Genomic DNA, 57,671 nt, shown 5'->3' on the forward strand with positions numbered 1-57,671 from the left:
TCTTTGGCTTTGCCATTTAAATTAATAAAAGGGGTGATTTTCAATGTCATACGATCAACTCCTAGGATTATTAATTATCCCTCAACTAATGACTCAGATAAAAAAGATCATGCAGTTGATAATTAACATCTCACATACTTCCGCTTAAACCCAATTTTCCCTCGATCCACTTCCTTTTGGATTCTTTCAGAAGCGTTCAAGATACTGTTCTTCTTGTTCTCACGCTCTATTTCTATTGGTCCTACTGCTTTCGCGACTTCGACCGCCTTTTCGTGAAGCGGAGCATAAGAGATTCCTACAGTCGAGATAAAGTTATTCATCGAAACTTTTGTCCGTACTGGCGCCTCGTGAATCGTTTGTTCTGCCTGATCGAGCAAATTGGCGAGCTTCTCCGTATCGAATTCTTCATCCTTCCGATTCCCAAGTAGCCAGCAATAGCAGCTCCAGCCTGCAGACATCTTCAGCTCTTCGCCGCTGTTGATCCACTTGTCACTAACACGTTGTGCAATATTTGTTTCCGCTAACGTGACAGCCACCACATAGTCAGAAATCATGTAAAAGTATGCATCATCGATCCATCGCTCAAAATCAGCTTCCGTCATCGCTTTTGGATCGGCAATGATTCCAGCAAAATACATCGCATCGTAGTTCCCAGTCGCATAAAGCTTCTCAGCGAGCTCTTGATCCTTCTTTATCTTCTTCGCGATCGGCTTCATCTGACCTGTAGCAACACCAAAAACCGGTTCGTGTGCACCGTTTGAGACGTACATTTTCTTCGTACGTTCTTTGCCGAGTGCTTCTAGCTCTTGCATTACCGTTTCTTTATCCATGGATTCACAACCCCTTTTCGTCGTTAAAACACGCCATTCTCATTCTCAGAACGCTCAGGCACTGGCTGCCCCACATCCCAAAGCTCAACAATGCGCCCTTCTTGAAACCGGAAAATATGTACGACCGCTGCACCGAGGTCTTCTGGGTTTTGTTTAATATGTGAGTGAACAGCAACTTCCTCTCCGTCCTCGATCGCGCGCTTAACATCTAGCACTTTATCAGGAGCTGTTTCCTCATTCTCTTCCATCGCCCGCATTAATGATTCCCGATCTCCACGAAAAAAAGGGTTGTGGTGTTGAAAATCAGAACCTACAAACCTCTCATACGCTTTCCTTACATCTCCTGAAGCAACGAGTTGTAGAAATGATATTGCTTTTTCTTTATTCGAAAGAACCTCGTTTTGCTGAACTGAATTCACATGAACTCATCCTTTCGCTCGCTAACATCCTTAATCTATACCATTATCTCGAAAGCTTTACTCCTTCTTCAACACACCTAAATACGCTTCCCACGGTCCAACATCTTCACGATATCTTTCTGCCATCACGCGTACGATTTGCGAGATATGCGTCAAGTCGTGCACGACCCAGGTGGAAAGTAGTTCTCTTAGCTTTACTTCACCGAATGCAGGATGGTTTCCTGTTAGTTCAAACTGCTCGTCGGATTTAATCAGACCGATCACGATCAGGACATTCTGTGACCTCAGGCGCTTAAACATAGCCAGCTTCGTATTGATTGAATTGTCGGCTATCTTCGTTAAGTGAGCATCACGATCGAAAGGAGGAAAATCTTTATTCTCACCTTCCACAATCGTCCGTAACCGTGGAATCCAGTTATTCTTCTCACACTCGATCAAATGATCGAGCACCTGTGATGCACTCCACGTACCTTCTCCTTCGTTACATGTTAGCCACTTATCCGATAAACCAGAAAGAAAGCTTTCCAATGTTTTGGGCGTACGCTCTAGCATCCCAATCGCTTCTTTAAGATTAAAATCCATCTGTAGTCTCCCCCATCCGTGTCGATAAAAAGTGTAGAGAAGCTCAGACTCCTCTACACCGTCCACTTATTCTTATCTATCATCCTACCATCTTGCCGTTAACATCTTTCTTCTCGTGTAGAATTCTACGCCATCTGATCCATTTGCGTGAAGATCGCCGTAGAATGAATTCTTCCATCCAGAGAACGGGAAGAATGCCATCGGTGCCGGGACTCCGATGTTTACTCCTAGCATACCGACTTCTATCTTCTCACGGAACGTACGTACATGACTACCATTTTGAGTAAAGAGACATGCGCCGTTTCCAAATTCAGATTCATTCGTTAACTCAATCGCTTCTTTCAGACTTTTCACGCGTACGATTGAGAGCACTGGCGCGAAAATTTCGTCTTTCCATATTTTCATCGATGGCTTAACATTATCAAAAATTGTTGGTCCGATAAAGTAGCCACCTTCTTCATGATACGCTTCATCTTTTCGGCCGTCACGTACGAGTGTTGCACCTTCATTCTCACCGTGCTCGATATAGCTTTCCGTCTTTTCTTTATGTTCTTGTCGAATCACTGGCCCGAGGAACACGTCGTCTTCAATGCCGTTACCGATCTTGATCTCATCCGCTTTTTCATTCAACTTCTGAATCAGTGGGTCTGCCACTTCGTCTACCGCGACAACAACCGAACATGCCATGCATCGCTCACCTGCAGAGCCGTAGGAAGCTGCGATGATTTCTTTTACAGCAGAATCAAGATCCGCATCAGGCATCACGATGGAGTGGTTTTTCGCTCCAGCAAGCGCTTGAACACGTTTGCCGTGTGAAGAGGCCGTTTTGTACACATATTCTGCCACAGGCTGCGATCCTACGAAAGAAATCGCCGGTACGTCTTTGTGCTCAAGAAGCCCGTTCACAACGTCATGTGCACCATGAACGATGTTCAGAACACCATCAGGTAACCCAGCTTCTTTGAAAAGCTCCACCAATCGGTTTGCGAGTAGCGGCGTACGCTCAGATGGCTTCAAGATGAACGTGTTGCCCATCGCGATCGCAAGTGGGAACATCCAGCACGGAACCATCATCGGGAAGTTAAACGGCGTGATGCCTCCAACAACACCGACAGGATAGCGATACATGCCTGATTCAAGGTTCGTCGCGATATCAGGAAGCTGTTTCCCCATCATCAAGTTCGGCGCGCCAGATGCGAACTCGACACACTCGATGCCTCGCTGCACTTCTCCATACGCTTCTTTATAACTTTTACCATTTTCTTTCGTGATTAATTTCGCTAGCTCATCCCAGTGATCAACGAGGAGCTGTTGGTATTTAAAAAGAATGCGCGCCCGTTTCGGAACCGGAACCTGACTCCAGGACTCGTAGGCTTCCTTCGCTACTTGTACAGCAAGTTCCACGTCAGCTTTCGTAGAAATCGGAACTTGAGCAATTTCTTCACCAGTTGCTGGATTCGGTACAGACTGATACTGATCCGTTTTTGCATCTACCCATTCACCGTCTATATAGTTCTTCAGTACGTTTGTCGCTGTCGTTGTCATGTTTCCGTCTCCCTTCGTTTTAGCGCGTTACTTTTTCTTGAAAGTGATAGTCATAGCACGTGTGATACAGTTTTTCGAGCTCTTCTTTAGTCGGCAGGCGTGGGTTGTTCTGAGGACTGCCACTATCTAACGCATCCATCGCCATCTTAGGGACCGCTTCCTTAAAAGCTTCCTCATCGATTCCCCATTCTTTCAGGTTCGGAATCTTTAATGTCGCACAAAGATGTTTCACAGAGGTGACCGCGAGTTCAGCTGCTTCGCTGTCTGACAGATTCTCCTGTTCTGGCTCGAAAATACGTCCGAGATCAGCAAGCCGATCGGTACAGCGGTCTTTGCTGTATTCGAGCACGGCTGGTAGCAGCATCGCGTTCGAATAGCCATGTGGCACATGAAAGAGTGCGCCGATCGGACGCGACATCCCGTGAACGAGGCAAACGGACGCATTCGTAAATGCCATCCCGGCTTGAAGTGCCCCGAGGCTCATCGCTTCACGAGCATCAATATCGTTTCCGTCTTTATAAACGGTCACGATATTGTCGACAAGTCGTTTCATAGCTGAGAGCGCGATCGTATCCGACATCGGATGCGCACGTTTTGATAGGTACGCTTCAATCGCATGACTGAGTGCGTCAACACCGGTCGCAGCGGTAACGTGCTCTGGCGACGAAAGAGTTAACAGCGGATCAACGATGGCAACATCTGGCATGAACGCCGGCTGCTTCATCATCATCTTCACATCATCCACTGTGTTCGTGATGACCGTCACGTCTGTTGCTTCTGACCCCGTTCCAGCTGTTGTTGGAACAGCTAGATGTGGAAGTGGTGCTTTCTTCGCTATCAGTCGGTTTGCTCTGTAGTCCCCTATGTATCCTCCGTTTGTCGCAAGCACTGCGATCGCTTTCGCAGTATCGATACAGCTTCCTCCGCCTATTGAAATGACAACATCACAGTCTGTCTTTCTCAAGAGCTCGAAGAGATTCACTCACATAGAGATCTGTCGGTTCAGACTCAACTCCTGAATACCGTTCACTCTCTATGCCTTCCTTCCTAAGCAGGTCCTGACATTGCTCCACATATCCAAGCTTCAGCATAACTTCGTCGGTGACAATAAGTGCTTTCGTCCCCTTTAAGGCAGTTTGCTCGCCAACCTGTTGAAACGACTTTCTTCCATACAAAATCGTCTGAGGTGTACGAAAAACAGCAAAGTGTTCCACAACATCTCTCCTTTTTCTAAACAGAAGTAAGACCGTTCTGGATGCGCTTTCTTTCATATGAAGTCTCGTCCTACTAACTTCTTGATAAAGGGATGCCTTTCCTACTTATTCAGAAAATTTAGATTAACTATCACATGAGTTGGGATTACATGTCAAACATTCAAACAAGACCCGCAGAAAAGATCTACGGGTCAGCAAAACTATGTTTAATTGATATAGCGGTATTCCATCAAGCTATTCAGAATCTGAAGTTCCTGCAAGAGGGATTCTCCAACATTCGTCTCGAGAACTTTCTTCCGCTCAAGCTCTTTATCGACGAGTCTCTTTACAGATAGTACATCCGCTCCGTTCAGGAGAACTTCTTCTTTTGAATTAAAATGCTTATGAGCGACGAGCTGCATGCCGAAGGAGTTAAACAATAGCGTATATCCAGCTATTCCCGTCGTAGATTGATACGCCTTCGAAAAGCCGCCATCGATCACGACCATTTTCCCGTTCGCTTTCACAGGATTTTCTCCTTCAATTTCTTTAACCGGCGTATGACCATTGATGATATGACCTTGATCAGGATTAAGATCGAATTCTGCTAGAAGCTTGCGACACGTATCTTCTTCTTCACGCAAGTAGTAATAAGGGTTCTTCTTCTCTTTGTGAGATTCCTTATCTGTAATGAAATAACGTTCGAAAGTCGTCATTTCACGTTTTCCAAACAGAGAGGAATATTCGCCTGTCCATAAGTACCACACCATATCTGTCGAGAGGTCATCCGTCTTCTCAGGATGTGCGTAAGCATCACGCAAATGCCGCTCGAACACATCGAGCAATTCACGGCCAGCAAACGACTTATCTTCAATCGTCATGCTTTCCATGTTTCCTTCCTCGTCCAAAGGAATACAGCCATGAATCAAAAGGTTGCCATTGTATCTCAAATAGAGGCTTCCCTTTTTCATAAGAAACTTCATATGTCGCGCTAGCTTTTCGGAATGTTGAAGCGAGAAAAGCAGCTTGTCCATCACTTGCTTCTCTTCATCTAAAAGCTTATCTGGATGCTCAGGATCGATTGTGTTAAAGCACGTGTTTTCGAGATCGTACGTTTTCCCATGAATGGTGATCGTGCTGTTCTCATGATCGATTTTCTCAAGCAATAACCGCTCTGACATATTAAAATACGGACGTCTCTTAATAATTGGGCTTTCGAGCTTAAACTGAATCATCGCGATCGCCTGATGGATCTTCGTGATTTGTGAAATCTCTTCATCTAATGGCTTGTCTTCTGGATCGACTTTCGGTCTGAAAGCTGGATTGTCATCATAATACTTCTCCGCAAGGTTCAGAAGCGGACGAAGGTTGATGCCATATACGTCTTCAATAATCTCCAAGTTATTGTATCTCGCGCAGATCCGGATAATATTCGCTAGACAAACCTTTGAACCCGCGAACGCCCCCACCCAAAGGACATCATGATTTCCCCACTGGATATCGACAGAATGATAGTTAATCAGCGTTTCCATAATCTTATCTGGCTCAGGTCCACGATCGTAAATATCTCCAACCACATGAAGATGATCAACGACTAACCTTTGCGTCGTATAGGAAAGACCGATGATAAGCTTATCCGCCTGACCAAGTGAAATGACCTGCTGGAGGATTTTCCTATAGTACGGTTCCTTATTCGTGTCAGCGGATTTGTATAGAAGCTCTTCAATCACGTACTCAAAATGGGATGGTAAAGCTTTCCGTAACTTTGAACGCGTATATTTAGACGATGCATACGAAATCAGCTTGAACATCCGCTCGATCGTCTCGTTGTACCATTCATGTAATTCTTTTGTGTTGTCGAACGAATTCTTAATCAGCTTAATTTTCTCTTCAGGATAATAAACGAGCGTAGCGAATTCATTCAACTCGTCTTCCGATAATTCTTCTTGAAAAAGATCCGAGATCTTCTCTTTCACTTTCCCCGAACCGTTTCGTAACACGTGTTGAAAGGCCTGATACTCTCCATGTAAATCACTAACAAAATGCTCTGTTCCCTTCGGCAAATTCAGGATCGCCTTCAGGTTGATGATTTCTGTTACAACTTTCTCTTCACTATCATATTTCTGGGCTAGTAGATCTAAGTATTTTGTGTTCACTGTGATGTAACCCCTTTCAAAATCAGTTACGAATGAGATATGTACTTCCTCCATTATAAGAGAAAACGAAATCGAAGTTAAACCTTTGTTTGAAATTAATTCATCTTACCATCTCTATACTAAACTGTCTTCGTTCCTATAATCTCCTTTAGAGGAAGTTATTAACGAGCCCAATAAAATCACGCCTGTATGTATTTCGTTACGTTAGGATTTCAAATATCAAAGTTCTCCCATAATCATCAGAACGCTAATGTTCCTATGATAATGTATGAATCAAGGAATTCCCCCCAAATTCCTTCCCCCTTAAATTAATATAAATAACTGAACCCCCTGCATCGCGTAGGGGGTTCTTTTGTCTAAACGTTCGATACCGCATCACGAAACGTGACACAAGCACTTGCTTAATTGCTCATGACAGTTTATGCTCTCCTTTGTATCACAACTATGAGGTGAATGAAGATGAAAATAATCGAAACGGATCGTTTAATTCTGCGCTTGCTAACAATAGACGACGCAGCGTTTATACTGAAGCTTTTGAATGACCCAACATGGAAACAATTCATCGGAGATAAAGGGGTCAACACACTTGAAGATGCAAGAAACTATATACTGACAGGCCCCATAACGATGTACTCGCAATTAGGATATGGGCTCTACTTAGTGGAATTAAAAGAAAGCAAAATACCGATTGGACTTTGTGGATTAATAAAAAGAGAATCACTGGAGGATACGGATATCGGCTTTGCTTTTCTATCAGAATACCAATCCAAAGGACATGCCTATGAGGCAGCATCTGCCACGCTGTCATATGGATGTAACCAGCTAAACCTGAAGCGAATTGTCGCGATAACATCTAAAGACAATGAGCTTTCTTCCAAACTTCTTAAAAAAATAGGAATGAACGTTGAACAAGTAATCACCCCTGCTGATGGTTCTGAAGAGCTTGATTTATTTTCTTATTCTCAACCACGGTAAAGTTCCTCTACTCCAAAAAAACCGTTTCATGTAAGTAATACATGAACGGTTCATTTATCAGCCACAAGAGAGCTTTGTTCGATCAGTTGAAAGGCAATACCACTTTTGAATTCTTTAAGTTGCAATGAGGATAAAGATTCAACAATCTCACAATCCTCTCCCTACAATTTCTTGCTTTCCTGAAGAAGTTTGGATTCTCCTGTACGTTCCCAGTCTTCGACCATTTCATATGCTTCTTCAGGAGAATAGCCTTTCCCTACAAGAACGCCCATTAGAATGAATTCTTGAAGAATGTGTGTGGCATTAATTCCTCTCTTCACATCTTCTAACCCTTCTTCAACCAGAAATTCCGTATGCTTCACCCATTCATCTGGCGTCTTGCCAAAATACTTCTTCTTCCCATTCCCATAGTCTTCTTCCATCGCCATAGCTTCAGCCTTCGTCCGATGCACCGTTCCAAACGGGTGGTTTGGCGGAGCATAGATGGAATACAGCTTAATCGGCTCTTTCCCTGTATTCGTTAAATTGTGCCACGTACCAGCTGGGATCACGATCGCAAAATCATCATACACAGGTACTCTAAATGGTAAGTGATCTTTCGTCATCCCCATTTGAACAAGTCCTTGCCCTTGTTCGATCCGCAAAAATTGATCCACATGCGGATGCATTTCTAAACCGATGTCTTCGCCTACATTGATCGTCATCAACGTAATCTGTAGATGTTCTCCTGTCCATAATGCTGTACGATACGTATTGTTCTTGAGCGTTGCTTCATTGATATCGACTACAAATGGCTTTGGACCGTAATCTTGTAGAGGAATTCTCCCTATACCTTTTGATGCCGAGTTGAGAGACTGTCTATCATAATTGCCCGACCTTGAATCATAGGACATCCATCTCATTCCCTTCAAAGTTTCTACCCTCATGCTATTCACTTTGGAATGGGAATGTACCTAGATTGTTAACTCCCCTTTATGAATGAACCTTTAGACAAGGAGATGCTCCCTCAAAGCCCCACCTCTGAATTCTTTGTACGTCCTGTGCTAAACTTATTGAAATGAGCTCCGTGATTTTGAAAAGAGGAGCGTACGAACATTCTTACTTATTGAAGGTGCTAGTTTATGATAAAAGTGTTATTACTTATGATCGCGTTCGGAGTCGGATACTTGTTCGACTTAATGAACATTCCCGCCGGGTGGTTACTCGGCGCGATGCTTGTCGGCGTGTACTACCGTCTTATGATTAATGAAATCTCTTACCCAAACCTACTATTTGATCTATCACTCGCTGTGATCGGCGTTAGTATTGGAATCAGTATTAAGGTGTCGATGTTTAAGGAAGTCGCGAGCTATCTCTTTCCCCTTGCGGTGTCGCTCGTCATCTTGCTCGTTGCGAGCTGGATTCTTGGGAAAGTGCTTGGGCGTTATTCAAACCTTGATGCGAAGACAGCTCTCTTCTGTTGTCTCCCTGCAGGGGCTTCTGTCATGATGGCGCTTAGCCGAGAGTACAAAGCAAACATGGGCATGGTCGCTGCCTTCCAAACTGTCCGCATCATGATGCTCGTTGCGACGATCCCGATCGTGGCTGGATTCATGACTTCTTACTTGAAAACAAAGGAAGTGGAATCGAGCGGACTAAGTAAAACTGTTGAAGGTGCCGCGCCAATGTGGCTGGCTGCGATTTTTTACATCGTTCTTGTAGCCGTCACGCTTGTGCTTGCTAAGAAATGGCGGATTCCAATCGCGCCCTTCCTTTATTCGATCGTACTCGGCTCTGTTTTTCACGCTTTTATTCAGCCGCTCCCATCCATGCCGAACTTAGGCGTTGGACTCGGAATGGCGATGCTCGGTGTGATCATCGGCGTTCGTTTCGATCGGAAATCGTTATCGGATATTAAACAGATCGGGTGGACAAGCCTCTGGATTCTCGTATCCTTTTTCATTCTTACATTTGTCGTGACCTATGTTTTCTATCTCATGACACCGCTCGACTTTATCACGAGCCTACTTGCGATCGTCCCTGCCGGAGCACCGCAGATGGCATCCGTCGCCGCTTCGCTCGACCTTGATGGAAGTGTTGTCGCAGCCATGCAGGTCATACGACTCTTGATCCTCATCCTCTTCATCCCCATGCTCGTCCCTTTCCTTGTCACAAAGGGAGAAGGAACGCGGGAAGAAGCAGTGGAAAATAGGTAAAACAAAAGCCAACCTCGATCGAGGTTGGCTTTTAAACGGGGTCAGACCCCACCAGGTGACAATTTACTTTCTGCACTCAAACGAGCGCCTTACTCCCTGCAACCTTTATTTCCTTATTAAGTAATTTTTTAGTGCGAATCGATTGTATTTTGTTTCTGAACGCGTATCATGGAAATTAACTTCCACCCGAAAAGAGGGACACACCATGAGAGAATTTCCACTGGATACGATGGTTGAAATGGTGATTGAGCATTTTGAGATAAACACAATAGAAAATGAGCATCTTCGTATGAAGGCTCTTACGTACATGATCGAAGACGCCGGGCTACTCGAAGATATCCCGGAGCTAGCAAGAGAGATCAAACGCCAGCGCGGCGAAATCCTTCTTGAACCGATGCGATCAATCAATCCTGAAGCAGCCAAGCAGGTCGAGCTATGGCTAGATTTCGTTTAACGAATACTTCCTATAAGAGGTGATATTCTTGCTATCTAACACCATGAGCACGATGGATTTCATTGCACTCATGATCGTATATGCTCTTATTTTTACAATCTATCTTTATAAAGAAAAAGTAAAAGAAGAGCGAAAGCGAATCGCACAACTTGAGAAAGAAAACACCAAACTAAAAGAAGCGGTCACCTTTTACCGCGAGCACAGAAAATTTAAGTGATAATACCTCTATCACCTGATGGAGGTTTTTATTTTTAAAATGCGAGAAGGCTCACCGCCCGCCCCGCGGAAAGCGATCAGCCTTGAACGAAAATCACCCGCACTCATATAGCAACAATGGTTACGAGAAAAGCTTTACAAAAAAACTACTGTTTCCCTTTCATCACTATGATATATTATCCTACGTACTAGATTTGAACGGAGTGATACTATGAATCATACAGGGAAAGAGATTACACTGATTATCATCGGGTCCCTGTTCTTTGCGCTTGGCGTAAACTGGTTCGCCATCCCAAACGAACTGGGTGAAGGCGGCGTGACAGGGATTTCGATGGCACTTTACTATTTGGCCGGTTGGTCACCAGGACTCACAAACTTTCTTATGAACGGGATTCTTCTCGCGATCGGCTATAAAGTTCTAAATAAACGCGTCACATGGTATACGATGATTGCAATCTTCTTCACATCCCTTTTCATACATTTAACTGAGGGCATGGGAAATCCAGTCGACATCATGCTTGGAACGGTTTTTGCCGGTGTGTTCATCGGTATTGGACTTGGTCTTGTCTTACGCTCAGGCGGTACAACAGGTGGATCAACCATCGTTGCGCGTATGCTGAATCAGCATTTCGGCTGGAGTGTGAGCACCTCGATGTTCGTGTTCGACATTCTCGTTGTCATGGCTTCATCGTTTATCATCGGTATCGAGAATACGATGTACACAGGGATTTCGATCTATATCAGCACGAAGATTCTTGATTACTTGATCGATGGCTTCGATACGAGAAAAGCTGTCACGATCATCTCTCAAGACACCGTTGCCATCGCTGAAAAAGTTAGCGCTGAGATGGATCGCGGCGTTACCATCATCAACGCACGAGGTCACTATTCGAATGAATCGAAAGACATCTTATATATTGTCATCAACAAACAAGAGCTCTTCCTTTTGAAGAAGATGATCCAACAAGCTGATGATAAAGCGTTCGTCGTTGTGCACGATGTGCGTGATGTCTTTGGGGAAGGATTTACGTTCCCGAAAACGTAAGAATGTCGACGATTGCTACAAAACAGAACAAAGATGACTCTTTTCTTCACGCAGAGTCATCTTTTTTATCTTATCAATGGAAAGGATGAGTTTTTGAACGTACGAAATGAGGGTGTGCAGCTATGAGCAAGAAGACAAACCACTTCCTATTGGCAGTTGCATTAACGGCGATCGGCATCGTAATAATTTTTAATAGCTTCGACTTAGGTGTGAATACATATATTTGGTTTTGGAATGAAGCGAGCGACAATCAAGACTTTTATCATCCCTATACGATTGGCTTCTTTGTGTATATGGCGATTGGACTCGTTATTACCAATGCCGGAATGAAGATATTTGTGAATTGGTTATTTCATAAGTATTGACTCTTATCTGAATCTACCAAAGCTCCTTATTTTATAAGAGGGGCTTTTCCTTATGATTTTCACCACTCTTTCAAAAAAAGATTCACATTTCTTTTCATGAAAAACCCCTTCCCACTCTCACCTATTTCCTACACGCTTGAAAACGCTCTCTCTCTTTTCACAGCGCCATTTCCCATCACAACGCCATTGAAACGATCTCTGATTTTGTCGAACGCTTTCATTTCCCCGCTGAATTTTTCCAACATTGTTACTATTAGACTAGGTATTGCTACCCCCTTTTCCATCTGCTAGATTGTTACAATACAACTTCACATGTACTCTCTATATATTTTTGGAAATATGGTCCGATAAGTTTCTACCCTGCAACCATGAATTGCTGGACTATAGGGAAGGTAAGCATAGCGAATAGGTGAACGATCCACCTATTCATTGTTACTCATTCTTCCTGAACCCGGACTTTCCTTAAGTGCGGTTTTTTTTATATGTTTATAGATTCTTTTTTGTGAAGCAACACTTTTTATCAGGGGGATATATCATGAGCATCATCTTAGGTCTTTTATCCATTGCGGGCGTTCTCGGAATCGCATGGTTACTCAGTAACAAGAAGAAATCGGTCAACTGGCGAACGATTGGTGTCGGACTCGCGATCGAGGGGGCGTTCGTTCTTTTCGTTCTAAAAGTTGAAGCAGGTAAGGTTTTCCTACAAAAAGCGTCAGCCGCTGTACAGAAAGTCATCAACTATAGTAACGAAGGAATTCAGTTCGTTTTCGGTGGATTCTACGAACAAACGGATTTAACATTTGTCTTTGCAATCAACGTGCTTTCCGTTATTATCTTCATCTCAGCACTCGTTTCTGCACTTTATTATTTACGCATCATACCATTCATCGTTCAACTCGTCGGAGTAACGGTCGGCAAATTGATGGGAACAACAAAAGTTGAATCGTTTAACGCAGTCGGTAACTCATTCCTTGGACTGGCGGAAGCACCCCTCCTCGTTAAGCCATACTTAAAAATCTTAACGCGTTCAGAGATATTCGCTGTCATGGTCGGGGGAACAGCTTCAGCGAGTGGCGCGATTCTCGTCGGCTACTCGCTTATGGGTGTCGACATCAAGTACCTTCTGATTTCCGTCTTCAGTGTCCCATTTGTCTCACTTGTCATCGCAAAAATCATGGAGCCTGAAACTGACGTGTCTCAAACGAACGACAATGTGAAGATGAAACGTTCTGAACATGCGAACGTGTTCGAATCGATTGCAGAAGGAACGGTTAGTGGTGTCATGCTTGCGTTGAATATCGGTGGGCTCTTAATCGCATTCATCAGTATTCTAGCACTACTGAACGGAATGCTTGGATTCGTCGGTACGGATCTTAGCACGATTCTTGGTTATATCTTCTATCCGTTCGCTCTACTCGTTGGTATTCCAATGGACGAAGCATTCCGAGCAGCATCCATCATCGGAACGAAGATGTCGATCAATGAATTCGTTGCTTTTCAAGATTTGACTTCTCAGCAAGGACAGCTATCAGAGAAAACAGTCGCAATGCTTTCTGTCGCACTATGTAACTTCGCAAACCTTTCTTCGATCGGTCAGTTGATCATCGGACTCGGTTCACTTGAACCTACGAAACGCTCACAAGTATCGAAACTTGGCCTAAAAGCCATCATCGGAGGTTCCCTCGCATCCTTTATCACAGCAATCTTTGTGGGGATGTTTATGTAACACGAAAGCCTGGTCATCTTGAAGGGGAATACTTGAGGTGCTAAACCAGCAAACTCCCTTCACGCCGGTAAATTAAAACCATAGGGAAAATGCACTTGTTTTTGCACGATGATTTGTATGGGTATTTGAAATAAATCAAGCCACATCTTAATCCAAGAGGGATTAAGATGTGGCTTTTATTCAGTCATTTAAAATCATTATCAACTTTAAGAACAGGTAATATAAAATTCAAAACCAGAGCGTCTACTTTCCTTCTAATTCACTGCTGTCCTGACAATTCTCCAACTTCTTCATTTCCAACTCAACCTTTTTCGCTTCAAGCTCTAGCTCTTTCATTTTTATATCTCTTTCTGTTTTCTTTACAAAGCCAAAATAGATGAGTGAGCAACCAATCACGATCGTAAGATAAAAAAATAATCCCAACTTTTCATCCCCCTCACAATAAACATATTTAAAACATCTCTACAATGATAGATATGCCAATACCGAAGCTGCAAGCCCTTCTTCTGCAAAGGCTTCCCTATGTAATACGATTTGATCGAATTCCTCCATATAGGTAGCCGATAGAATAACGATAGAACACTTTTACTCTATTAGCTAGCCTATTTCACTAAAACGCTTACTATTTTGCAACCGCTCCCGTTTTGTGATTTAGAATTGGAAATCCTCATCCTTCATTAGCAGGACTTCCGTTTCATCTTCTTTAATGCCAACTACTTTCATATCTTCGGTACCAAAGGTCACATTGACTAACAATAGTGAAGGATTCAAACCCGCTGCCTTCAACTCTTCCTCAGATTGGTCAATGCCATGTTGAATATTGGAAGGAGATGCATGTCCGATTCCAATATGACAGGAAGTATTTTCATCAAACAAGGTATTGTAGAAAAGAGTATCTGCCTGAGCAAGAGGAGATTTATTAGAAACCAAGGCAATTTCACCTAGATAATGTGATCCTTCATCTGTTTCGATGAGATTTTGTAACACTTCCTGTCCCTTTGCTGCATAATAGTCGATAATCCGTCCATCTTTAAAAATTAAATAAAATTCATCAATGACACTTCCCCCATAGATAAGAGGCTTCGTACCTACCAATTTGCCATTCACCTTATTTTTATGAGGAGCTGTAAATATTTCTTCCGTAGGTATGTTCGGGAAGAATGGTATTCCATTTTCATCTATGACACCGCCACCGATATAGAGGTGATTTTTTGGTAGACCCACTAATAAATCAGTTCCACGGCTATTTGTAAAATGCAGGGATTCAAATTGACTCTCGTTTAGGAACTTTTTTCGAAACTCGAAGGCTCTATTGTGACTCTCCCACTCTTTTATAGGGTTTTCACCATCTGCCCGAGACCCTTTTAAAATTAATTTCCATAATGAATGGAAAGCTTCTTCTTTACTTAGATTGGGGAATACTTTAGTTGCCCATACAATGCATGGGACAGCTAGAAGACACCAGCGTATCTCATGGGATCTAATTTTCGCATAATAATCCTTCAATTTGGCGCGAGAAGCTTTTTGGAAACGACTGATTCTTTCTGTAGAAACCTCCTTAAAGACATCTACGTTTTCAGAAATGATATGGATGTACGCAGCGCCTGCATCGTCCCACTCTTTGAAACGAGCAGCCTGCCAATCAGGAAAGTGATCGATAACACGCTCTGATGCATGTAAGAAAAATTCTTTGGTAGACTGTTCATCTTTCCAATCTATAAATACATTTGACGCTCCTGCTTCGTAGGCTGCCGTTTGGATTAGACGTGCAAACGCAGCATTCTGTATATCACTATGAATAATCAACAGTTGATTATTCTGCAGATTTACACCAGCTCGTACAGCAAGTTCTGCATACTTTTTTAATTGTGCTTCACTTAGAGATTCATATATTTCTTTAATCATTTACTATCCCCTCTGAAATATTTTTGTATCATTTTACTGCAGAACCCTGACCTACTTTAACTACCGGCTTCATAATAACAACAAGTCTATGTTTTCATTTTGATATATCATTTCTAGTTAAGGCTCAATCAGAAGAAAAATGACGAATAACTCCCTTGCCAGTTTTTCACCATACTATCTCTCAATACATACGACCACATAAGAAAAATGTTTCAATTTGAATTGATTGGTAACTATGCAAACCACTTTGTATGTATACAGTACCATGAAAAATGACCTGCGAATTCATATACAATTCGCAGGTCATTTTAGTTTGCACTTTCATTGTTTGCCATAAGTAACAGAACCGGTTATTAATAGCGACGAGTCTTTTTCCAATAGATGAAGCAGCCTTATATCCTAGTAAAAACCAGCATAACAAAGCTCACATTCCATCGTTTCATCCTGTTAACGTCATTCTCTTTATTGGTAGGTTAATTCGCCTGATATTGTTCAGAATCAGAGAAATGATCATCTTTAAGAACATACGGATGCGTCTCCATAAGAATGTTAACGAGATAGTCTGGCATTCGCTCACCATCATAAGCACATATTAGTGGAAAAGAATAGTCATTCACAGCTTCGTGTACGATTTTCTCGAAATCTTCTATAATATGCAACGGTTCTTCCATAGAAGCCCATTCCACATGTGCCCACGATCGAAAAGGTCTATTCTTTTCAACATAAGGTTGAACGGTTTTGTTAAAGTACTCAACAATTGCGGGTGGATGGTAACTACCACTCGAAAAGTAGAAATCAAAATTGTTTACACGGTGGACATATTTCATTTCATCATTCGTTAACCAATTTGGCAATTCTTCAAGAATTTGGCGATAGATTGGTTCATTTTCAATAAGAATGACGTAATCGCCTGCCTGAATACCATCATATATAAACTCCATAACCTTCGTGATTTAATCCTTCATATTATAGTAAGCATATAAAACATGAATGCTTCTCTGATCAGAAAATAGCTGTTTCATACTATTTCTCAAATTATCACCCTTTCTTCCTGTTCTGCGTTTATACTACTAGAATTCACAGAAGAATGCTAATATCTAAGAAGGTTAACTCCGTCTTTGTTCTAACTTCTTCAATAATTAGAAGAACATTACCTCTTGAACGAGCTTTTTCTTATACTCACGCTTCCTCCCATGGAATCACATGTAGGTCCCACTTGCTCGTCCACTTCGCAGCTTTCGCTTCATATACCTCACATGTGATCAACACCTTATTCGCTCGAACCCTCCTTATAAAAAGAACATTCAGATCATACGGGGCATAAACCCTGGACGTTCCTTCTCCATCTTTTCTAACGCCAAGCGCTGTTACTCTTTCCTTTTCCTAAATTATCTCGTACTTCCTTTAAATTTTCATTATTTTACCATATCTTCACTAAAGTCTCTAGAAGACCAATCCATGCATTAACCATGCAACTCGTTCTATTCACCCTTATAATAGAAGATATAAGTTTCGGCACATCTTGGAGGGATTCGTTTGGATATCATCATCATCGGGGGCGGAATCGGTGGATTAACTGCCGGGGCGCTACTCGCAAAGGACGGCTATACCGTTACTGTGCTTGAAGCGTCGAATGAATGGGGCGGTTCTGCAGGTAAGTTCAGTAGGAAGGATTACCTTTTTCCTGTCGGGGCCACGATGGGGATGGGATTTGAAGAAGGCGGCATCCATCACCGCATTTTCGATGAGCTCGGGATTTCTGTGCCATTTTTCAAACTGGATGAAATAATGAGGGTCTATAACGGCTCATCCGTTATGCCTTACTATGCTGATCGAAATCGTCATCTGGCAGAATGTGCATCTCAATTTCCAGAACATGCGGATCAGATCGTTGCGTTCTATCAAGAAATATGGAAAATGGGCGCCGAGATCCGAAAATTAATTAAACCACTCCCTGTCTTACCACCCGTAACGATGACTGAATGGAGAAAACTACTCTTCTCCATCAAGATCGGAACACCAAAACTTCTCCCCTATTTACGTCATACGATGGGATACCTCTTAAAGAAACATCACCTCTCTGAAGCGCATGCATTTCGTCATTTCATCGATGGCCAATTGATCGACAGCATGCAGGCGACGAGCAGCGAGTGTTCTGCACTGATGGGCGCACTTGCGCTTGATATTTACCATGAAGGCGCGTACTACACAGAAGGCGGCCTCTATACTATCGCTGAAAAGCTACACGCATCTATCGAAGAACATGGTGGCAAGACGTTTAAACGCAAGCATATCCAGACCATTCGTAACGAGAAGAACAAGTGGGTTGCTGTCGATCAGCGCGGCGAGAATTGGAAAGCTGATCACCTTGTCTGCAACCTTCCTGTCCAAAGCTTTGTTCCACTCCTTCCAGAGCCTCTTCAAAAAGAATTACCGAAGAAACTACAAAAAAGAAGTACGATTTCGCAATGGGGAGCCTTCACCTTGTATCTCGCGATCGAAGAGACTGTGATTCCAGACTATACGGCTCTTTTCAATCAAGTATTCGGTGAAGACGGCACGATGACGGAAGGCGATCACCTCTTTCTCTCTCTTTCTAGCTCGAAAGACCGAATTCGAGCCCCACTCGGATATCGCACGCTCACCGTGAGCACCCATACCGAACTTCATCACTGGGATACGAAAGAAAAGTATGATCACTACAAAGAACACTTAACTGAAAAAGTTCTAAACGGCATCGAACGGGTGATTCCAGATGTAAGAAGCGGAATCGATTTGATGATGACAGGCGCACCGCGCGCTTGGGAGCGATTCACGAAACGACCGAACGGCATGGTCGGTGGCTTTCCACAAACAAACGAATACAGCTTATTCAATAGTCTTTCACATCGAACAGGCCTTGATGGATTATGGCTATGTGGAGATAGTGTATTTCCAGGTGCGGGGACGATCGGCGTATCGACGAGTGGGTATCACGTGTATCAGTCTATCGCTGAGAAAAGATAAGCAACAAAAGCACGGAGGCTGCTCCACTCTAATGCGTTCCGTTTCGAGTGCTAAATTTAATATGAAACTAAAAATGACGTGTGAAAACTGTTTAAACAAGTTTTCACACGTCATTTTGTCTTTATCCTATTAAGATGCCAGCAAATACAGAGAATTTCCAAATCCCTTTCGCTACATTCATTTCCAATTGTTTCGTTTATTGGAGTCGCGTGATAACAAGATGTGCTGATACAGGTCTGGTCCCTCCTGCTAGAGGAGTAATGGTTAGTGCTGTGGAATTTCCAGCAGGATTTCGTACCGTAAGTACTGAATTGACGGATGTCGTTTGCACAAGAGCCATCCCTACTATTTGAGAAGTACCTGTTGCTCTTCCAACTACGGTATAGGCTAGGTCAGCACCATTGAGAGTTAGAATCAATTGTCCAGCTTCGTCCACACTCACCTGGAACAAAATCTGATATACTCCGATTCCAGATAAATTAAATGAACTGGGGCCCGTACGGGTAATACCACCAGTTCCACTAGTTGGTCCATCTTGTGGAAAACTTACGTCTGTGCCAGGAGCTACTGTTGCTGCATTATTTGGAGGCATCAATGCAAAAAAATCCGCAAAATCCAAGACTCCTCCTGCGGGTCCCTGTGGTCCTGTGGGTCCTGGAACTCCTTGAGGTCCAGTTGCCCCTGCTGGGCCAGATGGTCCTTGAATTCCCTGTGGTCCTGATGGTCCAGTCGCCCCTGCAGGCCCAGTTGCTCCAGTTGCTCCAGTTGGACCTGGAATTCCTTGTTCTCCCTGTGGTCCTTGTGGTCCTGTCGTTCCTGGGATACCTTGAGGTCCAGTTGCCCCTGTTGGTCCAGCTGGTCCTACAGGTCCTGGTGGACCTCCTGGAGTTCCAGGCGGCCCCTGTGGTCCCGGGGGCCCTTGTGGTCCCGGACAACAACAATCGCAAAAACAACTTTTATGATTGCTTCTTTTGCAACAATTATCTTTAAATAATGACATAATTCTTCCCCTTTGTTTTTAATAAGATATGTAGGTAAGTTTTTAAGGGTGTAGGCATATAACAAAGATGGGTTTTCTAACCGTTCACCAGAGATAGACCCTCTAATTTATCTGGAGGAAGATACTTATACATCCGGATTAACCCCGTTAAAAATAATAGGAACCCTTTTTTTAATACCATCGATGCAAACTGCCTCTTTTTCTTCACTTTGATAGTTCATTTCCACTTTAATTGATAACTGGAAGATCATCGTTGGATAAGCTTTAAGTGAATGACAATTTTTATGGCTAGTATTAGTACTGATTACCTCATTTTCCCTATTCAACATCTCTTTTCGTTCCGTATTCCTTTTCCTATGTTAGAATGAGAGGGTCTTTTTGACAAAACTATGAATCTCATTAACTTACATAAGGAAGTGAACATCATGAGGAAGTTATTCCTTCTTCTTCTCGTTGCTTTAGTTGCTGTGGTTACCGGTTGTTCGGATACCGCATCCACTAACGAGCAGAATGACGAAAAAGCAGACCAGCAAGAAACGAACGAAGATGCAAACAAAGAAAACGAAAAAAAGGCTGAACAAGAAGAAGCGCCCCAACCTTTTGAACCACTAGCACCGTCTGAAGACGCCAAACCGCTAAAGGAATCGATGACAGAAGAGGAATTGGCGAAAATGCCGGTCGTCGAAGCACACGGTGAAGATCGCACAAGAAAGACGCCCGTTGGCCAAACGTTAATGGAAGGCATAACCGACGAAACGGATGGGATTCTTAAAGACCATCGCCTTGTTGCGTATTATGGGCAGCCGAGCTCAACACAAATGGGGATTCTCGGTGAGATGGAGCCTGAGGCCCTTATGAAGAAGTTAAAAGAACAAACGCAGGCTTATTCTGATGCTGATCCAGAACGTCCGGCCATTCCTACAATCGAGCTAATCACAACGATTGCTCAGCGTAATCCAGGTCCGAATGGCAAGTACTATCACATGACTTCTGAAGAGGACATTGATGAATACGCAGAGCTCGCAAAGAAACACAATGCTATTCTCATGCTTGATGTTCAGCTCGGACGCGATACGGCTCTGCATCAAGTGAAGCTTTTAGAAAAATGGTTGAAGCTCCCTTACGTGCATGTAGCCATTGATACCGAGTTCCATGTTAAAGAAGGGCAAACACCTGGCATCGACCTTGGTAGTGTCGATGGATCAGAAGTACAAGAAGTCGTCGACTATGTTTCTACTTTTGTAGAAGAAAACGACTTACCAGATAAAATCGTACTCGTCCACCAATTTACGGACCACGCTGTCACAAATAAGCAAGTGATCAAACCAACCGATAATGTTGAAGTTGCCTTGAACTTTGATGGCTATGGTGATTATGGAACAAAAATGTCACTCTACCGTAAATTTGTTCGAAACGAGCCCGTTCAATACGGCGGATTTAAGATTTTCTATAACAAAGATAAGCCTGTGCTTACCCCTTCCGAAGTACTTCAGCTTGATCCAAACCCAGCGATTATCAATTATCAATAATCGTTAGTACTAAAGAACAGCTTATTACCAGCAAAAGAAGCCCCTCAGTGGGCTTCTCAAGCTGTCGAGAAAATCTCGGCAGCTTTTCCTTTTACCTTTAGCAATAAGTAAGAGGGATTTCCGCTCCAATCTACGTTATTATGAGATAAATTAAATCATTTTTCATCAAATCAAGAATCTTTAATAATTAACGTGATAAAAATGGAAAGAAAGATTTTTCTTATTTAATTGGATTCAATAGAACTGGTCGTTATGCTTAGCTTCATCGCCATCTAGTAGGAGTGAATACCGCTTGACTCCCGCGTTCGTCCACAGGAAAGCAAGCGGTAGTCAAACTACTACGGTATAGGGAGCTCAATAAAAGGGTTAACCTACAAACTAAGAAGCCCCAAAGCGGGCTTCTTTTTTGTATTCATTATGGAAACTTGAGAAAGCTTTCACCAAGTTTCGTGCTCCTTACTTCAATTTAATCTGCACCGGCTTACTTTCCTGTGTATGGATTGTTTTCTTATTGTTCTTTTGCAAAGCCGTTCTTTTTATTGAGCTCGTTACATCGTGTATCATATCCCCCACATCATGAGCGGACTCGATTAGCGGATCAACGGCTTCCATTTTTCCTTTTACATCAACCGAGATTTCGTTGGCTTGATGAATCAGTTCTTCTGCTTCATCAGTAATGCCGTTTACGGATGTCCGGACGCTAGACAGCGTCTCCTTTGTTTCTGCCAGTGTTGCCATGAGTTTTCGTAAGGTCAAAACCAAATAGATGACGAGAATAATAAACGCGATGGCTACAAAAACAGCACTCCACTCAAGCATTGAGACAACCTCCTTTCATTTCTCTAAGTCTATGAGGATAGGGATTCGGACATTCCTTCGTTACTAGCTCTAGAAGTACATATTCAAAAAAAAGGGAGCATATCCGCAATTTCGGATATGCTCCTCTTTACTTGAATACTCGAAGTTGAAACATCATAAAGACAAGACAAAACAAAAGTCACCCTTCACCCTCACCCAACCACTCTTCCAACGTTGGAATCGACTCAGCGTATTGCTTCAATTCCTCTATCGTCTGAAATACTTGTTCCGTCCCTAACCTCTGTTCCTGGACATCAGAATGGTCATGACTTAGTGAACGCGTTAGGTTGTATGCGAGCCATCCTAGTTTTCCTGAAAAGCCAGTACCGAGCACCTTGTTCCAGTCCGCATGCTGAGGTCCACACCGTTTCTTATACGCTTCAATAAATGAAAAGAATCGGCCTTTGTCGATCGCTTCTTCATCAGGTTTCGCCCAGTAAATCGCGGTTTCCAGAAGGTCTTGCATCGGATTGATGTAGCCCGCAGATTCCCAATCGATTACGACAGGTTCCCCTTCATGCCACAAGACATTTTTCGGATCCAGATCTCTGTGACTAATCACGACTTCTGGTGCAAGGAGAATTGCAGCTTTATTCGCGATCGCGCTCCAGTCGTACAGGTCTTGCAGGTATTTCTCTAGAAGAGGCACCCAGGCGGCATCTAGTTCTTTTCCACGCTGCACATATGTATCCCAATCTGTGCCTTGTTCTTCATCAATCCGTTCGTAAGGAATTCCTAACATCGAAAAATCAGTCTTATGAATCTCGGCAAGAATCGCGCCGATCTTTCCGCTATGCTCGCTCGTGATGTTCTTTGCGTGTAAATTCTTCCCTTCCAACCAATCGTAAACAAGAAAGAAATGACCATCTAGGTGTTGGATATACGAATCATGTATTTGAATCGCAGGAAGAGCAGGTAATCTGCTTGCGACCAAAGTAGCAATGCGCTCTGAGTTGATAAAGTTTTGCATCGCAGAAGGTCTACTGATGATGTCATTGTTCAACATTTTGATCGCATACTTTCCGGTTGTCGTATGAACGGCATACATTCGATGCAACAGCCCGCCATGAATTGGTTCAGGCATGCTGAGGACAGTACCAAGCTCACATGCTTCACACATCTTCACTACATGATGAAGACCATCCATTTAGCCACCTCCTTCGCTTTGCAATGAACCTTCAGCTCTCGCAAGATTTCCTTATCCTGTAGCATACATCTTTTTTTCTAAGATGACGAATCAAATGGTACAAAGATGCTTCAGCCACATAGAAAAACCCGGGAACATAAGCTCCCGGGCTTCAAACTACCCTCTTACAGGGGTGATGGTAATCGCGGATAAATCAAGGGTGATCGTTCTCGTATCACCAGTTTCACTTTCATAGGAGAACGTTCCACACCCCCTGCCTTCATTTATATCTACCATCCTGAAGAGCGTTGGAACCGTCCCTCCATCTAACGCTAGGAATCGCCCGCCATCCGTAGTAATGTAATACCCGTCACGAACTGGTGGCGGTGGCACTGGCGTCGTTGAAATAAGACTGATTTCGAACTCGACTTCTTGATTAGCAATCACCGTTACCGTGTCGAAGAATGGTTCATATCCTGCTTTCGTCGCCCTGATCTCATACGTTCCCACAGGAAGACCAGAAAGCGAATAAACACCTTCATCATTTGTTCTCACTTCTCGATACAACGTTCCATCTTCATTATAGAGTTGAATCAACACGCCATCGATTGGGACACCTGTTCTACTGTCAGAAACGCGCCCAACAATCGCGCCATCCTCACCTGGACGTAATGCAAAATCGACTCCTTCTCTGTCCTCACCAGTTGTCAGTGTCACGTCCTCTGTCTCTTCTAAATAGTCAAAAGCATCAGCTGCTACCGTATAGCTTCCCGCGCTAAGATTTCCAATCGTATACGTCCCATCCTGTTCCGTGAACGCATTCCCAACAAGAACACCTTCTTCATCATATACACTGATCGAAGCGTCACTGATCGGTGCCCCAGTAGGTGCAGCGGTTACCGTACCAGAAATCGATGCAGCAACTTCTCCAAGTGCAAAATTCTCGACATTTGTGTCGTTAACGAATAGCGTTGACTGCCTACCTGCAGAGCCATACCCCTGTGCTGACGCTCGAAGCGCGTACGTTTCATTACTAAGACCGTTTATTGTGTATCTTCCATCGATGTTCGTGAGTGCAACATCTACTGGGCGATTAAGCAAGTCAAATACTTCAACGATCGCGCCGACGATCGGAAGACCTGTTTCTGCATCCGTGACAAGTCCTGTAAATCGACTCGGAATCGCAACAAGTGAATTATTCACAACAGTAGGTGTGTCTGGTTCTGCCTGGAACGTGACTACCTCTGCTCGATAATCTGGATTGATCGCAGCAATATTGTACTCTCCTGGATTAAGTCCTTCATACTGGTAATTTCCATCAGCATCTGTTTGAACTTCTGCCACAACCGTTTTGTTTTGGTCAGATATTCTTACAAGCGTATTCGCTAATGCCTCCGTTCCTGTTCCAGTCACTCGTCCTGACACGCTTGCTTTTGTTACCGTGAGCTGTAAATCTGCAAAAGTTGTATTTCCTGATTCTACTGCAATCGCATCTGCATCATCGCCATAAAAACGACTGCTCGCTACAACAGTATAATTTCCAGCTTCTATATCCGCAAAGGTATACTTCCCTTGTGAATCCGTCAAGGTCGAGGCGATCACTGGACCAGAGGAACTAATCAGGCGTAGCTCCACATTCGTCCTCGATAGGAGCGCACCCGTTTCAGAATCGGTCACAATACCAGTCACACTGCCTGGAACAAACGGTAGCGAAATGCTCGTTGCTGTCGTTTCTCCTGTTGTAATAGTCGCACTCAGCGATTGTTGAACAAACCCTGGACTGTTGATCAACATCGTGTAAATACCTAATGCTAGATCGAAAACCTTATAAGCGCCATCACTTTGTGTTAAAACCGTTGTAATGACCGAACGCTTTGAATCGAGAATTTGGATTGTTGCTCCTGCAACTGGATCGCCGTTCGGATCTGTAATCACACCAGCAAGATCACCGGTTTCTGGTGAAATCGTTAGAATCGCTTCTTTCGTGACACCAGACTCGATAATCGCTCCTTGAGATGAATTGGTGTAATTCGGTGCAGCCGCAGAAACAACGACAGTTCCCGGTTCTAAGTTTTCAACGACCGCCTTCCCTTCTTGGTCTGTTACAGCTGATGTGAGCGGAATACCCGTTTCATTTTTGATATTTGTGATGACTCCTGTTACTGGAGTGCTTGTTACTTCGTCAACAACGAGTACCGTTAGCCCACCGCTTTGAACACTCAACGGAACATCGACAGAACTCACTTCCCCCGCCTCAACAGTGACAGCGAATTGTCCTGGACTGAAGCCTTTCGAGATTGCAGTGAGGAAGTAATTTCCTTCCTTCACCTCTGGAATCGTATACGTTCCATCTGTTTGAGCTTGCACAGATGTTATGAACGCATCGTTTTGGTCGAACAAGTTGATCAGAATGGTTCGATTTGTGAGAGGATCACCATTCACATTTGTTATCGTTCCACTTATACTTCCAAAAGTTGGCGTCGTCTTAACATCCGTCGTGACTGTTTCATTCGGTGTTACAACAGCTCCAACAGAAGTCGTCGGCTGATTCGGCTGGTCTGCTACAACTTGATACGTTTTTGGCTCTAGATTCGTTATCGTATAGAAACCTTCTTCATCCGTGACAACAGAGTCGACAATCGTGCCATCAGGTGAAATAACGTTTACGACCGTACCTGGTTGAGGAGTGCCGTCTGCATCGGTTACAATACCATCGACAGAGCCGGGTTCTGTACCAAGTTCAAAGGAAATTGACACGACTTCTCCTGGTGAAATATTTACGCCTTGCTTCGCATTTTCATGTTCAGAGGCGGAACATGTCACAACATAAATACCCTCTGGAAGATTCCCGATCGAACAATCACCATTCGCATCGGTTACACCAGATCCGATCACGCTACCATTCGGTGCGACCACTTTGACTGCTGCCCCTGACACTGCCCCGTCTGGTCCTACAACGCTTCCTGTGACAACACCAGGATTCGGCGTAAGGAAGCCATCGATTGTTGTGATTTCATTCGCTGCGACTGTCGCTCCTGCTGTGAACGTATCAAAGTTTGGAGCAGTAATAAGAATCGTATACGGCCCAGGTGCAAGACCAGTAATCGTATAGTCCCCTGCACCATCTGTAACCGCACGTTGAGATGGCTGCACACTATCTCCAAAGAAGATTTGCACAATCGCACCAACAACCGGAAAGTTAGTTTGTAGATTGAGTACCCTTCCAGTAATCTCACTTGGTTGTGGTACTAAGTCAAAGTTAACAGTAGTCGACTCTCCTGCCCCGATCGTAAACCCTTGCTTTGCAGCTTGGTAATCTGGATTGTTCACTACTAGTGTGTAAATGCCAGGATTAATATTCTGGATGAGGTAGCGTCCATCCGCGTCAGTTTGCACTTCGAATATACTCGTTTCCGTGATATCTAACAGTTTGACCACTGCATTCGGAACAGGAACACCACCTGTCGTGATCACGCCTTCTACGCTAGCAGGATCTGGTGTAAGCGCAAATTGTTGAATCGTTGGAACGCCATCAACAATGAGTACAGAGCCACTTTCGCTACCGTAATTGTTCGCTGTGACAACGATGGTGTACGTTCCGTTTGAAATCGTCCCAAAGTCATAGTTTCCATCACTGTCCGTTAAGACAGTACTTACTATTGGTCCGAATGGACTGACGGACCTCAGTTCAACCGTTGCCCCTACAACGACTTCTCCTCCTGTATCCAATACGGTTCCTTGAACAACCGCACCTAATGGAATCAGTGTGATATCCACACCACTCTCATCACCAGGCGTAACCGTCCCTGTGACCACATTTGCTCCGGAACCGCTCTCACTAGCCGTTACCGTATATTCACCTGGGTCAAGCTGGGGAACTGTATACGTTCCGTCGCTAGCTGATATAACAGTAGCTACCGCCGTATTGGTTGGATCGGTCACAATGACTGTCGCATTGCTGATTGGGTTCCCATCTGTATCTGTTATGACCCCTGTTATGTTACCGGTTATTTGTGACAAGGATAGCTGAACCGTTGACACTTCAGCAGGTTCAACGATCACACCGATTGACGAAACGCCATAGTCAGGTGCTGTCGCTTTTACATTAAGCTGCCCGACCTTAATATCCGTAAAGAGAAACTCACCGTTTTGATCACTTGTAATCGTTGCAACGAGAATACCATTCACGTCAGTTAGTTCAACAAAACTACCTGAGAGCGGTACACCACTCGTATCGGTGATCGTGCCTTGAATCGAACCACCCGCCAATAATAAAGGCACCGTTAGCTCGGTTATTTCTCCGTTTTCTACGATCGCACCAACGGTAAATGCTTGATACTTGTCAGCGATCACATTGATCCGATACGAACCAGAAGGTAGGTTCGGAATTTCAAATGTGCCATCAGATAAAGCCTGAAGTGTTTGCAACAGTGCACCGTTATCATTCAACACCCTAATCGCAATCGAACTGTTTAAGATTGGATCGCCATCCGCACCAAGAACTGTTCCAAAGATTGTACCGCCGACTTCTGCAAGTGAAAACAGCACTTCTGATGATTCGTTTGATACAACGATGACCCCAGTCTGATCTTGAACAAAGTAAGGCGAGCTCGCAATGACGGTATACATGCCCGGTGATAAAAGTGGTGATACAAATTCACCGTTCGTATCAGAGTTTGTTGAGATGATTGGAATCCCCTCAGGAGTGGATACAGAAATCAATACGCCTGGAATGCCTTCACTTGTCTCCTGATTAACGACTTTACCTTTGAACGTACCTCCAAGCGGAACCATGACAACGGTAAGGTCGTTGTATTCGTCACCAGGAAGAACCGAAACACCTGTAGTAAATTCAGCATAATCATCGATACCTGCGATCACTGTGAAAGAACCACTAGGTAAACTACCTACAGAGAAGTTACCATCGATATCTGAGATCCCATTTCCGACCTCCACTTCATATTCATCGATGATTCGAACACTTACGTTCGCTAGAGGTGCGCCAGTATCATCCACAACAGTGCCCGCTATTGTTACCGGATCAGGAACGAGGCGAAATTCTAATTCCGTCGTCTCATTGGACTCGACAACAATTCCTTTGATTTCCTGACTATAATTAAGTGTATACGCGCTGATCGTAAATGAACCTGGAAACACCCCTGTAATCGAAAAGTCGCCGCTCGCTCCAGCTGTGCGACGTGCTACCGGTACAGTTGATCCTGGAGAATACACTTCTACCTGTGCCCCTACTAACGGTGATTCTGTTTGAGCATCGAGAATAATACCAGAAATCCCACCAGGGTCAGCTGTGAAGAAGATGTCGCTGACTACCGTTTCTCCTGGACTTGGATTGATCGATACTTGCACACGCTGGTAATTAGGGGTAATCGCTGAAATAAGGTACTGACTCGCTGTGAAGTTTGTAAAACGATAGAACCCGTTTCGATCTGAGTTCACCGTTTGAATCGAACTTCCGTGTATATCTAATAACCTAACAAATACATTTGCGACTGGCTCACCAGTCGTTTCGTCTCGTATCGTTCCTTCTGCTGTAGCCGGGAATGGCTCGAGTGTGAAATCCAACGTCCTTGATCCATTCGCCGGTACTTTCACAGACGCACTCGAGGAACCATATCCACTTTCTGCGAACGCTATGACCGTATATGTTCCAGCAAACAACCCTTCTGTCCGATAAACCCCATTCTCATCGGTTAATGTGCTTGCATACACAGGGCCTGTTGGTGTTAAATAACGAACCTGAATGTTAACACCAGGAATTGGCTCACCTGTTCCGTCATCTGTAACAGTACCTATCAGATCACCTGGCTCAGGCGTTATGATGAAGCTTAATGAAGTCGTTTGATCCGGCAAAATGACGAACGTGGCACTTTGACTTGAGAAGCCTTCTGCTGAAACGATCGCACGGTAATCACCTGGAGAAAGATTCGGGAAAGTAAATTGACCAAAGCTATCTGTCACCACTTTACTCTCTAACGTTTTCCCGAAGTTACTCACTGTTACGACGGCATTCGTTAACGGTTCACTCGAAAGTTGATTCGTCACGTATCCCGTAACTGCACCAGGATTCTGTTCGAGGGAAATATCAATTTCAATCCCTTCCAGAGGTACCGTAACTGTGATGACTTCATTACCATATCCTTCTGCATTCACATTCAACAAATACGAGCCTGGTAATACAGAATCGAACAGAAACACACCATTCTCACTCGGGTAAAGATTCGATACCAATACCCCAGTACTCTTTGTTAATGATAAAAAGACAGCTGTGCCAGTAATCGGAGTGCCTGTATTTGCATCAAGAACTGTTCCGTTCACAGTAGCAAGAATAGGCGACAGTTGAACGACCGCATTACTTACCTCACCTGGTGTGATGATTGCTGACACAAGGTTTGCCGTATAGCCTTCAAGTGTTGCCGTAACGAAATAGGTCCCTTCCGATAAGCTCGGAATCACAAAAGAGCCGTCAGGGTTCGCTAAAAGTGCTTGTAGTAACTCTTTGTTCGCCCCGAGAAGCTTTAGCTGTATGTTATCTCCACTGATCGGGTCACCGTTTTCATCAACAACCTGCCCTTCGATATCACCGACAGTTGTTTTCAGCCTTACATTAGCGCCAGACGTTTCTCCAGGCGGTACGATGACCCCTGTGATTTCAGTCGAAAAATTCGGTGCTGAACATGTAACCGTATAGGAATCAGGCCCAACGTTCCGAAATAAGAACTTCCCGAACTGGTCACTTGTCGAGTATTTGATGAGGATCCCAAGACTATTTCTGAGAAGAACGGAAGCTCCCGTTATCACTTCGCCAGTTTGAAAGTCCGATACGCCACCCGAAATGGTTCCTAACAATCTCGCCATTACAAAATCGATATCTTCCACGTCTTGACCTGCTTCAACTGCTACTGTCCCTGACGTTGTTGTATGCATCATAAGCTTCACGACGAGCGCATAGCTACCAGGAGGCACGTTACTAATATAGTAGTTGCCATCAACGTCCGTATTTCCGTACGCGATTGGAGTCTCGTTCACATCGAGTAGCGAGATTGTGGCGTTTGCTAACGTCTCGCCAAGATCGTTCACAACGTTTCCGCTGATTGAACCAGGATTCGGCTTAATCGTCATCGGTACATTTGCTACCGTGTCAGATTGAACGAATGCACCTGTGCAAGCGACAGAATAATTAGGTGCTGCGGCTTTTAGAATATAGTTTCCTGGCGCTAAATTCTCAAATTGATATGCTCCTGATGGATCAGCTGCTGTCGCGTTAACCAGTTGGTTATCCAATGTATACAGTTGAACGATTAAGTTTTCTGCAGCAGGGGTGACAATGCCACTGATCGAACCAGGATTCGCCTTCAACTCAATATCGATGCTCTTCGTAAAGCCCCACGGTACGATTTCCCCGATTAGGCTCGTTTCGTAGCCTTGTGCCACGACAGCCATCGTATAAATACCAGCTGGTAACCCTACTGTTAAAAACTCTCCATCCCCACTCGTGATCAACGAATCCACCTGGAATCCTAACGCGTTGCTAATATTGATTGTTGCTCCAGCGATCGGCACACCCGTGTCAGCATCTCGTAACGTACCTGTTATAAAACCAGGTAGTGGTACAAGTCCTACGCTTGTTGTCACAGTTTGACCTGGCTCTGTTTTTACACTTGCATAAGAACTACGATAGGCTTCTGTATTCGCATTGATTGTATACGTGTTGACAAGGACATTCTCAAACGTAAATTCTCCATCATTCGTTGAGAACGTTGTCGCTAACAAAACCCCGTTCGAATCGATCAATTGCATCTGAATCGGTTCTCCCGTAATCCGATCACCTGTCTCTTCGTTTATAATCGTACCAACAATAGTAGAAGGATTAGGAGAAAGCGAGAAGTCAAGCTCTGATACATTTCCAGACGTAATAATCGCACCACCTAATAACGATTGGTAGTTAGGAAACGAAGCGGTTATCGAATAACTTCCTGGGTTGAGATCACTTACTGAATAATCACCGTTCGTATCCGTTACTCGTCTTGAAACAAGAACGTCCGAGTCCGAATTGTTCACAAGGACAACCGCACCAGCAAGCGGAGCACCAGCATCGGTCGTGACGGTACCGGTTAAACTTCCAAAAATCTGTTGGAGTTCAGCATTCAATGTGAACGTTCGATTGTTGGTAATGAGCGCGCCTAACGTCGTTGTAGAGTACCCATCCGCTGTAAAAATACATGTATACCTTCCTGGAGATAAGCCCCTGATCGTGTATGTGCCATCATCGTTTGCGATGGTTTTCGCAACGACGATATTGTTTGCAACCACATCAATCTTAGCTCCACCTACTGGCGTTCCATCCGATAAGACAGTACCTGCAAGAACCCCCGTCAAGCGCTTCAGAAAACAATCGAGCGTGGTTGTTTCATCAGAGCGAATATAAAAACCAAAGTTCTTTGCTCCATGACCATCCGAAGCAAAGGTACATACATAATTTCCTGGTGCAAGAGAGCCAACACTGAAACGACCGTTTGCATCTGTCGTGGCGTTCGCGATCGTTAATCCAAACGAGTTGGTTATTTTGATAGTACACCCTACTAAATCATCATTATCGTCTTCATCCTTCACACGTCCTTCAACGGAACCAGGGTTAGGAAGAAGGTCAATTTCCACTTCCGCTGTTTGACCAGCGAGGACTGAAAACCCTACGTTAAACGTCTGATAAGAAGCCGCTTTTGCTCTGAAACGGTAGGAACCAGGAGCTAGTCGATTGATCACACATTGACCAGCTGCGTCAGTGGTTGCAGAAGCAACGACAAGGCCTGTTGAGCCGATAATATCAACAGTTGCACCGGCAATTGGTGCGCCATCGCTTGTCACCGTCCCTTCGACCGTTCCTGGGTTTGGAGCTAGCGCAAAATTTTCGGTCGATGTATCGTTTGAGATCACATCTTTCCCAATCGACTGCGATTGATACCCATCAGCTGTAACCGTCAAGATATAATGACCCGGCTGCACATTGTTTAGCGTGTACTCACCTGCTGCATCCGTCGTCGTCGCAAGGATTTCTTGACCGATATTATTGGAAATGGCTACCTTTGCTCCAGCGACCGGAGAACCTCCAGAAGTAACCGTCCCAGCTAAATTCCCTAATACAGGAGCGATATAAAGATTAACGATGGTGACGTTATCTTCAGTGACCTCAACATTTCGTGTCACATCATCAAAATCCGCTTTTGTAAACTCGAGCGTGTACGTGTCAGCAACGATACCTGTGAAATTGTAATCTCCGAATGCATCCGTTTGCGTCGTAGCGACCTCAGTCCCACCCGACAACAATCGCACCGTCACATTCTCTTCCGGTAGGCCGTTCACCTGATTTAAGACATTCCCCGCTACACCACCAGTAGCCTGAACATCAACTGTAGCCGCTGCCCTTACAGGAACAAGGTCACCTCCCGTAAATAAGTCGAATCCAATACCTGTTGCTACGTTTAAGACCTGTTCTCCTGAAGTATAGAACAAGCCGTTTTCTACAAAATCTAACGTTGCGCTCTCTCCAGCTTCTAGATCTCCAACAGTCCATGTGAGCGTTTTATTACCTTCGTTATAAGCGGTAGAACCTTGAGAAACGGAAGTCGCTTCAAAGACAGAAACAACGTCGAGCGCTACAACATCGACAACGTTTAAGATCGTCGCCTGACTCTTTCCTGTATTAGTGAGCGTGATTCTACCCGTCCACTCATAGTTTCGTCCGGCCACTGGCTCAGTCGGGCCTGTTAGCATGGTTTTCGTAATCTGTAGGTTGGCCCTTACATTCCCATCGTTAACCGTCGTTGAATCAGAAAGTGCATCCTTGAATTCATAGTCTTCAGATGTTCGTAAAGAATCTTTGTTATAGTTGTTGTTGTTCGTTGCAGTAAATGCCACCATCTGGATCGGATCATTTGGCGTGATATCCAAATATGAGAAAAACGTTGAAGCCGGGATAAGAAAATCAACAAAATAGTTCTGAGAATTACCTAGCGAACTATCAGCTTGAACAACTCGCGCTACGTCAAAGTTAATAATCTGACGTTCGTAATTCGGCTCTCCTTTTCCATTCGTACCTTCAGCTGAATCTTTCCAGGAATTAAATTCTTTATCAACGTTTTGAATGAGGTTCACGCGATTCTTCAAACCATTAATGGCAAGCATCCAATCATACGTTCCAGCTACACCGGTCGTATTCAATAATACTCCCCACGCATTTCGTTGAAACGAGGTCTTCGATCGGTTACGAGGATCTGCTCTGACACGCATGCGAAAATAAACGTTGATCGTATCATACGCATAGTAAAACGATGGAGCATTTTCATCCCCTACAATATCAGTCCAGGACGGATTGATATCCTTTACTACATCTGCATACGCCTTCCCACCGACCAATATTGGCGTAAACTGATTATTACTTGGAAACGGCACACGAACACCTCCAATAGTTTCATACAATTCCATTTACTATACGCAGGACTGCCCAATTCGGAAGTGAAATTAGAAAAAGTTATACTTCTACGTAATAACGTTATGACTGAAAAAAGATTCCATGACATCATTTTTTCCAATAAAAAGAAGCTCTTCCAGTTTGGAAAAGCTTGTGAATACGTTGAGAAAACAATGGCTTCTTCTAAGAAAATGGTTCTAAAGGCTTGAACATGTTTTGATGAAAAACCTATATTTTTTTCTCCATCGACATGACTTCCCAAAGGTGACCATCGAGATCCTGAAAGCTCGATACATACATAAAGCCATGATCGACCGGATCGGAGGAAGCTTCGCCACCAGAGTCCAGTGCCTTCTCCACAAGTGTGTCGACCTCTTCTCTACGATTGACCCCTATTGCTAAGATGGCTTCCGTACTTTCCTTCGCGTTTACGATCTCTTTCTTAGTAAAGGACTGAAAGTATTCCTCCACCAATAGCATGACAAACGTATTGTTATTAACAACCATACATGCAGCATTGTCATCCGTATAATCAGCGTTGAATTCGAAACCTAGCTCTCTGAAGAACGAAATCGATGCATCTACATTTTTGACAGGGATGTTTATGTACACTTGATTTGCTTCAAACGCCATCCGAACACCTCACCTTTCCGTTTTCGATGCTTCCCCACATTCTTCTACAAATCGATTCCGATCCCTTTTCCATTCAGAAATTATTATTCGACAAGTGATACTACGTATTTCTTATACGCAGCGATCTTCTTATCGAGCATCTCTTCCGTTGCTTGTAACGTTTCAATCTGATGCCGAATTGCTTTCTGGTGATTCTCCAACAGCTCAAGCCTTTCTGAAGAAGTTTGTTCTCCTTCTTTAAAAAGGCGTGCGCAGCTCCGATTCCACCATGTATTTACGTTCTCTTACTTTGTACGATCAGCGTTAGAAAGAAATTCACTAAGTACCCAACGAGTAAATAGACAAGTAGAAACGCTGTCGGTACATCACTCCACACTAGCTTTGTGATGAAAAAAGCAACTAAGGCCATGATAACGGCACCTAGCCATAGTTTAAAACGATTGTACTTCATCGTTAATTTCCTTCCTCTCAAGCTTTTTGTTACAGCACGTTCCTCTTCATTTCAATTTCTTCATCCGTTTCGTTAACCCTTTCGAATCCTGCTTTCCCATAAACACGAATGGCAGGCTTATTCGTTTTTTTCACGTCAAGTTTGATCACGTCTATTACTATGTCATAGTGATTTAAGCCGTACTGAATCCCCTGGTTCACGTAATCGACGGCAAGTCCTTTCCCTACTAAACGAGGTTCGAGAGCAAGGCCGATCACCATCGTACTCCCTGTGACTGTGAACTCAAACAATCCAGCAATCTCATCTCCAGAGAGAGCCACGAAACCATCGCAACCGCCCGGCCCTACAAAAACGCCGTCTTTCTCAAAGGAAGTAAAATAAGGCGTCATGAATAGATCGTCAAACCTGCCATCATACTGCCATGTATCCATTTCACGTGCATATGAGAGTGTCATTGGAACAAATGTATACGTCATTCAACCCACATCCTATTTGTTTTCTACAGCCATACATCGTTCTCAGCCGTTAATTCCGTCGATTTCTCTCCTGTATTCACGACACCACGAGGCTCGATCAACATGATCTGACACTCCGATTCTGCGAATGGTTTGTGCTCTACGCCTTTTGGCACGACATACATCTCGCCCTTTGATAGCGTGACGTGACCGTCGCGAAACGCGATTGTCAACTCCCCTTCAAGCACGATGAACACTTCATCCGTTTCTTTGTGATCGTGCCAAACGAATTCACCTTTTACTTTTACAAGTTTGAATTGATAATCGTTCATTTCAGCAATCACTTTTGGAGACCAGTGTTCACTAAATAATGAGAGCTTCTCATGAAAATTAATCGGTTCGTACATCATCTGTTCCCTCCTCTACAACATTTGATCGAGCGATTTATAGCCCTCTGCCGTGCTTTTCAACGTTTCGAGCGTACTCTGGAGATGGTGACGGATGGCAGTTTGCACCTTTTCGATGTCTTCACCCCTGATCGCATCGATAATCTTCCGGTGCTCGTCGAGGCTTTTGTTCTTTTCCTCACTCTTCGTATCAACAACATCATAAATCCTTAAGTAAATATCGATTTGTTCGATCACCTTATGTAGAAATTCACTAATGTATTTATTACCGCTCCTGTCTGCAAGAAGCATGTGGAAACGTTTGTTTAGCGCTATGTACTCCGGAATATCTTGCGTCTTATAAACCGCCAGCTCCTCTTCAAGCGTATCTTCTAATTTCAAGATATCTTGATTTGTGATTTTATCTAAGCCGAATTTCACTGCGATACATTCGAGTTCAATGCGCAGTTCAAAAGCCTGAATGATTTCTTTTATATCTGGCTGGACAACATACGCTCCTTTATTCTGGACAAGTGTGACGTATCCTTCTTCAACTAGTTTTCGAAACGCATTTCGTATCGGGGTCCTGCTTACTTGTAACTTTTCCGATATGATCGCTTCAACTAACTTTGTACCAGGCGCAAGCTCCCTACTCAATATCGCCTGTTTTAACTTATCGATAATCATTTGTTCAGCAGACTGCTTCGTTTTCATCCTCGATCCCCTCTACTTTTAAAAATCCGATATTACATTCTAGCATAATCGACCCCCGCCTCTATTCCAAGTGGCTTCACCATTGCATATAAAATATAGGCTATTCAAAAACACGGAAAAGGCTTAAAATGAAATTGTAGTACAATTTTGAACTACATTAATGTATAAAGCAAGGGGGCGACAAGCTCATGTATAAGAAATTAATCGAAAAAACGATACCAGAGCAAGTAGACATGCTGACACGTGCTTTAGTTGAAATCGAAAGTATCAACGGTACGTCAGGTGAATTAGCACTGGCTAATTTTATAAAAACGACGCTGCTTTCCTTTCCATATTTTCAAAAGAATCCTCATCTCGTTTGGGAACAAGTTGTCGATCAGAATTTAGGAAGAAAGAATATCTTCGCACTACTGAAAAGTCCCGAACCTACAAAGAACACGATCATCTATCACGGCCACCTCGACACGGTTGGAACCGATGACTATGGTAGCTTACAAAAAGATGCGCTGAACCCTGATGCATTAGAAGCTTTCTTCAAAGACTACCAGTTCGACCGAGATGTTCAGAGAGATGCGCGATCCGGAGAGTGGCTGTTTGGACGTGGGGCACTCGATATGCAGAGCGGTGTTGCGATTCATCTCGTCAACCTCCTACATTTCTCTATGCATCCCGAAGAGCTATCTGGAAACATACTCTACATGGGAAATCCAGACGAGGAAAGCCAGCACAAAGGGATTACTTCCGCTATTTCAGAGTTAAATACGTTAAAGAAAGAACAGGGACTGAACTTTGTTTGTGCGATCAATGCAGATTTTATCACGCCTCAGTATGATGGTGATCACCACCGTTATATTTATACTGGTTCAGCAGGAAAGCTTTTACCTAGCTTTTATATTTATGGAAGAGAAACGCATGTGGGCGATACGTTATCAGGGATCGACTCCACCTTGATCTCAGCTGAAATCAATAGAAGGATCAATAACAACATCAACTTAACTGAGAATATCGCTGGAGAACTCATCCTCCCTCCATCATGCTTGTATCAGAAGGACACAAAAGAGACATACAATGTGCAAACCGCAAAGAGCAGCCTTTTGTACTTTAACTATTTTATTTATGAAGCAACGGCGAAAGATGTGATGAGGAAGCTAGAGGAACTGACCGTGGATGCCTGCCTAGAAGTTGAAGAAAGCCTATCAGCGAACTATCAAGAATTCATCAAGCGAACGGGGCTTCCGACTCGGAATCTCTCCTGGCATATTGACGTAACGAGTCTTGAATCTTTCATCGATGAGTTAAAAGGGAAAGGCGCAGATGTTGAAACGGTGACGAAACAGGTAATTGAGGAAAACAAAGAGCTCGAATCGCGGATGATCTGCTTCAAAATCGTAGAAGCCCTCCAACAACTCGATCCAGATAAGAAGCCAAGAGTGATTATTTTCTACGGCCCTCCTTACCTTCCTCATAATTATTTGGGTGACAGTGAGCGTGATCAATTATTATTGAACGTTGTGAAACGAAACCTTGAGGAAACGGCAAAACGCACCGGTGAAACGTTCGCAGTGAAGAAATTCTTTCCCTATCTTGCAGACGGCAGCTTCCTATCCCTTCATGAAAGTGACGATGAAATCGATGCACTCGTGAAGAACTTCCCTGAGCTGGCGGAAACCTATCCGATCCAGATTAAAGACATCCGAGAATTGAACGTTCCTTCCGTAAACATGGGCGTATATGGAAAGGATGGTCACAAATGGACAGAGCGCGTCTATAAGCCTTATTCGTTCGACGTGCTACCTACACTCATTCGGAATACCACGAAGATGATGCTCGATCAATCGAATGAGCTGCACGGGAAAGAGTTAGTCATCGAATAGATGATACTCTTCTGATAAACAAGAACATGATAGGTAGGTCTACCTTTGGTGCTCATATTAAAGGTGTAAAAGAACGCAATGTTCCTTTACACCTTTTGCTTCTAACCCTCTCAGTTCTGGCTCGACTCCCCCACCTCTCCACCTAGTAACGCTAACCAGCTCTCTTTCTACTATTCATTGTTTCTATCTTTGACGACCATCACCCTCACCTATAACGTTCCTTAGTACCTTCCGCCCTCACCAACTCTCAACCAACTCAACCAAGTTAACTCTTATCTTCAAGCTCTTTAATCCCCTGAATGAACTAGATTTGATAAGGAAACATTGGACAGAGAAAGACTACCTTTTCTACAGCACTCAAAAGCAATGCTGTAGAAAAAGCAGACGTCCTGAATGGTACTGAGTTTGCCTGAGGGGGCCACCGTATCACCCGATTTGAACGCTTGAATGTCTTCAACAAAGAGCTTTCTACACATGAAACCAGTCCCATGTGCGTCTTCTGCTCTCTGCTACCCGTACCGTAGTACGCCTGGTTACCTTACCGAACCATTAGGGCTGTTCACGCCATAGTCTCCCGCCACAGAAATCGGGAACTGTGTGTGTTGCGGGAACGCTAAATTTACTGCATCGGCTTCAGCTAACCTGTCAATTTTAGTTTCTAAACGTGTTACTAGGGATTCCACGTTCTGAACAGCTTTCGGAAAAAAGGCATTACGAAAGACGCCTCGTCCCATTGTGTTTTTTCACGGTCGAGGATCTGTTCACTATGTAGTTGTCGGTGATTCAATATGTATGGAATAGGTTAGAAGATCGGGTGAGGGGACCCTCACCTTCCTCCTGTTTTAGTGATCGTTACCTAAAGAAATGTTCTCTGGCAGCTGCAGGATCGTATCGTTCAGCGTGTCGAGCTTCTGTTCGATGCGGTGAAGCAAATAGAGCGTCACGATGATCGGAAAGCCAACGTCGCTGATGAGTGACATCCAAGACTCCATGCTGTTTCCTCCTTTTTTTATACTGGAAAAAGAGAGAGCTTACGCCCTCTCTTCTTAGGATTAGATGATGACGATGTCACTCGTGTTGCGCTCAACGATTCGAGCACCTCTCTTAGCTACGAGATCACCACCACTTGTTGTGAAGATGTTCTGTGCAAGCAACGTATCCATTGCAGCAGAGATTGCTGCTGGATTCACCGGTTCAACCGGATCGTTAAGTGAGATCGAGAACGGCTTGTTGTCATCATTCAGGAATTGAAGTTCAAGTGTTTTTGCCATGTCGGGTCCCTCCTTTCATTATTAGTTTGGCTAGTTACTAGCCAAGTAGGTCAGAAGAATCATTACGCTCAACTGCGAACATCGAGTGCTGTTGAAGTGGAGCTAGTGCTGCAGCGACTGTGAACAGTGCATCAGTCGATGCTTCTACTTTGATGTTGTTGAAGTTCTTGCTACGAAAGATCGTCTTACCTTTGGAGTCGACGCCTACATCAAGGACCATTCGAAGCTGCGTGTTATTAAGAGAAGCTGTTGCCATGTTTGCCACCTCCTTTCGCTTTCACCCTATATATCGAAATGAAAGTGCAAAAAGGGGCATCTCCGAAAAATAAATTTTTGAGCGGTGCCGCCCGCTCGGTGCCTGTCACTCCCCGAATCGTGTCGAACGCACAAAAAAAGAGGATGTCTTGAGAAATTTCTCAAGACATCCTCTTCTATTATTTCTACATGTAGATCACGAGTTGTGCTCCTCAGCGACAAGCGAGTACTTCGTAAAGTATGCGCCCATGATCAAGAAAACAACATTAAGTGACCAAATAACAACGCCAAGGGAATGAAACAAAAAACCGAACAAATTGATAATCGCAATCGCGAAAAAACAGATTGGTGTTAGTGCACTTTTCAATCCAGTTTGACCCGCTTTTCTTCTTTTCTTAATGACCATGATGATAGAGACGACCAGAAAAACCATAAGAACAATCGCCATGACCGTTGATAACATACTCGTATCCTCCTTAAGTCGAAGAAGTGCCTGTCACTCCCCGAATGATGTCGAAAGCGCAACATGCAGAGTCAATCATATATGACAGCTTTTCCTTGTTCACGTAAGTTTTTTAGAGAGGTAAGCATTTGATTTATTTGTTCATCAGAATGCCTCTCCCACAAACCTAATTCAGCAATTATTTTCAAAGGTGATTTCGATCGATATGAACGTGTGGGGTTTCCAGGGAATTTCTTATCAGTTAAATTCGGATCATTCTCAAAGTCACCCAATGGTTCTACAATGTAAATTCTTTCTTTTGAATCCGACGCTGCTAATTCAGCACCCCATTTAGCAGCATCTAATGTTGCTGTGAAATAAATATTGTTCGATTTTTTATTTTGATAATTTGATAAGTGTTGTGGTTCTAATAGATCTCCAATTTTCAGTTTTGCTTTAGTACCATGAAAGAAAGGACCACGATCCAAGACATCTTTTTTGTCATTCAATGGATACACCTCTTATAGTTTTAGATTTGTATCTAATAGTATAGGGCAGGTACTATAGAAAAAGTAGTCTATAAATACTTTTTCATTAGCAGTATACTAGTAGTAGAGAGAAGGAAATCACACAATAATTAGTGGTTGTTAATTTACCTTCATCTCCATCACTTACCATCAGGTGTCGTCTCCTTGCCCAGATGCATCCCCACAAACACCATTCCAATTACCTAGACGACTTGCGGCTCACCAACACATTCATAAAGAAGAATTGACATACATCCAACTGCTGCAATCGTTAGGACCGTCCTATCTTTATTCACTAATGCTCCTCTTTCTTTCAGCATATAGTTTCCAACATCATCACACGTTTACTTGCTCCACAACCAGTTTTAAAATTTCATTCTCATCCATCTCATCTGTCACCATCATTTCTCCATCCACACCTAAATAATCGCCCTCACTCCACCATGACCGCAAAGCATCTTCGTCGAACTCATTTCTCTTCGAACGCGTATGATGGCGTTTCAACGTTTCTTCAAACGTGAGATCAAAATAATAGACATAGGCTTTTCCCTCATAGAACTGAATTAAGTTGTTCAACATCTCTCCATAACGCTGGTTACTCAAAATCCCTTCTAAAATAACAACATTACATTTCCCTTTTCCATATTCAGTGATTTGCCGAATCAAATCATGTGAAAGGTTTCCTTTTCGATCACGTACCTTCAGCATATCGCGCCGCACGGTATCTTTGAGAGACTAAGAGCGTTCCGTCTCCATAATGGTTTTGCAGCGCCTTCGCGATCGTTGATTTTCCACTAGCAGAATTGCCTCTTAGGATAATAAGTTTGGATATTGGTCTCACTCCGTTCATTTTCACTACTTCTCTTTCAATATATTAACATCATTATCCATCGACTGGAGATTGATTCAAAGAACCAGCTCATCATACATTTCAATAGAAAGTAGACCAGTAACTAGTCCAACTTAATTCTTCTACATATGATGATAAAGAAGTTCTACAAGAAAAGAGGAAACTATATGACAAGTCCGGTATCAGGTTATATAACCGACAACCGAAATCTAGTTGGTGGTAAAGGTACTCCTAATCTATTCTTTGATATCAACAACAGTGTACTGTTTGAACGAGATCCAGAGAATATCGTTTATCTTTTATCTTCCACTCAAATGCCTGCAATGGTCGGGGGTTCCGTTGCAGAATTAAATATGTCGAAGGGGTTCATACGCGAACCTCACTGGCATCCAAACGCATGGGAATTGGACTACCTCATTTCTGGTTCAGCAACCGTTGGTATTCTGGACCCGAACAATAACAAACTACAAACGTACAAGCTGACAAAACCCGGTGAAACCGTGTTTATCCCGATGGGCTATTGGCATTGGATCTCAGCTGATTCTGACGATACGAAAATGATTTTATTCTTCAACAACGACCAATTTCAAACGCAGGAAGGTTCCACGATGTTAACACAAACTCCTCTCCCTGTTTATGAACAAGCGTACAACATCGATCCTGAGAAAATGGCAGCAGCGTTAGAACCAATCGAAGGAGCTGGAGCTGTCGTCATCGGACCGCCCCCACCACTTTCATCTAAGCGAAGGAAATAGACATAACAAAAACCATAGCGATTCAGGTGAAATTCACCTCGTTCGCTATGGTTTATTGGTTTACACATTACGTACGCTCATCGATAGACGCTCGCACACGTTCCCGCTTCTGGCTCATAGTAACAATGGTTTTTATATTGACCAGCAAACGGTTGACCATACCACGTTGAAGGACATGGCCCATAGGGATTGAAATACCAAAGCGCATATTTACCAGGATGTTCTCTCCAGTAATCTAAGGTCTTCTTCGCTAATCGTTTCTCCGCAGAACGAGCTCTGTTATAGAAAACATTTCCTTTTTGAACAGCTTCAAATGAATAATTTCCACCCTGTACCTGGTAGATGACCTGAGGAATCGTTCGCAACCCCTGGAAATCCAAGCAATCTGCTTGCGCACGATTGACGATAACATTTCCTACATAGAGCATCCCCTGTTTCCCTTCTCCTTCGGCTTCTGCTCTCATCATCCTTGCGATCAAGGCAACGTCTGAATCTTTGTACTTTACTCTTGGCATTTTCCTCACCCCAAGATAGTGTATGAGAAATGCCTATGTTGATGTTACTATTTATAAAAGTAAATAAGCTGACAAGCTATGTATCATCCTTGCCTACATCATCTGTATGTAAAATAACCGAACGATTAAAATCAAAAACAAAACGAACACGATGCCATAAAACAGCTTCATGTTTTTGATCACCCTTCGATCCATTCGTCTCCTTTTCACAATTCCTCATCCTTCACAAAACCATCTCAGGTGTATTCTTACCAAAATGAACGAATCTTCCTCAACAACCATGCCAACTCTACCTACCCCTTATTAAAAAAAATGGTCAGTCCATGTATATTGTTAGCGAAAACCACCGAACATGATGGTACGTATTGCATAAAATAACTAATAATGAACTTGGAGATGATCGTTGTGTGGGTGATTACAGTTCTTGATGACAACGGTGCTCGTACCCTGCTGGATGTATGCTTTAGCACGTTCAACGAAGCGGCGTCATATGCTGAAAAAGCTCAGTTTCCATCATTTACGATTAAGGTTTCAACTAGATTATGACCTCACCAAATGGATACCGCATCTATGTAACGATAGTGCGGTTGTTTTGTTTTCTATCGTAAATCGTCACTCCCCATACAACCTCAAAAGATCATCAAAGCGCTCGATCACTTCATCATACTCACTCACCTGTCCAAATCCATACTTTGCGTATACAAAAGGGATGCCTGCGAACTTCGCTGCTTTCATGTCGCCTTCCGTATCACCTACATAAATCGGATTGTCGAGATTATTTCGTTCCATGATCAACTTGATATTCTCACCTTTTGAGAGTCCTGTCCTACCAGGGTTTTCATAATCCAAGAAATGTTCGTCGAGTTGATGATACTGATAGAACACTTCGATATACCCATCTTGACAGTTGCTCACGATATACAGTTTGTATTTCTTTGCGAGAACCTTCAATACGTCCGGGACGTTTTCGTACAGTGATCCACCTTGTTCAGCAATCGTATCTAATTCGTTATTGCCACATGTATCGATAAGCTGTTTTCGCACGTCATCATCAGCATCAGGGAAGAACCTTCGGCTGATTTCATGCATCTGTAACCCCATCGTCTTTTGGAAATCTTCGCGCGTCAACTGCTTGTTGATGGTAGGATGTTCATCGATCGTTCTATTCCATGCATCGATCACCGTATCGATCGGATCCCAGATCGTTCCATCTAAATCAAAGATAATGCTATCCATATGGCTGTTCTCTCCTAACTATGTAAAAAAACAAACGCTATTGTTGTACAGTATATAGGAGATTGTGTGATTTGGAAATTGTTTTAAAGGGGGGTCAGGTACGTACCTGACCCCCCTTTTACAAAATTAGTGAATCGCAGGCTTAAGTGCTACGGCAGGTCCGAAGAATTCATAATGCATTTGCTCTTCTTTGACACCAAGTTGCTCTAGGGCTTCTCTTACAGCCTTCATAAATGGCAACGGTCCGCAGAAATAGTAGTGAGCTTCCGGGTTAAGATCTAGAATACCTTTCAACCAGTCACTCGTTACATATCCTTCCTTATCAAACAATCCAATGCTGCGATCTTCACTTGTTGGAGATTCATAACACGTGTAAGAATTTAGTGAAGAATGATTGAGCTCTCTAACTTCTTTGTCAAAAGCACGAACATTCCCATTGATTGCCGCATGGATGAACGTCGTGTCTCTATCCTGTGTGGCACTAGCCTTCAACATGCTCATAAGTGGGGTGATCCCTACTCCACCACTTAACAGAACGATCGGATTTGTGCCTTCTTCTAGATAGAAATCTCCCGCTGGTGCCGTAACGCTTAGCGAATCCCCTTCTTTCACACCTTCATGTAAAAAGTTAGAAACGATACCATCAGGATTCGTTGGATTTTCTTCCTTTTTCACAGAGATTCGATAATAAGGTTTTCCAGGTTCATCAGAAAGACTATATTGACGAATATGGGTGAATTCATCACCTGGAATCTCCACTTTCACACTTATATATTGTCCCGGATTGAATGATGCAATCGCCCCACCGTCAACTGGCTTCAGGTAGAATGAGGTGATAACATCACTTTCCTGCTCTTTCCGATCCACAACGAATGTACGCTCGTTACGCCATCCACCTGGCTGTTGTGCTGCTTCGGCGTACATTTCTTGCTCAACATCGATGAATACACCTGCAATAACACCATACGCTTCTTCCCATGCGCGCAAGATTTCTTCAGTTGCTGCGTCACCGAGAACATCTTTGATCGCTTTTAATAAGTACTCTCCTACGATCGGATAATGTTCTGGTTTCACTCCGAGACTACGGTGTTTATGTGCAACTTGCTTCACCACCGGAAGGATTGATTCTAATTGATCGATATGTTTGGCTGCAGCATAGACAGCATTTGCTAAAGCTTGCTGCTGGCGGCCTTGCTTTTGGTTAGCGTGGTTAAAAATATTTAGTAGCTCTGGATGATTTGTGAAAAGCATGTCGTAGAAACGCTTCGTGATTTCATTTCCGTGCACCTCAAGAACAGGTACCGTTGATTTGATTGTAGCGATCGTATTAGATGATAGCATAAGAATGCCCTCCGTTTTTTAAAGATGTATTTTGAATACACCTTTATGGTATAGGGGTTTTCCTTTTAAAGCAATATATAAAATACATCTTTACGAAAATGTTCACAATTTACATAAAACCTTACAGAAGTATTCATCATGTGAGGTGTGCTAAAATAAGGATAAAGCGGATTGAAATGAGGATGAACGAACGTGCGTTTAACAAATTATACCGATTACTCGTTAAGAATGTTGATCTATCTTGGGAGTATGAAGAACGATAAATTAGCAAGCATCCAGGAAATAGCGGATGCTTACAATATCTCGAAAAATCACCTGATGAAAGTTGCACATGAACTCGGAAAGAAGAATTATATCAAAACGATCCGAGGAAGATACGGTGGATTACGACTCGCTAAACCCCCTTTCGACATCAACGTTGGCGAAGTTGTCAGAGGCATGGAAGAAGACTTTCATCTAGTAGAATGCTTCGATCGAGAAACAAATACATGTATCATCACCCCAGCATGTCGATTAAAACATGTGCTGCACGAAGCATTGCAAGCTTATTTTGAAGTACTCGATGGCTATACGCTTGATGACCTGATTGTGAATGATGAGACGCTACGACAGCTGTTTGATATGAACCAGTAAACCGATAATGAATAAAACAAAAGGAACACCCGAGCATACAGGTGTTCCTTTTGTCTTATTCAACTTTACGAAATTCATCCTTCATAACTCCCATTAAGATCGAATCATGGTACTCGCCATCATAGAAAAGATCCTCTCTAATTCGCCCTTCTTGCTGAAATCCAAGCTTCTTATAAGAAGCGATCGCACGCTCATTGAACGCAAAGACATCAAGTCCAACACGATTTAAATTCAATATACCAAATCCATATTCTAGTACTAATGACATGCCTTCACTTCCATACCCTTTCCCCCAATAATCACGATCAAAGATAGATACCCGAACGACCGCTTTTCGATTTTGATGATCGATCTCAAGCATCGCAAGATCTCCGATTGGACGATCTGAATCTTGTAAACAGAGGATAAGATCGACTCGAGAGCTGTCTGTTGAAATACGTTCAAACCAGTTCTGAACGCCCACCCGACTAAACACAGCCTGCGTTCCCGTTAACCTTCTCCCTTCCTCGTCCCAGAGAGCTTTCTTGTAAAAGAAATCAAGATCTTCGTTTTCAATCGGTCGTAAGTATACGCGTTTTCCTTCTAGAAATTTAATAGAATCTGAGCTCATTACACCATTCCTCCGCTTCAAATCTGACTGACCTCATTATATAAAAGATGCGCTCAATTTGGTATACCCTTCCATCGCACTCAGCGGATAACCGCGCGCTCTTTCTGGTCCAGAGCATCTTCCAACCAACTCGGATGCATCGTTAACAAGTCCACTGGCAGCTCAGACGCTGAGAAGAACTTCATATCAAGTGATTCTTCTGAATGACACCTTAGGTCCCCACCTACGATTTCAGCAAGAAAGCACGTTGTAATAAAATGAACGACTTTGCCTCCTGGATAATGAAAAACTTGTGAAGACGGATCAGAATAAACGCCAATCAACTTCTTGATCGTTACATCTAAATTCGTTTCTTCTTTCACTTCCCTAACGGCAGCTTGAGAGACAGTCTCTCCAATTTCGATATGTCCTGATGGGATGCCCCACAGTCCAACGTCGCTTCTTTTCTGAAGCAACACTTCGTTCTTTTCATTCAGAATAATGATTGCTACCCCTGCTTTTAATTCATCGATTTCCATTACACTAACCTCCTTCATAAAATAAAAAAAGCCCGAAGAGAAAGAATTCAACGCATGCGAAATACGCTGAACCTTTCCCCTCGGACCTTTTATGTCAATAGGTGCCTTCTACATATGTAAAAGATGCAGCCCTCGGTCACTGTCCTATCAAATAGCGGAACCCTAGCTGCAGTTTTCCAGTTCACTTCTAGTTTACAACGGATGAGTGAGGAAGAAAAGAAGTAAAGGGTTCGGCACGTTCTACTCTCACATCTCGTTATTGACTTAAAAACCAAATCGAGCTATATTTAACGTAACAAGGGGAGTAGCGGCCGATACGGTTGATGGATCACCATTACGGTATTTCGATACCTGGTCCATCAGGCTAAACTTTTAGTACGCAAGACCTTGGTACATTTTGGTGTGCCAGGGTCTTTTTTGTATGCACTGGCAGGAAGGAGTTACACATGCTTATTCTAATTTTTCTTCTCGCGGCGGCAGTAGTTGTAGCAGCTGCTATCTACCTGAATCAATTCGGCGATGTGATCAGTAAGAAGTCTTCATTGAGCGGTGCTGTTGTTGGTACATTCTTGATTGCAGGCGCAACTTCACTTCCAGAATTAACAACAAGCTTAACTGCCGTCTATATCGATAATCCAGATATTGCAGTTGGGAACATGTTAGGAAGTAATGGATTTAATCTTCTGATTCTGGCTGTAGTTGATTTGATTTACAGACGGAGAAGGTTGTTTCAACGAATCGATACGAAGACAAATGTCCCTTCAGCGCTCATCGGCCTCCTGTTTTTTATCATCATCATCACATCATTTCTCATTCCAGGCTCCATTTCAATCTTTGGAGTGGGTATCGAAATGATCGCCGTCGTTCTACTTTATATCCTGAGTATGAACTATATTTCAAGTGATGGTGAGAATCAAGACGAGACCCCGACGAAAGATTATTCTCTTCGAAAAGCGGTGATCGGTTTTATTATAGCAGCTCTTATCGTCTTTGCTTCTGGAAGTCTACTATCGATTACAGGTGATAGGCTCGCTGAAGCCACGGGCATGAACGCAAGCTTTGTCGGGAGTTTCCTCATCGCAGCTTCAACTTCTCTACCAGAGCTCGTAACCGTTCTTGCGGCTTTCAAACTAGCGAACTACAATATGGCGATCGGCTCCATACTTGGTAGTAATCTGTTTAACATCCAGCTTCTTGCCTTAACAGACATTCTCTATCGAAAAGGGCCAATCCTCGCTGCTGTTGATGGTTCGAACATCTCCATTGCAGGACTTGGGCTTGTCATGACCCTCGTTATCATCTATTTATTGATGCGTCGGGCAAACACGCTCAGTCAATGGCGGTATGCAGCTCCGTCCCTCGTCATGGCACTCATGTATATTGTGGTTTCCTATGTATTGTTTTAAATAAAAGGTCGAGACAGTCTTAATAACCATCTAAAAAGGTTATAGTGGTGATTTCCGCTCCAGGATGCTCGCTTTCCGCGGGGCGGGCGGTGAGCCTTCTCAGCGCACAAAACCGTTGCGCCTCCGGGGTCTCACCTGTCCCGCACCTCCCGCTGGAGTCGAGCATCCTTCCGCTCCAATCAACATTTTCATGTATGTTTACGAGACAAAAGCAAAGCTAATTAATAAACGGATAGAGAATGAAAGCAGATGTCTACTTAATCATTATCGGTCGAAAAGTTTGCTGTAATTGATTTCAACCCAGTAGGAGTAGATACTACTTCTCTCCCGTGGAAAATTGGTATTCGAGACTCAGAGTGGACGGGTTTTTGTCCTCTGTTTTGCTCAGGCACTCGTCAACAGGAGCTAGTCAAGCTCCTACAGGTTTCCCTACAAACTAAGCGTGCTGACACATGTCAGCACGCTTTTTCATTTATCAATCGTCATCACGGTTGTCCTCTTCCGATTGGGTAGCCTCTTCATCTTCAAAACGCTGTTCCTCACGAAGTCGCTCTTCTTCATGTTCAAAAATCTCGGCTTCTTGTAGCGTACGGTTATGGTCATCCTCATCCTCATCCTCTTTCGTTAGATTACCAGGTTCATATTCTTCTTCATCGTCATCATCGTCAAAATCAACATTCATTTTTGAAGACTTTTGTTTTGTTGAAAAAGCATGTGTAGCGGCACCATTGTGAGTAGCACTTGTTTTACGCGGGAGATGGCGAACAACAAAATAGCCACCGACCATGAAAATAAACGCAAATTCAACCGGAACAAACAGAAATAGAGACAGCAGGATAAGACCATACAGGACCCAATAAATCATTTCCAACTCCTTCGCGAAATTGTAGTGGCAAACCTAGATCACAAATCATTCAAATGCGACTACTGACATACCAATATTATTCAGCCAATCCCCCTTCCATACCTATCGTTTTTCATTCGTTACGATACGTTTTTTCATAAGAAAAATAAGACAAAAAAACCTTGCCCACGAGGGACAAGGTTTCATCACGTTTATTTTGCGTTTTCGATAATCGTATTCAGGCGATCTTCAAGGTTCTTCAGATCTTCCATCGCTTGCTCTTTTTCATCAGCTTTGACAGCTTCTAGATAAGATTGAGCGAGTTCGTTCAATGTTGTATAATCTTCTTCGCTTTCCATACTCTTGATGTCGCTAGCGATTAAGTCGATGAACAATGCGCCTTCAAGTGCAGTGATCGTAGACTTATCTTCGCCCCAGTTCTCTTCACTCTCTTCGTACTCGTGAAGAGCAATCTTCGCAAAACCGCGTACAAACGCATGGTTTACAGCTTCTGGATCAAGGTTCTTCACATCGTTCTCAAGGTTGAAGTTCTCTTCGATGATTGAAGCGTCTTCTTTCGCATACTCATTGAGATAGCTTGAGATTGACTGATAGAATGCCCAGCCCTCAGCTTGTTCAACTTTTGCTTCTTTTGCATCTTCCTTCGCTGCTTCAGCTGCTTTTGTTGCATAACCATTTGGCATTGCTCCTGCTGCAAGATAGAACGTCTTCATCAACGTCTTGTCAACAAGTTGCTTGCCTAGTTGGAACCCAAGCTTGTCATCGTTCTCAACCGCTTTTTCGATTTCGCTAAATCCAGCATCGATCTGGTCTACCATTGTCGTTTCATAAGCTGCGTCGCGTTTCTCGACTGTTTCTTTTAGAACTGCATAGTATTCTTTTGCTTCTTCGATTTCAGAGTTAACTTCTTCTGTATTGCCCCAGTTTTCGTTAATCTCATCAAACTCATGTTTAACCGTTAGATAGAAAACTTTCTGCGTTAGTTTATCAAAAATTTGCTTTACGACTGCTCCATCCATCTCGCCGCTTTTACCAGCTTCTAGAGCAGCAGTGATCTGTTGATCAATGCTTTCATCGCGTTCAGCAACTAGTGGTTGCAAGTCTTTGTTATATAGGTCGATCACAGATTGGTAGTCAACTTCTTCACCTTCACTTGCCTTCGCAAGCTCAGTTTTTCCTTCTTTATAAGCAGCTACGAAGTCAGCATCTTCACTGCTTTCGTCTTCAGCAGATTCTTTTGTGTTCTCCGTCGATTCTTCACTGCTAGTTTCTTCGCTGTTTTCCTTGGATGAGTTTCCCTCATTCTGTCCACAAGCAGATAGAACAAGAACAAAAACTAATAGTAGATAAGTAAGTTTACTTTTAAAAACCATCGTGTTTCCCCCTGTATGTAAGTTAATTGAAAATGAATATCAATTGCAAAGATTATTATACAGAGAATGATTCTCACTGTCAACGACTCTTACAGACCCTTTTCAACCAATAAAATGGGCGCTAGGTAAGGAAATAACATCAATCACAGAGATGACTTCATATAAGTTCCAGTTCTTACATATTTATAGGTGGGAAGGTAGGTGGGTGTGATGACAGAAATATTTTCCTCCTTACATTACCCCGATGACTTAGTCGGGATTATTCGAAATGGTTTGCCGAACACGTGCCCTCCTCAAAACGTCATCATCATTGGGGGCGGGTTATCCGGGTTAGTATCTGCTTCGTTATTAAAACGAGCAGGCCATCACGTAACGATTCTTGAAGGCAACAACCGAATCGGAGGAAGAGTTTATACGGTTAGAGAGCCCTTTTCGCAACATAAATACATCGATGTTGGTGCAATGAGAATTCCCGATAACCATGCGCTCGTACTCGAATATATACGGCAGTTTCAACTACCGGTCAACAAGTTCAAAAACTCCTCACCGAATGATGTCATCTATGTAAACAACGTCCTTACGACTAGAAAAGAGTACGAGAAAAATCCTGATATGCTAGGTTTTCCAGTGAATGAAGATGAAAAGGGAAAAACTGCAACAGAGTTATTTTTAGAAGCTACGCAGCCTTTTATCGACCTCTATAAAAATAGTTCAGAAGAAGAAAAAGAAGAATTATCGAAGGAGTACGGCGACTATTCGATGGGAGAATTTCTAAGATTCAACCCGCTTGGGCGCCCCCTTTCTCGTAATGCGATTCGATTTATTGCCGTCATGTTAGGAATCGAAGGATTTCCTAATTTCGCCTTTACTGATATTTTGACTGACATTATCTATCCAATCTTCAGTAAGAAAATAAAATTTTATGAAATCCAAGGTGGAAATGACCGCTTACCGTATTCCTTCGTGAATGGTCTACAATCAGATATTTATCTAAATCGTAAAGTTGAGAAAATCGTTCAGAGCGAGAATGGTGTTCAGATTCAAGCGGAAGACCCTTTAACAGGGCAGCGGTTCACTTATTCGGGTGATGCGGCAATCGTAACCGTCCCGTTTCCTGTTTTTCAATTCATCGACGTCTATCCATATGAATCGATTTCGTTTAAAAAGTGGCAGGCAATCCGCGAGTTGATCAACGTGCCAGCGGTGAAGATCGGTATCGAATTTAGTAGACGGTTTTGGGAAGATGATAACATCGGCAATGCTCTGAGCGATTTACCTACACGTTTTAGCTATGTGCCGAGTCATAACATCGGCTCTTCTGGCTCTGGTGTCTTATTGGCGAGCTATAGCTGGGGAAATGATGCGGTGCTCTGGGGAAGCTTGCCAGAGAAAGAACGAATCCTAATGGTCCTAAAAGATTTAGCGAAGATTTACGGAAATCGCGTGTACACAGAATATATGAATTCTATTACGTTCAATTGGAGTCAAAACCCCTATTCAGCTGGGTGCTTTACCCTCTTCACTCCCGGCCAGGAAGAAAACCTCGGAGAGATTATCAGACAACCAGAAGGAAAGCTCCACTTTGCAGGCGAGCACACCTCCTCCTTCCACGGCTGGATGGAAGGCGCTATACAATCCGGAGTCCGTGCAGCATATGAGGTGAATGGAAGCTGCTGATTCCCTCATCGGTTCATCGGTACCTGGTACCGCTCGATATTTGTCGAATCAAGAAAAGAGCCTGGAGGCCAGGCTCTTCATTCTATCCTTTTCTTTCCTATTAACCGACTTTCTTTTCTTTACGCTCTTCTTCCCACGCTTCTGTATCCTCGATGCCTAGCGCACTCGGATTGAACACTGGGTTCTTCCCTGCTTTACGCTGCATTTCGTAATCTTTCAATACCTTCATCGCTACTTTTGCTAGCATTCCGATTGCGATTAGGTTGATGATCGTCATGAGTGCCATGAACAAATCCGCCATCTTCCATACAAGGCTAAGACTTGAGATCGAACCGACCAGAACGAATGCCATCGTCGCAACACGGTAGCCTAGAATCGCTGTTTTGCTTTCTTTAATAAACTCAATGTTTGTTTCCCCATAGTAGTAAGAACCAATGATTGAGCTAAATGCGAAAAGGAAGATTGCTACTGAAATGAAAACTGCTGCCCATCCACCGATATGAGAGCTAAGAGAGTTTTGAAGCAACTCGATTCCGGAGACATCTCCAGATTTGAACTGTGGAGCAAGCAGAATGATGAATGCTGTTGCAGAACACACCAAAATTGTATCTACGAATACACCTAACGATTGGATAAGTCCCTGCTTTGCCGGGTGCGAAGTCGTTGCAGTAGCCGCTGCATTTGGCGCACTACCCATACCAGCTTCGTTTGAAAACAAACCACGTTTTACACCGTTCATGATCGCTGCACCAATTGCACCTCCAACAGCTTGCTCAAATCCAAATGCGCTCTTTACGATAAGTGCGATAACGGAAGGAAGTTCAGCGATATTCATGAACATTACAACAATTGCAATCGTGAGATAAAGAATCGCCATCACCGGAACGATGATACTCGATAAGTTAGCGATACGGTGTACCCCACCGAAGATAACTAACCCTGTTACAGCAGTGATGATCAATCCAACTACAAGACGATTCATTCCAAACGCATTTTCAAATGCCAATGCGATCGTATTACTTTGAACGGAGTTGAAAATCAGTCCGAATGTGATTGCAATTAATACCGCAAAGATGATGCCTAACCATCTTTTCTTTAATCCTTTTTCTATGTAGTATGCGGGTCCACCTCGGTATGCCTTTGTATCTTTGATCTTATAAACTTGGGCCAATGTACTTTCAATGAAAGCCGTCGCACCACCGAGTAGCGCTACGATCCACATCCAGAAGATTGCGCCGGGTCCACCGAGCGTGATCGCTACTGCGACACCAGCTAAGTTACCCGTACCGATACGAGTCGCTGCCCCAACGCAGAACGATTTGAATGGTGATATGTTTTTTGATCCATCTTTGTATTCTGGTTTTTCTGACATGACACGAATCATTTCGCCAAAGAATCGAAATTGCACAAACCGTGAAGCAACCGTGAAATAAATTCCTAAACCGAGTAATCCTGCAATAAGAACATAACCCCAAAGAATGCCGTTTGATGCATCGATAATCCCATTCAAAAACCCTTCCATTTACCAAATCGCCCCTTTTTCTTGATTCTTTTTAAATTTTCTGAAATTTGTATATTTTTATTATACAAGTAACAGAGGCAATTGCAATACATTTTTCGACGAATTGTGAGGGGTGCCTGTCACTCAACAAGCCCCCCTCTCTTCTAGGCTTTTCGATCAGCGTAAACAGCCATCGCGTCACGCATGAATATTGCCAGCCCTTCTCCATATTTGTCGATATTCTTTGTGAATCGTTCGTCATCGACATACATTTGCCCTAACCCACGGAATGCTTCGTATGAATAATCTCCGAAGTTGTTCAAGAACTCATACCATTCATGAATCGCTTCCTGCGCTTCCGCTGAATCAGGTGAACCATGGCGCAGCTTAGCAAGTCTCGTATAAATCGCATCCCAATCTTCGGAGAGTTTTTCCTTCGACATCCCTTTAATCTTCCCTTTCGATTCATCAACTTTCTCATCTCCCCAGCGCCTCCGCGCTTCTTCTTCATAAGGATTATGATCAAAATTCATTCCTTCAAACTTCTCCTCATTCGTCATCTCAATCTCTCCCATCATTTCTTTTATTGTTTTATCGATCGTAGTGATCATGTGATCCACATGACTTCGCTTTTCGACGAGCATCCTCCGCTGTAGTTCCAACGCTTCTTTTCGATCAAAGGCAGGGTCTTCAAGGATTCGTTGAATTTCTTTCAATGAAAACCCCAGCTCTTTAAAGAATAAAATTTGCTGTAGCGTTTCAAGATCATGCTCAGAATAGAAGCGGTAGCCAGCTTCAGTCGTTTCTGCAGGTGAGAGCAATCCAATCGCATCGTAATGATGCAAGGTTCGAACGCTGATCCCAACAAGATCCGCTACCTCTTTCACTTTCATACACGATTCGCACCTCCTTACTCGTTACTATAGGGTATAACGCTACGTGAGGGTCAATAGGCTTTTCACTATTTTCTCCAAGTATGAAATATCCATAAAGAAAGCCGCATTCGAATCCGAATACGGCTTTCTTTCATGATGTTCTTCCCTCAAGAAGCACACGGCTTTCCGCAGGACGAGCACTGAGCCGCTCCGCTCCTACCAGCGATGTGTGGTTCTTTATACATGTAACCTTTCAAAATCCGCTCTCAGTATCGAATACATATACAAATCATCAAATTTGCCACATGTATATTCGTAATGTCTGAGTAAACCTTCTTTCAAAAAACCTTGTCTTTCAACTAACCTCTGAGATGGATGGTTCTCAGGTTCAATTAACGCCTCGATCCGTTCCAATTCCAGCTCGTTAAAGCCAAACGCAATCACTGCTCTTAGCGCTTCACTCGCTAATCCTTTTCCCCAGTGATCCTTGCTTATCTCAAACCCAACCTCTGCTCTGCTGTGTTTGGCGTTTCGATTCAAGAATCCACAGCTTCCAATCATCTTATCTGAGTCCTTTAGCGAAAGTCCCCACCTCATTCCAGTACCTTCATTATAAATCGACTTGTACCAGTTTATTTCATCTAACGCATTAGCTATTGATTGAAACGGTGCTAGCCCCATGTGCTTCACAACATCTGGTTCAGATAGATAGATCAACATGTCTTCAGCATCTTCAGTTTTCACTTCTCTTAACTTTAACCGTTCCGTTATAATCGTCGGAAATTCATACCGCATCTTTTCACCTCAACTCTATGGAATCATAACGCATCTTTAATCCGTTCAATCACCGCTTTATAAAAAGAAGCTTCATGAGGGACAAACTTTTCTTTCCCAACCCTTTCATCGATCAACATTTTCCGTCCTTCTGAATCGATTTCAAACCCTTCGATTGGAATCGTATCTATCGTTCCTTCCCATAGCGCTGCAAACTCATACAGATCCGCTTTTACCATGCCAGCAACTTCTTCCTTTTGAAGAGTAAAGTCCTTTAACGAAAGAGGTGTCAGATAGAGAAAAACATGAGCAATTTCTTTATCGATGAACTGATTTCGATGAACACTATAATTCAAAACGCAAAGTGGCATCAGTGACGCAAATGCCACATCGATGCCAATTTCTTCTTTCACTTCTCTTACGCCATCCTTCACCGTTTCATCTGATAAAAGATGCCCAGCAGCCGTTATGTCTAGTAAATATGGATAGTCTTTCTTCTCTCGACTGCGCAGCTGTAAATAAATTGACGGCTTCTCTTCTTCCACAGTAACCATCCAGCAGTGAAACGCATCATGCCAGTATCCCTTTTCGTGTGCTTCTTTTCTGGTCGCAACACCGATATGATTTCGTTCTTCATCGTAGATGTTTATCTTTTCTTGATCCATTGTATGTCTCCTTTTCCCCACTCGTTTTTCTCGTTAGACGCCTTCTTATCATAACGAATTGAACGAGTTAGCTGTACTCTTTCCCTCTCTCTCTATAACCTGCGTATTCTTATGAACGACTTTTCTCTCTCTAGAAGCACCTTCGGCATCCGCAAACCCCTCCACTATCATTTTTAATGCAAGGATCGTCACTGTAAAACAGATGATGGGGACGAGCGGAATCCAATAATAAGTAGTGAATAGGAACTTAAGGTTGTTCCCGATCAGACCTGACCATTCGTTTGATAAGGAAACAAACACACCATTACCAAACATATCTTCCGTGATCGCTACACCGCCGAAGAGTACATTTAAAATACCGAGATGCGCTAAAAGCAACAGAACCAGGATCACTTCTCGTATGAAAATGAGGAAAAGCTGTGGTCTTAAGTAGGGCATGAGATGTTTCTTCAACATATGTAGACGACTTCCACCAAGGACCTTGGCACTTGTCATAAACTCTCTTTCTTGTAAAAGCTCTACTTCTTTCGCAATCGTAGTCAACGTGATCGGCACACCAATAAGAATTAAGATGACGACTTCAAACAGAACCCGCTCAGTGAATGTCGTTGAGAACTCACCACCGACAAACGTCTCTCTCAATAAAACCCAACTTAGAATCAGGTACGCAAGAAGCGGTGCGGGAAAATAGAAGAACCCCTCTACTAGCGGTTTTACCCTCCTCAAGATTGGTGCAGCATAGAGTTGCAACCCAACCCCCAACAGTAATGACAATGCAAATCTCGCTAAAGCGATCAACAGGGCAATGCCAAGTGTGTACTTTGCGCCAACGAGCAACAAGAAAAACAAATCTTGAGAGACATTATCTGTTCCGAAAGGTGGATGATCGAATGGTGAATAAGGCGGCTTCGCGAGAACTTCTCCATTGTCACCATACGTTAAATCAGCAACCGGAATGTGGTCTTGAAAGAAAACCGTGTAGAGAATACTTGCTACTAGAACGCTTAGAAAGAAAGTTGAACCAATCATAAATTGAGCATTTTTTAACAAAGCCTTCCCCATTAGTCAGCCAGCTCCTTTCCTGTTATACGCTGAATGAAAAATCTCGAGCCAGCCTCAATAAGAAAAAGGGGTACGAAAATCATCAGCATCCCGATTACGACGATTTCTACGCTCACGTTGTTTACCATAAACCACGTTAGTCCATATAAATTGAAGAGAATTTCAAGCATCACCAGATTCGATAACATGAGAACGATGATGGTCCGCGAGTGATTCACAACGGTAAAAAGCGCGTTTCGTAACACGTGTTTCCACAAAATCCGTCTCGTTGAGAGTCCCTTCCCTCTTGCAAGTTCTACGTATGGCCTCGTTAATTCATCCTCGAACATGAGAAGCATGATTCGGTAAAGAAGAATCGCTGGTAGAACGGAGTAAGCAATAAGCGGTAGGACAATC

The 57,671-nt window shown here is 43.3% G+C and carries 54 protein-coding genes, 3 pseudogenes and 1 riboswitch (2 of these 58 only partly in view); of the genes and pseudogenes, 15 read left to right on the forward strand and 42 right to left on the reverse strand.

Annotation, left to right across the window (positions count from 1 at the left end; genetic code table 11):
* From SJY16_RS15255 to SJY16_RS15285, 7 genes and pseudogenes are all read right to left on the reverse strand, one after another.
* Window positions 1–50, reverse strand: the 5' portion of a protein-coding gene (locus SJY16_RS15255) for a VOC family protein (protein ID WP_377890478.1). It extends 367 nt beyond the left edge of the window; only the first 50 of its 417 coding nucleotides appear in the window; the start codon lies at window positions 48–50; the stop codon falls past the left edge of the window.
* Between the two features lie 72 nt (window positions 51–122).
* Entirely contained in the window at window positions 123–830 is a 708-nt protein-coding gene (locus tag SJY16_RS15260) for a DNA alkylation repair protein (protein WP_377890480.1), read from the reverse strand.
* Between the two features lie 23 nt (window positions 831–853).
* Complete coding sequence (locus tag SJY16_RS15265; RefSeq protein ID WP_377890482.1) at window positions 854–1,249, reverse strand: nuclear transport factor 2 family protein; 396 nt, start codon at window positions 1,247–1,249, stop codon at window positions 854–856.
* Between the two features lie 57 nt (window positions 1,250–1,306).
* On the reverse strand, window positions 1,307–1,831 hold the full coding sequence (locus SJY16_RS15270) for a DinB family protein (RefSeq protein WP_377890484.1): 525 nt from the start codon (window positions 1,829–1,831) through the stop codon (window positions 1,307–1,309).
* Window positions 1,832–1,915: 84 nt separating this feature from the next.
* The gene (locus tag SJY16_RS15275) at window positions 1,916–3,376 is read right to left on the reverse strand and encodes a CoA-acylating methylmalonate-semialdehyde dehydrogenase (RefSeq protein ID WP_377890486.1); all 1,461 of its coding nucleotides are present in this window, start codon (window positions 3,374–3,376) and stop codon (window positions 1,916–1,918) included.
* 19 nt (window positions 3,377–3,395) lie between these two features.
* Window positions 3,396–4,590 (reverse strand): annotated as a pseudogene (locus SJY16_RS15280) (iron-containing alcohol dehydrogenase).
* 206 nt (window positions 4,591–4,796) lie between these two features.
* On the reverse strand, window positions 4,797–6,725 hold the full coding sequence (locus SJY16_RS15285; protein ID WP_377890488.1) for a fructose-1,6-bisphosphatase: 1,929 nt from the start codon (window positions 6,723–6,725) through the stop codon (window positions 4,797–4,799).
* Between the two features lie 459 nt (window positions 6,726–7,184).
* On the opposite strand from SJY16_RS15285, the gene SJY16_RS15290 reads away from it, so the two are divergent.
* The gene (locus SJY16_RS15290; protein WP_377890490.1) at window positions 7,185–7,700 is read left to right on the forward strand and encodes a GNAT family N-acetyltransferase; all 516 of its coding nucleotides are present in this window, start codon (window positions 7,185–7,187) and stop codon (window positions 7,698–7,700) included.
* Window positions 7,701–7,861: 161 nt separating this feature from the next.
* Here the strand turns inward: SJY16_RS15290 and SJY16_RS15295 are convergent, their stop codons facing one another.
* Complete coding sequence (locus SJY16_RS15295; RefSeq protein WP_377892283.1) at window positions 7,862–8,602, reverse strand: cupin domain-containing protein; 741 nt, start codon at window positions 8,600–8,602, stop codon at window positions 7,862–7,864.
* Between the two features lie 219 nt (window positions 8,603–8,821).
* Between SJY16_RS15295 and SJY16_RS15300 the strand changes: the two genes are divergently transcribed.
* From SJY16_RS15300 to SJY16_RS15325, 6 genes are all read left to right on the forward strand, one after another.
* Complete coding sequence (locus SJY16_RS15300) at window positions 8,822–9,895, forward strand: AbrB family transcriptional regulator (protein WP_377890492.1); 1,074 nt, start codon at window positions 8,822–8,824, stop codon at window positions 9,893–9,895.
* A 205-nt stretch (window positions 9,896–10,100) separates the two neighbouring features.
* Window positions 10,101–10,349, forward strand: coding sequence for a hypothetical protein (locus SJY16_RS15305; protein ID WP_377890494.1), 249 nt, complete (start codon window positions 10,101–10,103; stop codon window positions 10,347–10,349).
* Between the two features lie 28 nt (window positions 10,350–10,377).
* Window positions 10,378–10,566, forward strand: a complete 189-nt coding sequence (locus SJY16_RS15310) for a coiled-coil domain-containing protein (protein ID WP_377890496.1) — start codon at window positions 10,378–10,380, stop codon at window positions 10,564–10,566.
* A gap of 210 nt (window positions 10,567–10,776) precedes the next feature.
* Window positions 10,777–11,610: a YitT family protein gene (locus tag SJY16_RS15315; RefSeq protein ID WP_377890498.1), complete on the forward strand. Its 834-nt coding sequence runs from the start codon at window positions 10,777–10,779 to the stop codon at window positions 11,608–11,610.
* A gap of 122 nt (window positions 11,611–11,732) precedes the next feature.
* Window positions 11,733–11,975 (forward strand): hypothetical protein, encoded by a 243-nt coding sequence (locus SJY16_RS15320; RefSeq protein ID WP_377890500.1) that lies wholly within the window; start codon window positions 11,733–11,735, stop codon window positions 11,973–11,975.
* 301 nt (window positions 11,976–12,276) lie between these two features.
* Window positions 12,277–12,379: riboswitch (purine riboswitch) on the forward strand.
* Window positions 12,380–12,510: 131 nt separating this feature from the next.
* Window positions 12,511–13,701, forward strand: coding sequence for a NupC/NupG family nucleoside CNT transporter (locus SJY16_RS15325; RefSeq protein WP_377890501.1), 1,191 nt, complete (start codon window positions 12,511–12,513; stop codon window positions 13,699–13,701).
* Window positions 13,702–13,944: 243 nt separating this feature from the next.
* Here SJY16_RS15325 and SJY16_RS15330 read toward each other — a convergent pair whose 3' ends face one another.
* The 4 genes and pseudogenes from SJY16_RS15330 to SJY16_RS15345 all read right to left on the reverse strand — a co-directional run.
* Entirely contained in the window at window positions 13,945–14,124 is a 180-nt protein-coding gene (locus tag SJY16_RS15330) for a hypothetical protein (protein ID WP_377890503.1), read from the reverse strand.
* A gap of 228 nt (window positions 14,125–14,352) precedes the next feature.
* Window positions 14,353–15,606, reverse strand: coding sequence for an aminopeptidase (locus SJY16_RS15335; RefSeq protein ID WP_377890504.1), 1,254 nt, complete (start codon window positions 15,604–15,606; stop codon window positions 14,353–14,355).
* A 473-nt stretch (window positions 15,607–16,079) separates the two neighbouring features.
* Complete coding sequence (locus tag SJY16_RS15340) at window positions 16,080–16,547, reverse strand: MEDS domain-containing protein (protein WP_377890506.1); 468 nt, start codon at window positions 16,545–16,547, stop codon at window positions 16,080–16,082.
* 238 nt (window positions 16,548–16,785) lie between these two features.
* A pseudogene (locus SJY16_RS15345) lies at window positions 16,786–16,971 on the reverse strand (nucleotidyltransferase family protein); the annotation flags it as partial.
* Between the two features lie 171 nt (window positions 16,972–17,142).
* On the opposite strand from SJY16_RS15345, the gene SJY16_RS15350 reads away from it, so the two are divergent.
* On the forward strand, window positions 17,143–18,612 hold the full coding sequence (locus SJY16_RS15350; RefSeq protein WP_377890508.1) for an FAD-dependent oxidoreductase: 1,470 nt from the start codon (window positions 17,143–17,145) through the stop codon (window positions 18,610–18,612).
* A gap of 196 nt (window positions 18,613–18,808) precedes the next feature.
* Here the strand turns inward: SJY16_RS15350 and SJY16_RS15355 are convergent, their stop codons facing one another.
* Both SJY16_RS15355 and SJY16_RS15360 read right to left on the reverse strand, forming a co-directional pair.
* The gene (locus SJY16_RS15355; RefSeq protein WP_377890510.1) at window positions 18,809–19,612 is read right to left on the reverse strand and encodes a collagen-like protein; all 804 of its coding nucleotides are present in this window, start codon (window positions 19,610–19,612) and stop codon (window positions 18,809–18,811) included.
* Window positions 19,613–19,740: 128 nt separating this feature from the next.
* A pseudogene (locus SJY16_RS15360) lies at window positions 19,741–19,893 on the reverse strand (AraC family transcriptional regulator); the annotation flags it as partial.
* A gap of 144 nt (window positions 19,894–20,037) precedes the next feature.
* On the opposite strand from SJY16_RS15360, the gene SJY16_RS15365 reads away from it, so the two are divergent.
* Complete coding sequence (locus tag SJY16_RS15365) at window positions 20,038–21,141, forward strand: hypothetical protein (RefSeq protein ID WP_377890511.1); 1,104 nt, start codon at window positions 20,038–20,040, stop codon at window positions 21,139–21,141.
* A 456-nt stretch (window positions 21,142–21,597) separates the two neighbouring features.
* On the opposite strand, the gene SJY16_RS15370 is transcribed toward SJY16_RS15365, so the two are convergent.
* The 8 genes from SJY16_RS15370 to SJY16_RS15405 all read right to left on the reverse strand — a co-directional run bounded on the left by SJY16_RS15370 (window position 21,598) and on the right by SJY16_RS15405 (window position 36,250).
* Entirely contained in the window at window positions 21,598–21,960 is a 363-nt protein-coding gene (locus SJY16_RS15370; RefSeq protein WP_377890513.1) for a DUF948 domain-containing protein, read from the reverse strand.
* Window positions 21,961–22,138: 178 nt separating this feature from the next.
* A complete protein-coding gene (locus SJY16_RS15375) occupies window positions 22,139–23,146 on the reverse strand; it encodes an aminoglycoside phosphotransferase family protein (RefSeq protein ID WP_377890515.1) in 1,008 nt (335 codons plus the stop codon).
* Between the two features lie 156 nt (window positions 23,147–23,302).
* Window positions 23,303–33,592: an MSCRAMM family protein gene (locus SJY16_RS15380; protein ID WP_377890517.1), complete on the reverse strand. Its 10,290-nt coding sequence runs from the start codon at window positions 33,590–33,592 to the stop codon at window positions 23,303–23,305.
* 247 nt (window positions 33,593–33,839) lie between these two features.
* Window positions 33,840–34,244, reverse strand: coding sequence for a VOC family protein (locus tag SJY16_RS15385; protein ID WP_377890518.1), 405 nt, complete (start codon window positions 34,242–34,244; stop codon window positions 33,840–33,842).
* 274 nt (window positions 34,245–34,518) lie between these two features.
* Complete coding sequence (locus SJY16_RS15390) at window positions 34,519–34,695, reverse strand: hypothetical protein (protein ID WP_377890519.1); 177 nt, start codon at window positions 34,693–34,695, stop codon at window positions 34,519–34,521.
* A gap of 29 nt (window positions 34,696–34,724) precedes the next feature.
* On the reverse strand, window positions 34,725–35,171 hold the full coding sequence (locus SJY16_RS15395) for a GNAT family N-acetyltransferase (RefSeq protein WP_377890521.1): 447 nt from the start codon (window positions 35,169–35,171) through the stop codon (window positions 34,725–34,727).
* Window positions 35,172–35,194: 23 nt separating this feature from the next.
* Window positions 35,195–35,560, reverse strand: coding sequence for a cupin domain-containing protein (locus SJY16_RS15400; protein ID WP_377890523.1), 366 nt, complete (start codon window positions 35,558–35,560; stop codon window positions 35,195–35,197).
* Between the two features lie 12 nt (window positions 35,561–35,572).
* Window positions 35,573–36,250 carry a GntR family transcriptional regulator gene (locus SJY16_RS15405; RefSeq protein WP_377890524.1) on the reverse strand — a complete coding sequence of 226 codons (678 nt, stop codon included), beginning with the start codon at window positions 36,248–36,250 and terminating at the stop codon, window positions 35,573–35,575.
* A gap of 188 nt (window positions 36,251–36,438) precedes the next feature.
* Here SJY16_RS15405 and SJY16_RS15410 point away from each other — a divergent pair, with 188 nt between their 5' ends.
* Window positions 36,439–38,124: a M20/M25/M40 family metallo-hydrolase gene (locus tag SJY16_RS15410; RefSeq protein WP_377890525.1), complete on the forward strand. Its 1,686-nt coding sequence runs from the start codon at window positions 36,439–36,441 to the stop codon at window positions 38,122–38,124.
* An 842-nt stretch (window positions 38,125–38,966) separates the two neighbouring features.
* Here the strand turns inward: SJY16_RS15410 and SJY16_RS15415 are convergent.
* The 7 genes from SJY16_RS15415 to SJY16_RS15445 all read right to left on the reverse strand — a co-directional run bounded on the left by SJY16_RS15415 (window position 38,967) and on the right by SJY16_RS15445 (window position 41,469).
* Window positions 38,967–39,116, reverse strand: coding sequence for a YvrJ family protein (locus tag SJY16_RS15415; protein WP_377890526.1), 150 nt, complete (start codon window positions 39,114–39,116; stop codon window positions 38,967–38,969).
* 60 nt (window positions 39,117–39,176) lie between these two features.
* Window positions 39,177–39,395: a DUF2922 domain-containing protein gene (locus tag SJY16_RS15420; protein ID WP_377890528.1), complete on the reverse strand. Its 219-nt coding sequence runs from the start codon at window positions 39,393–39,395 to the stop codon at window positions 39,177–39,179.
* Window positions 39,396–39,432: 37 nt separating this feature from the next.
* Window positions 39,433–39,651 carry a DUF1659 domain-containing protein gene (locus tag SJY16_RS15425; protein ID WP_377890530.1) on the reverse strand — a complete coding sequence of 73 codons (219 nt, stop codon included), beginning with the start codon at window positions 39,649–39,651 and terminating at the stop codon, window positions 39,433–39,435.
* Between the two features lie 195 nt (window positions 39,652–39,846).
* Window positions 39,847–40,113 (reverse strand): hypothetical protein, encoded by a 267-nt coding sequence (locus SJY16_RS15430; RefSeq protein WP_377890532.1) that lies wholly within the window; start codon window positions 40,111–40,113, stop codon window positions 39,847–39,849.
* Window positions 40,114–40,184: 71 nt separating this feature from the next.
* Complete coding sequence (gene arr, locus SJY16_RS15435) at window positions 40,185–40,601, reverse strand: NAD(+)--rifampin ADP-ribosyltransferase (protein ID WP_377890534.1); 417 nt, start codon at window positions 40,599–40,601, stop codon at window positions 40,185–40,187.
* 354 nt (window positions 40,602–40,955) lie between these two features.
* Window positions 40,956–41,327: a P-loop NTPase family protein gene (locus tag SJY16_RS15440; RefSeq protein ID WP_377890536.1), complete on the reverse strand. Its 372-nt coding sequence runs from the start codon at window positions 41,325–41,327 to the stop codon at window positions 40,956–40,958.
* Window positions 41,311–41,469, reverse strand: coding sequence for a phosphotransferase-like protein (locus SJY16_RS15445; RefSeq protein WP_377890538.1), 159 nt, complete (start codon window positions 41,467–41,469; stop codon window positions 41,311–41,313). Before SJY16_RS15445 ends, SJY16_RS15440 begins: the two co-directional genes overlap by 17 nt.
* Before the next feature lie 167 nt (window positions 41,470–41,636).
* On the opposite strand from SJY16_RS15445, the gene SJY16_RS15450 reads away from it, so the two are divergent.
* Window positions 41,637–42,224, forward strand: a complete 588-nt coding sequence (locus SJY16_RS15450; protein ID WP_377890540.1) for a cupin domain-containing protein — start codon at window positions 41,637–41,639, stop codon at window positions 42,222–42,224.
* A 77-nt stretch (window positions 42,225–42,301) separates the two neighbouring features.
* Here the strand turns inward: SJY16_RS15450 and SJY16_RS15455 are convergent, their stop codons facing one another.
* Window positions 42,302–42,739, reverse strand: a complete 438-nt coding sequence (locus tag SJY16_RS15455; protein ID WP_377890542.1) for a cell wall hydrolase — start codon at window positions 42,737–42,739, stop codon at window positions 42,302–42,304.
* A gap of 405 nt (window positions 42,740–43,144) precedes the next feature.
* On the opposite strand from SJY16_RS15455, the gene SJY16_RS15460 reads away from it, so the two are divergent.
* The gene (locus SJY16_RS15460) at window positions 43,145–43,285 is read left to right on the forward strand and encodes a hypothetical protein (RefSeq protein WP_377890543.1); all 141 of its coding nucleotides are present in this window, start codon (window positions 43,145–43,147) and stop codon (window positions 43,283–43,285) included.
* Between the two features lie 66 nt (window positions 43,286–43,351).
* On the opposite strand, the gene SJY16_RS15465 is transcribed toward SJY16_RS15460, so the two are convergent.
* A complete protein-coding gene (locus SJY16_RS15465; protein ID WP_377890545.1) occupies window positions 43,352–43,975 on the reverse strand; it encodes an HAD family hydrolase in 624 nt (207 codons plus the stop codon).
* Window positions 43,976–44,101: 126 nt separating this feature from the next.
* A complete protein-coding gene (hmpA, locus tag SJY16_RS15470; protein ID WP_377890546.1) occupies window positions 44,102–45,316 on the reverse strand; it encodes an NO-inducible flavohemoprotein in 1,215 nt (404 codons plus the stop codon).
* A gap of 192 nt (window positions 45,317–45,508) precedes the next feature.
* On the opposite strand from hmpA, the gene SJY16_RS15475 reads away from it, so the two are divergent.
* Window positions 45,509–45,949, forward strand: a complete 441-nt coding sequence (locus SJY16_RS15475) for an Rrf2 family transcriptional regulator (protein WP_377890548.1) — start codon at window positions 45,509–45,511, stop codon at window positions 45,947–45,949.
* 55 nt (window positions 45,950–46,004) lie between these two features.
* Here SJY16_RS15475 and SJY16_RS15480 read toward each other — a convergent pair whose 3' ends face one another.
* Together SJY16_RS15480 and SJY16_RS15485 are read right to left on the reverse strand one after the other, a co-directional pair.
* Window positions 46,005–46,559, reverse strand: coding sequence for a GNAT family N-acetyltransferase (locus tag SJY16_RS15480; RefSeq protein ID WP_377890550.1), 555 nt, complete (start codon window positions 46,557–46,559; stop codon window positions 46,005–46,007).
* 80 nt (window positions 46,560–46,639) lie between these two features.
* A complete protein-coding gene (locus tag SJY16_RS15485; RefSeq protein ID WP_377890551.1) occupies window positions 46,640–47,077 on the reverse strand; it encodes an NUDIX domain-containing protein in 438 nt (145 codons plus the stop codon).
* A gap of 446 nt (window positions 47,078–47,523) precedes the next feature.
* On the opposite strand from SJY16_RS15485, the gene SJY16_RS15490 reads away from it, so the two are divergent.
* Window positions 47,524–48,483, forward strand: coding sequence for a sodium:calcium antiporter (locus SJY16_RS15490; RefSeq protein ID WP_377890553.1), 960 nt, complete (start codon window positions 47,524–47,526; stop codon window positions 48,481–48,483).
* Between the two features lie 475 nt (window positions 48,484–48,958).
* Here SJY16_RS15490 and SJY16_RS15495 read toward each other — a convergent pair whose 3' ends face one another.
* Window positions 48,959–49,348 (reverse strand): hypothetical protein, encoded by a 390-nt coding sequence (locus SJY16_RS15495; protein WP_377890555.1) that lies wholly within the window; start codon window positions 49,346–49,348, stop codon window positions 48,959–48,961.
* Between the two features lie 191 nt (window positions 49,349–49,539).
* Complete coding sequence (locus SJY16_RS15500) at window positions 49,540–50,721, reverse strand: hypothetical protein (RefSeq protein ID WP_377890557.1); 1,182 nt, start codon at window positions 50,719–50,721, stop codon at window positions 49,540–49,542.
* 210 nt (window positions 50,722–50,931) lie between these two features.
* Between SJY16_RS15500 and SJY16_RS15505 the strand changes: the two genes are divergently transcribed.
* On the forward strand, window positions 50,932–52,398 hold the full coding sequence (locus SJY16_RS15505; protein ID WP_377890558.1) for a flavin monoamine oxidase family protein: 1,467 nt from the start codon (window positions 50,932–50,934) through the stop codon (window positions 52,396–52,398).
* Between the two features lie 100 nt (window positions 52,399–52,498).
* Here the strand turns inward: SJY16_RS15505 and SJY16_RS15510 are convergent, their stop codons facing one another.
* From SJY16_RS15510 to SJY16_RS15535, 6 genes are all read right to left on the reverse strand, one after another.
* The gene (locus SJY16_RS15510) at window positions 52,499–53,920 is read right to left on the reverse strand and encodes an alanine/glycine:cation symporter family protein (RefSeq protein ID WP_377890560.1); all 1,422 of its coding nucleotides are present in this window, start codon (window positions 53,918–53,920) and stop codon (window positions 52,499–52,501) included.
* A 143-nt stretch (window positions 53,921–54,063) separates the two neighbouring features.
* Window positions 54,064–54,792 (reverse strand): MerR family transcriptional regulator, encoded by a 729-nt coding sequence (locus SJY16_RS15515; RefSeq protein WP_377890562.1) that lies wholly within the window; start codon window positions 54,790–54,792, stop codon window positions 54,064–54,066.
* Window positions 54,793–55,011: 219 nt separating this feature from the next.
* Window positions 55,012–55,569, reverse strand: coding sequence for a GNAT family N-acetyltransferase (locus SJY16_RS15520; protein WP_377890564.1), 558 nt, complete (start codon window positions 55,567–55,569; stop codon window positions 55,012–55,014).
* Window positions 55,570–55,592: 23 nt separating this feature from the next.
* The gene (locus SJY16_RS15525; RefSeq protein WP_377890566.1) at window positions 55,593–56,213 is read right to left on the reverse strand and encodes an NUDIX hydrolase; all 621 of its coding nucleotides are present in this window, start codon (window positions 56,211–56,213) and stop codon (window positions 55,593–55,595) included.
* A gap of 48 nt (window positions 56,214–56,261) precedes the next feature.
* Complete coding sequence (locus tag SJY16_RS15530; RefSeq protein ID WP_377890568.1) at window positions 56,262–57,275, reverse strand: peptide ABC transporter permease; 1,014 nt, start codon at window positions 57,273–57,275, stop codon at window positions 56,262–56,264.
* On the reverse strand, window positions 57,275–57,671 hold the 3' end of the coding sequence (locus tag SJY16_RS15535) for an ABC transporter permease subunit (protein WP_377890570.1). It continues 461 nt past the right edge of the window; the window shows 397 of its 858 coding nt (coding positions 462–858); its start codon lies beyond the right edge, outside the window; it ends in the stop codon at window positions 57,275–57,277. Before SJY16_RS15535 ends, SJY16_RS15530 begins: the two co-directional genes overlap by 1 nt.

Origin of the sequence: Alkalihalobacillus sp. R86527, from assembly GCF_042466185.1 — a bacterium.
Lineage (GTDB): Bacteria > Bacillota > Bacilli > Bacillales > Guptibacillaceae > Guptibacillus.

What these genes read in the sequence shown, in the direction of transcription:
- SJY16_RS15260 (WP_377890480.1), bottom strand. Translation starts at nt 830, where the DNA reads ATGGATAAAGAAACGGTAATGCAAGAGCTAGAAGCACTCGGCAAAGAA.
- SJY16_RS15270 (WP_377890484.1), bottom strand. Translation starts at nt 1,831, where the DNA reads ATGGATTTTAATCTTAAAGAAGCGATTGGGATGCTAGAGCGTACGCCC.
- SJY16_RS15275 (WP_377890486.1), bottom strand. Translation starts at nt 3,376, where the DNA reads ATGACAACGACAGCGACAAACGTACTGAAGAACTATATAGACGGTGAA.
- SJY16_RS15290 (WP_377890490.1), top strand. Translation starts at nt 7,185, where the DNA reads ATGAAAATAATCGAAACGGATCGTTTAATTCTGCGCTTGCTAACAATA.
- SJY16_RS15295 (WP_377892283.1), bottom strand. Translation starts at nt 8,602, where the DNA reads ATGAGATGGATGTCCTATGATTCAAGGTCGGGCAATTATGATAGACAG.
- SJY16_RS15300 (WP_377890492.1), top strand. Translation starts at nt 8,822, where the DNA reads ATGATAAAAGTGTTATTACTTATGATCGCGTTCGGAGTCGGATACTTG.
- SJY16_RS15305 (WP_377890494.1), top strand. Translation starts at nt 10,101, where the DNA reads ATGAGAGAATTTCCACTGGATACGATGGTTGAAATGGTGATTGAGCAT.
- SJY16_RS15315 (WP_377890498.1), top strand. Translation starts at nt 10,777, where the DNA reads ATGAATCATACAGGGAAAGAGATTACACTGATTATCATCGGGTCCCTG.
- SJY16_RS15320 (WP_377890500.1), top strand. Translation starts at nt 11,733, where the DNA reads ATGAGCAAGAAGACAAACCACTTCCTATTGGCAGTTGCATTAACGGCG.
- SJY16_RS15325 (WP_377890501.1), top strand. Translation starts at nt 12,511, where the DNA reads ATGAGCATCATCTTAGGTCTTTTATCCATTGCGGGCGTTCTCGGAATC.
- SJY16_RS15335 (WP_377890504.1), bottom strand. Translation starts at nt 15,606, where the DNA reads ATGATTAAAGAAATATATGAATCTCTAAGTGAAGCACAATTAAAAAAG.
- SJY16_RS15340 (WP_377890506.1), bottom strand. Translation starts at nt 16,547, where the DNA reads ATGGAGTTTATATATGATGGTATTCAGGCAGGCGATTACGTCATTCTT.
- SJY16_RS15355 (WP_377890510.1), bottom strand. Translation starts at nt 19,612, where the DNA reads ATGTCATTATTTAAAGATAATTGTTGCAAAAGAAGCAATCATAAAAGT.
- SJY16_RS15365 (WP_377890511.1), top strand. Translation starts at nt 20,038, where the DNA reads ATGAGGAAGTTATTCCTTCTTCTTCTCGTTGCTTTAGTTGCTGTGGTT.
- SJY16_RS15370 (WP_377890513.1), bottom strand. Translation starts at nt 21,960, where the DNA reads ATGCTTGAGTGGAGTGCTGTTTTTGTAGCCATCGCGTTTATTATTCTC.
- SJY16_RS15375 (WP_377890515.1), bottom strand. Translation starts at nt 23,146, where the DNA reads ATGGATGGTCTTCATCATGTAGTGAAGATGTGTGAAGCATGTGAGCTT.
- SJY16_RS15385 (WP_377890518.1), bottom strand. Translation starts at nt 34,244, where the DNA reads ATGGCGTTTGAAGCAAATCAAGTGTACATAAACATCCCTGTCAAAAAT.
- SJY16_RS15390 (WP_377890519.1), bottom strand. Translation starts at nt 34,695, where the DNA reads ATGAAGTACAATCGTTTTAAACTATGGCTAGGTGCCGTTATCATGGCC.
- SJY16_RS15395 (WP_377890521.1), bottom strand. Translation starts at nt 35,171, where the DNA reads ATGACGTATACATTTGTTCCAATGACACTCTCATATGCACGTGAAATG.
- SJY16_RS15400 (WP_377890523.1), bottom strand. Translation starts at nt 35,560, where the DNA reads ATGATGTACGAACCGATTAATTTTCATGAGAAGCTCTCATTATTTAGT.
- SJY16_RS15405 (WP_377890524.1), bottom strand. Translation starts at nt 36,250, where the DNA reads ATGAAAACGAAGCAGTCTGCTGAACAAATGATTATCGATAAGTTAAAA.
- SJY16_RS15410 (WP_377890525.1), top strand. Translation starts at nt 36,439, where the DNA reads ATGTATAAGAAATTAATCGAAAAAACGATACCAGAGCAAGTAGACATG.
- SJY16_RS15415 (WP_377890526.1), bottom strand. Translation starts at nt 39,116, where the DNA reads ATGGAGTCTTGGATGTCACTCATCAGCGACGTTGGCTTTCCGATCATC.
- SJY16_RS15420 (WP_377890528.1), bottom strand. Translation starts at nt 39,395, where the DNA reads ATGGCAAAAACACTTGAACTTCAATTCCTGAATGATGACAACAAGCCG.
- SJY16_RS15425 (WP_377890530.1), bottom strand. Translation starts at nt 39,651, where the DNA reads ATGGCAACAGCTTCTCTTAATAACACGCAGCTTCGAATGGTCCTTGAT.
- SJY16_RS15430 (WP_377890532.1), bottom strand. Translation starts at nt 40,113, where the DNA reads ATGTTATCAACGGTCATGGCGATTGTTCTTATGGTTTTTCTGGTCGTC.
- SJY16_RS15440 (WP_377890536.1), bottom strand. Translation starts at nt 41,327, where the DNA reads ATGCTGAAGGTACGTGATCGAAAAGGAAACCTTTCACATGATTTGATT.
- SJY16_RS15445 (WP_377890538.1), bottom strand. Translation starts at nt 41,469, where the DNA reads ATGAACGGAGTGAGACCAATATCCAAACTTATTATCCTAAGAGGCAAT.
- SJY16_RS15450 (WP_377890540.1), top strand. Translation starts at nt 41,637, where the DNA reads ATGACAAGTCCGGTATCAGGTTATATAACCGACAACCGAAATCTAGTT.
- SJY16_RS15455 (WP_377890542.1), bottom strand. Translation starts at nt 42,739, where the DNA reads ATGCCAAGAGTAAAGTACAAAGATTCAGACGTTGCCTTGATCGCAAGG.
- SJY16_RS15465 (WP_377890545.1), bottom strand. Translation starts at nt 43,975, where the DNA reads ATGGATAGCATTATCTTTGATTTAGATGGAACGATCTGGGATCCGATC.
- hmpA (WP_377890546.1), bottom strand. Translation starts at nt 45,316, where the DNA reads ATGCTATCATCTAATACGATCGCTACAATCAAATCAACGGTACCTGTT.
- SJY16_RS15480 (WP_377890550.1), bottom strand. Translation starts at nt 46,559, where the DNA reads ATGAGCTCAGATTCTATTAAATTTCTAGAAGGAAAACGCGTATACTTA.
- SJY16_RS15485 (WP_377890551.1), bottom strand. Translation starts at nt 47,077, where the DNA reads ATGGAAATCGATGAATTAAAAGCAGGGGTAGCAATCATTATTCTGAAT.
- SJY16_RS15490 (WP_377890553.1), top strand. Translation starts at nt 47,524, where the DNA reads ATGCTTATTCTAATTTTTCTTCTCGCGGCGGCAGTAGTTGTAGCAGCT.
- SJY16_RS15495 (WP_377890555.1), bottom strand. Translation starts at nt 49,348, where the DNA reads ATGATTTATTGGGTCCTGTATGGTCTTATCCTGCTGTCTCTATTTCTG.
- SJY16_RS15500 (WP_377890557.1), bottom strand. Translation starts at nt 50,721, where the DNA reads ATGGTTTTTAAAAGTAAACTTACTTATCTACTATTAGTTTTTGTTCTT.
- SJY16_RS15505 (WP_377890558.1), top strand. Translation starts at nt 50,932, where the DNA reads ATGACAGAAATATTTTCCTCCTTACATTACCCCGATGACTTAGTCGGG.
- SJY16_RS15510 (WP_377890560.1), bottom strand. Translation starts at nt 53,920, where the DNA reads ATGGAAGGGTTTTTGAATGGGATTATCGATGCATCAAACGGCATTCTT.
- SJY16_RS15515 (WP_377890562.1), bottom strand. Translation starts at nt 54,792, where the DNA reads ATGAAAGTGAAAGAGGTAGCGGATCTTGTTGGGATCAGCGTTCGAACC.
- SJY16_RS15520 (WP_377890564.1), bottom strand. Translation starts at nt 55,569, where the DNA reads ATGCGGTATGAATTTCCGACGATTATAACGGAACGGTTAAAGTTAAGA.
- SJY16_RS15525 (WP_377890566.1), bottom strand. Translation starts at nt 56,213, where the DNA reads ATGGATCAAGAAAAGATAAACATCTACGATGAAGAACGAAATCATATC.
- SJY16_RS15530 (WP_377890568.1), bottom strand. Translation starts at nt 57,275, where the DNA reads ATGGGGAAGGCTTTGTTAAAAAATGCTCAATTTATGATTGGTTCAACT.